Here is a 42,658-nt window from a genome sequence, read left to right as displayed (position 1 = left end):
GCCCCACCGCCAAAAGCCGTGGGGCTTTCTGACGTCTGGCGGTCAACACCGAGCCGCAAACCTCGAGATCCGGCAAAGGCCATAGCGCGGCATGGGTGGGACAAACGCTCCTGGGTACGAAAGCGGGCGCAACCCCCGGCCGGCCTTGGGGTTGAGCCAGGATGAAATCGTCACCTGCCGACACCGATCTTTCCGCCACGGGCCAACAGGTCCTCGTGGGAGGGCCAGCGCCCGAGCAGGACCACGGCAAGCGCTGGAAAATGCCGGCGGCGGCGGTAGCGGCCGGACTTGCCGAGATGAAAACGAGGCGCTCCCAAATCGTGGTGTTCATCGCCACCAGTGAACGTCGCGCCGATGAGATTGCGGCGGCGCTCTCACCGATGGTGAAGGACGCCGACATGCTGGTCCTGCCGCCCTGGGATTGCCTGCCCTACGATCGCGCCGCGCCTTCGCGAGAAAGCATGGGGCGGCGGATGGCCGTCTTAGCCGCACTGAACGAAGCCAGCGCAAGGCCCGTGTTCCTGGTCGCCTCGCCAGATGCGATCGTGCAGCGGACGCCGTCGCGCGAACGGATCAAAGCCCGCTTGTCGCTCGCGGCGGGCGAGGGGCTGGATCGCGAAGCCCTGGAGTCGTTTCTCAGGGATACGGGCTATGCGGCGGATGAGCGGGTCGATGAACCTGGCGAGTACGCTCTGCTTGGCGCGGTGGTCGATGTCTTCCCGCCCGCGTCTGCAATGCCTTATCGCATCGCCCTGGATGAGGCGGACCGGATCACTGAGATTCACGCCTTCGATCCCGTATCGCAACGCCGGGGCGCCGAGATCCAGACGATCTGTCTGACCCCGGCGGCTGAGTGGAGTGACCGGTCTTCCGAGGCTGACGATCCAGATCGTCAGAATACGGGGCCGTCAATCGATGTTGAGACCTCGACGACCCTGTTTGATTTCCTCGTCAAGCCGATGATCCTGACTGACGTGGGCGTCGAGGATCGGTTCGAACGCATTCGCGCGCATGTGGCCGAAGCCTATGACACGCGCCTGCGGTTCAGCGAGGGCGCGCGTCCTGCGAAACCCGACAGCCTCTATTTGACGGAAAAGGACGTTCGGCAGGCGTTGAAAGGCGCCAAACCCCTGAGCGTTGAGGGTTGGGCGCCGACGCCGGCCTTCGCTTTGGAGAAGTCGCCGGGGCGGGCCCTGAAACAGTTCATTGCCGAGCGGCGCGAGGCGGGGGACCGCATCGTTCTGACAGGATTGCCTCATGAGCATAGGATCATCCTACGCCTTCTGCGTCGCCACGATATTGATACGCCCGTGGCGCTCGAGAGCTGGACCGCGATCGCACCCCTGCAGCCCGGGCAGATCGCCGTCGTAACCGCCGATCTGGACACAGGCTTCCGACAGTCGGCCGCCGGTCTAGTCGTCCTGACGCCCTCGGACATTTTCGGCGGCCGGATCGCGCGAGGATCCGGCGACACGATCGATGCGTTCGGGGAGACCGAGCTGCGGCTGGACGACGTGGTCATTCATGAAGACCACGGTCTGGGTGTCCTGAAGGCGTTGGAGCGGGTCGCTGCCGATGGTGTGGAGCGCGACGTTCTGCGCATCGAGTATCATGGCGGTGGGACCATTCTCGCGCCGATCGAGGAGTTTAGCAAAATCTGGCGTTATGGCTCGGAGCCGGACGCGGTGTCGCTGGATCGGCTGAATACCCAGGGATGGCTGAAGCGACGCGCCAAGGTCAGCGCGCAGATCGACGAGGCCGCAGCGGCCCTGTCCACCCGGGCCGAAGCGCGTGCAGCGCTGAGGACCGAGCCGATCACCGCGCCGCGTCAGCCGCTGGCTCGGTTCGCCGCCGGCTTCGCCTTCCCCGAAACGACCGATCAGGCGCGCGCCATCGAGGCGGTCCTGTCGGACCTGGGATCCGGCAAGCCCATGAACCGGCTCGTCTGCGGCGATGTAGGTTTCGGCAAGACCGAGGTCGCCCTGCGCGCCGCGGCGGCCGTGGCCCTTGCCGGCAAACAGGTCATCGTCGTCGCCCCGACCACCATCCTGGCGCGCCAGCATTTCGAGGTCTTCAAGAGACGGTTCAAGGACACGGACATTCAGGTCGGCCACTTGTCACGCGCCGCAGACAGCGCGGAGGCGCGGGCGGTCAAGGCAGGGCTGGCGGACGGCTCCATGCGCGTCGTGGCGGGTACGCAGGCTCTGGCGTCGGAAGGGTTGGCGTTTTCCAGTCTTGGGCTTGTCATCATCGATGAGGAACACCGCTTCGGCGCGCAGATGAAATCTGCCTTGGCAGAGAGGGCGCCGCATCTGTTGTCGATGTCGGCCACCCCGATCCCGAGGACTCTGCAAAGCGCCATGGTCGGCATTCAGGACGTCAGCCTGATCGCCAGTCCGCCCGCCCGACGCCGGCCCATCCGAACCTTCATGACCCCGTTCGACGCCGGGGCGGTTCGCCTGTCGCTGATGCGCGAGAAGGCGCGAGGCGGCCAGAGTTTCGTGGTCGTGCCGCGGATCGAGGATATGGAACCCTTGGCGGAACGCTTGAAGACCCTGACGCCCGAGCTGTCGGTGGTCTTGGCGCACGGCGACATGTCCCCGTCCGCGATCGACGAGGTCATGAGCCGCTTCTCCGACGGCGAGGGGGATGTGCTTCTGGCCACGAATATCATCGAGACCGGCCTGGATGTGCCGCGCGCCAATACGATGTTGATCTGGCGGCCGGACCGGTTTGGCTTGGCGCAGTTGCATCAGCTGCGCGGGCGTGTCGGCCGGGGGCGCCGCCAAGGCTTCACCTATCTGCTTTCCGATCCCGAAACGCCGATGGCGGCGGCGACGGAGGCCCGGCTTCAGACATTGGAGGCTCTGGACCGACTGGGGGCGGGCTTCGCGATCAGCGGGCGCGATCTGGACCTGCGCGGCGGCGGCGATCTGGTGGGCGAGGAACAGGCCGGACATGTCAGGCTGATCGGCTCGGCCCTGTATCAAGCCGTCCTGGCTCGGGCGCTCGCGGCTGTAAAAGGCGATCCCGATCCTGACCAAGCCTCTCCCAGTCTGAACGTCGGCGCGACAGGGCATCTGCCGGCGGACTACATCCCAGACGAAACCGTGCGCATCAATCTTTATGCCCGGTTGGCGCGCGCCACGACGGCGGAAGATGTCGATGCCTTGCGAGACGAAGCCGAAGATCGGTTCGGTCCTTTACCCGACCCGGCGGAGGATCTGTTCACCGGCCGTCGCCTCGCAGCGCTCGCCCGTGATGCCGGCGTCACGGAAATCGTATCGGGGCCGAAGGCGACGGCGTTGCGGATCGCGGCGGCGCGTCGGCCCGGCATGGAAGCGTCCTTCCCGTTGAGCGATGATCGACGCTGGTCCGAGGATCGCATGATCGTCGACGCCGCCAACGATCAACCGCACGACACGGCCTTCATCGAGAAGCTTCTGACCGAATTGGCGGCGGCCTGAGGACAGGGCGGGTTCGAGCCGGTTTTAACGTCCGGGGTCTGTTTTGTTGGGAGCAATTCCGCCGCTGGCGCGCTGATCGACCACCTGGGGCATCGCGGCAATTCGTCGTAGAAATGATGCGGGCGGAACCGTCACCGCTGGCTTGGCTTTTCTTTTGATGGGGATCAGGAGATCCGGCAAGGGGCGGGGGTGCAGGTTTGAGTTGGACGCCGTATTGCGGACCCGCGCCGGCTTTCGGCGAGTGGCGCTGGAATCTTGATCCGATCTTGCTGGCCGTCCTCGTTGCAGCTGCGGGCGTGGTCCTGTGGCGGCTGGAAGGGCGGCGGCGCGGCTATGGCCTGGCGGCCGTCGCGGTATTGGCCGTTGGATTTGTCTCCCCGCTGTGCGCCCTCAGTTCGGCGCTGTTCTCGGCGCGGACGGTTCATCATGTGCTGTTGGTCGGCCTCGCCGCGCCCTTGCTGGCGGCGGCCCTGCCCATGAGACGATATGGGTCGCTGATCGTGGCGACGGCGGTGCAGGCGGTGGTGTTCTGGGCTTGGCATGCGCCTGACGCCTATGGCGCCGCCCTGTCGAACGATGCGGTCTATTGGGTGATGCAGATCAGTCTGCTGGCGAGCGCCGTCTGGTTCTGGTGCGCGGTGCGGTCGGCGTCTGCACCGGCGGCGGTCATCGCCCTGTTGGCGGCCATGCTGGCGATGGGGCTGCTTGGGGCGGTGCTGACCTTTGCGGGGCGGGCGGTTTACGCCCCCCATGCCTATTCGACCCTGGCCTGGGGCCTGACGCCGCTGGAGGATCAGCAGGCGGCCGGGCTGATCATGTGGGCGCCGGCGGCGGCGCTGTATCTATTCGCCGCCCTGTGGCGGCTGGGGCGGATGATCGGCCCCGACGCCGAGGCGCATCCGGCATGATCGAAAGACTGTTCAGGCAGCTGCTGGAATGGGCGGCGGGTCACCATGACGAGGGGCGCTACTCGCCCGTCGGCATCGGCTTCCATTGGGTGATGGCGGGGCTGGTGATCTTCCAGCTCGGCTGGGGCTGGTGGATGGGGCGGCAGCCGGTGGGCGGGGCCATGATGGCCGCCTACGACCTGCATTTCGCGATCGGCGTGCTGATGCTGATCCTGGTGATCGGCCGGCTGTCATGGCGTTTACTGGCGCCCGACCTGATCAATGATGCGGACAAGCCAGGTTGGGAAAGCATGGCCGCCCATGTGACCCACTATGTCTTCTACATCTGCCTGTTCGGCCTGCCGCTGTCGGGCTGGGCCATGATTTCGGCGACGGATCGGACGCGTCAGCTGGAGACGTTGGGCTTCATCAAATGGCCGCTGCTGCCGCTGCAGGATCTGTCCAACACCCAGCTATGGGCGATCGAGGCGGCGGCGGAATGGATGCACTGGGGACTGGTCATCACGCTGCTGCTGATGATTCCGATCCACGCCGGCGCGGCGCTCAAGCACCATCTGATCGATAGGGACGACGTGTTTCACGCGATGCTGCCGGTCGTGCCGCTGCTTCGACCGAAGCGGACCCGGTGGCAGCGGCGCTGGCGCGCGCTGGAGAAGCGGGTTGCGTCGACAGCCAGGACGCTATGGCGCGGGCTTCTGGGTCCGAAAGCGATTTGACGGCGGCGGCCATGACGCCGCGCGGGTCGTTGCGGCGTTTGCCCGCTTTCCAGCGGTCGATCTGTTCCAGGGTGTAGGCGGCGGGCTGACCGGCGATCTGCGGGTTGCCCCCCTGGCCCGCGCCTTGACCCCGGTCGCCGTGACATGAGGCGCAGGCGACGATGCCGCGCGAAGGGGCGCCGTTCAGATAGATGGCGGGCGCAGGCGCCATCGACGCGGGCGTTTGCGTCGGCGGCGCGGGCAGGGCGGCGTAGTAGGCGGCGACCTCGCGTCGGCCCTGCTGGTTCAAGGCCTTGGCGATGCGGGTCATGGCGTCGTCGGGACGAAGGCCCGATGCATAGTCTTCCAACTGCTTTTGCAAATAGCCGGCGTTCAGGCCCGCCAGGCGCGGGGCGGCGACCCCATCCCCGCCGCCGTCCAGGCCGTGACAGGTGAAGCAGGCGTTGGCCGCCCCGCCGGCGCCGCCGCTCATGGCGATGACCTGGCCGTTCGCCGTGAAGGTGCGATCCGTCTGGCCAGGCGTAGAGTCGCAGGCGGCGAGGCCGGTCAGCAGAACAAGAACGGAAAGGGAGGCGCGCACGGCGGTCCAACACCTGCTTATGGCGAAGGTTCCTTGGGGCGATGCGCCGAGCCCCCATGTCGCAGTCGGGAACCTCCGTCCGACAAGAGGATTGCTCTGGCGAAGCTTTGGGGGGCGGATGGGTTTTCGGACGATGGGCGAGGGCATGGGACGACGGGCGGCGGCCTGCACGCTGATGCTCGCCCTGTGCGCCTGCGTGGACAAGTCCGACCTGCCTCGGCCGGTGGTTCAGGCCGATGCGGCCGCCGGACTGGCGGTGATCAAGGAGGTCGGTTGCGCCGCCTGTCACCGGATACCCGGCGTCGCCTGGCCGGAGGGCCGGTCCGGCTCGAACCTAGCGGAGTTCGGCGCGCGCCCCCTGATCGCCGGACGTCTGCCGAACCAGCCCGATGTCCTGATCCGCTGGCTGATCGACGCGCCGTCGATGGACCCCGGAACCGCCATGCCGCCCATGCCCCTGACGCAAGACCAAGCCCGCGACGTTGCGGCCTATCTGTACACGCTCGATGAAGACTGACGCCCCTCCCGGAATCGCCGGCTGGCCGCCGCCCGTGCTGGATCCGGCCGGCCCGTTCGCCGGACCGATCCAGACCGTCGCCTGGGTGCTGTTCATCATGGCGGCGGTGGTCATGGTTGTGGTGGCCGTGGCGCTCGGCATCGCCCTGTTCGGGCCTCGCAAGTGGAAGCGCCGAGTCGGCGGCGAACGCCTGATCTGGATTGCGGGACTGGTCTTCCCGGTGGTCGTTCTGACCGGACTGCTGGTCTATGGGCTGACCACGACCGCGCGGGTGGCCGATGCGCCCAAGCCCGGCGAAATGCGGGTGCGCGTCACTGGCGAAATGTGGTGGTGGCGCGTCGCCTATCTGGACGGTCAGGGGCGAGAAATCGTCCAGGACGCCAACGAGGTCCACATCCCGGCCGGCCAGCCTGTCGTGTTCGAGCTGGAAAGCGCGGACGTGATCCACAGCTTCTGGGTGCCGCGCCTGGGCGGAAAGACCGACATGATCCCCGGCCGCCGCAACTTCATGCGCCTGCAAGCCGATGCGCCTGGGACCTACGGCGGCCAATGCGCCGAATACTGCGGCGGTCCTCACGCCTTGATGGGGCTGGTGGTCGTGGCCCACGCGCCGGACGACTATGCCGCCTGGTTGGCGCGTCAGTCGCGGCCGGCGGCCGTCGTGCCCTCGGCCCAGGGGCCGCTTGCCTTGATCGACCAAGGGCGCAACGTCTTCGCCGCCTCGGGCTGCGCCGCCTGTCACACCATTCGCGGGACCGAGGCGAACGGTCTGGCGGGACCGGATCTGACCCACGTCGGCTCGCGCCAGACGCTGGGCGCCGGCATCCTGCCGAACAATCAGGGGACGATGGCCGGCTGGATTTCGGACAGCCAGAGCCTGAAGCCCGGCAACCGGATGCCGTCCTATGCCGTCCTGTCGGGCCAGGACGTGCGCGCCGTCGCCGCCTATCTGGAAAGCCTGAAATGAGTTCGGAAACCGGGTTCGATCCCGAACTCTACAAACGCTTCCCCACCACCGAAGCCCGGCCCGAGGGCGAGCTGGAGCAGCTCGACGAGGTCTGGTGCGGCCCGCGGCGGCCGTGGGAGTGGATCACGGCGATCAACAACAACTACATCGGCGTCTATTACGTCGGCGCGGCCATGCTGTTCTTTGTGCTGGCAGGCGTGCTGGCGCTGTTGATGAGGACCCAACTGGCCCTGCCGATGACGGGTTTCCTGGCGCAGGAGACCTACAACCAGATCTTCACCATGCACGGCACGGTGATGATGTTCCTGTTCGCGGTGCCCGCGGTCGAGGCGCTGGGCGTGCTGTTGCTGCCGCAGATGCTGGGGGCGCGCGATCTGCCGTTCCCGAGGCTGAGCGCCTACGCCTTCTGGGCCTATCTGGTCGGGGGGCTGTGCTTCTTCGCCTCGCTGTTCTTCGGCCTGGCGCCGAATGGCGGCTGGTTCATGTATCCGCCGCTGACGTCGACGACTTACTCGCCGGGCATCAACGCCGACTTCTGGCTCTTGGGCATCGGCTTCATCGAGATTTCGGCCATCGCCGGCGCCATCGAGATCATCGTCGGGGTGCTGAAGACGCGGGCGCCGGGCATGACGCTGGACAAGCTGCCGATCTTCGCCTGGGCCATGCTGATCTTCGCCTGCATGATCATCATCGCCTTCCCGTCGATCATTTTGTCGACCCTGCTGCTGGAGCTGGAACGCGCCCTGGGCTGGCCCTTCTTCGATGCGGCCAAGGGCGGCGACCCCATGCTGTGGCAGCATCTGTTTTGGTTCTTCGGCCACCCCGAGGTCTACATCATCTTCCTGCCGGCGGCGGGGGCGATGTCGACCCTGATCCCGGCCGTCGCCCAGACCAAGCTGGTCGGTTATCGACTGGTGGTCCTGGCTATGCTGGCGACCGGGTTCATCAGCTTCGGCGTCTGGGCGCACCACATGTTCACCACGGGCATGCCGCAGATCTCGATCAACTATTTCAGCGCCGCCTCCATGGCCGTCAGCGTGCCGGCGGGGGTTCAGGTCTTCGCCTGGATCGCTACCCTGGCGGCGGGCAAGATGCGGTTCAACACGCCCGGCCTGTTCGCCGTCGGGGGACTGGTGATCTTCGTCATGGGCGGACTGACCGGCGTGATGGTCGCCATGGTGCCGTTCGACTGGCAGGCCCACGACAGCTATTTCATCGTCGCCCACCTGCATTACGTCCTGATCGGCGGGATGGTCTTCCCGCTGTTCGCCGCCATCTACTACTGGACGCCGATGTCCAGCAGCCGGCCGCTCAGCGAACGGTGGGGTAAGTTGATCTTTTGGCTGATGTTTGTCGGCCACAACGTCACCTTCATGCCCATGCACCTGACCGGGCTGATGGGCATGCCGCGCCGGGTCTATACCTATCTGCCGGACCGGGGCTGGGATCTGCCGAACATGATCTCGACCGTCGGCTCCTTCATGTTCGGCCTGGCGGTCGTGTTGTGGATGATCGACATGATCCGCAACTTCCGCCCGTTCGGCGAGAAGGACGCGGGCAATGTCTTCGGCGGGCCGGGGTTGGAGTGGCTGCCCGCCGGCCGATACTCGCTGCGGTCCGTCCCGGTGATCAAGAGCCTGTATCCGGTGTGGGACCAGCCGAACCTGGCGCGCGATGTCGAGGCCGGCCGCTACTTCCTGCCCGGGGCGCCGCGCGGCGAGCGCGAGACGATGGTCACCAGCCCGATCAACGCCGAGCCGCAATATCTGCAGCGCATGCCCCGGCCGTCCAGCTGGTATGTCTGGGGCGCGATCTTCACCGCCGGCTTTTTCTTGATCCTGACGATCCAGGCCTATGTCGCCTCCTTGGTCAGCGGCGTGCTGGCCGTCTACTGCATTCTCAAATGGTGCTGGGAACTGGATCGGCCCGGCGGTCCCGCCACGGTGGACGTCGGCGGCGGCGTTCGACTGCCGACCTATGTGTCCGGCCCCAGCAGTCACGGCTGGTGGGCGATGGTCATCACCCTGATCGTGTCGGGCATGGTCGCAATCATGGCCTGCTTCTCCTACGTCTTCCTGTGGAGCCGGCGGCCGGACCTGTGGCAGGCGCCGCCCGAGATCGGCTCCCTGCCGTTGACCCTGGGTCTGCTGGCGGCCGCCGGCATCGGCGCCTGGGCGTCGCAAGGCTCGCTGAAGCTGGACCGCCCGCGCAGCGCCGGCATCGCCGCCGTCCTGATGCTGGTCGCCACCCTGGCGGCGGGCGGCGCTTTTGCGTCTGAGGCCTCGGCCTGGTGGAACTCGGGCCTGCGCCCCGACGCCTCCAGCCAGGGCGCGACCGTCTATGCGCTGTTGGCCTGGCAAGGGACATTCGTCGGCATCTCGCTATTGATGGGGCCGTTCATCCTGCTGCGCTGGCTTTGCGGCCTGGTGTCGCCGCGCTATCCGGCGACCTTCGAGGTGGTCGCTCTGTTCGTCGCCTTCACAGCGGTTCAGGGCGCGGCGACGACCCTTCTGATCCGCCTGTTCCCGGGCGTCGGCGCATGAGGTTCTGGCTGCTGATGCTGGGGGGGCTCCTGATCTGGGCCGCCCATTTTCTGGGGCTGTATCTGCTGTCCAGCGCCGCCGACGTGGCGCATGGCGACGCCGGTGCGTGGAGCATCGCCGGCTATGTCTTCAGCCTGGTTTGCCTGCTCGCCATTGCGGCCTTGTGTTGGAGAAGCCTGACCGCCCTGCGCGCGAAACCGGCGCCTACTGAAGCCTTCGGCCTGCGCGTGTCGATCGCCGCAGGTCTGCTCTCCGGGATCGGCGTGATCTTCCAAACCTTGGTTTTGATTGTGGGAACTTAGCCTTGGGCCAAAAGCCGATCGCGTCGCATCAGAGCCGTTACGACCAATGCGACACAAAGGCCGCCGCCTGACGGCCGACCTGCTGCGCTGACTGCCCCGACTTGAAAACGGCCGAGTCGATGCCGAAGCCGGAGGCGCCGGCTGAGCGCCAGGCGGCCATGCCGTCGGGATCGACGCCTTCTATCGCTGGTATCGGGGCGAGTTGACGCGCCATGATGACGACTATGGCGTCAACAACAGCCCTTCATTAGCCCGGATGGCCGCATCCTCTATCACCACGAGACGCTGAAGAAGACAGTCCTGGCCTTCGATCATGCGAACCTGCTCTGAGTGCGAGGACAACTACGGGCTGTACCGACGCCGGCAGTTGGAGCGGGCGCATCGCTTCCATTCGATACCGCGGCCGATCGCTCATGGGGCGGGTTTTATGAATCCTTTAGGTCGGCGGCGCGGACTCGCATCGCGCCATTATGCCGCCCGGTGGTCTGTTCCCGCTCGAACTTGAGCGAGGAGGCCGGATTGGCCGATGTGATTTTTCTGGCGGTGGGTGCGGGGGCGTTCGCCGTCTTCGCCCTGCTGGCCACAGCGTTGAAACGGGTGTGACGATGATCGCCATGCTCTGGGGGGCGGGGGCGCTGGTCGTCGCCGTTTACATGGTCGCGGCGCTGCTGCGGCCCGAGCGGTTCTGAGGAACCGGGACGGATTTCATGAACATGCAAGGATGGGGCGAGATCGCCCTGACCCTTGGGCTGGCCGTAATGCTCGGCTGGCCCATCGGCGTTTATATGTCGCGCGTCTGGAATGGCGAGCGGACCTGGCTGGATCCGGTGCTGAAGCCGGTCGAGGCCGTCTTCTACGGCGCGGCAGGCGTCGATCCGAAACGCAGCCAGGGCTGGCTGGGATACGCCGGCGCCCTTTTGGCCTTCAATCTGGCGGGCTTTGTCCTGCTGTACGCGATCTTGCGTCTGCAGGGCGTGCTGCCGCTGAATCCGCAAGGGTTCGCAGGCGTGTCGCCGCATCTGGCCTTCAACACCGCCGTCAGCTTCGTGACCAACACCAACTGGCAGAGCTATGGCGGGGAGGCGACCCTGTCGACCTTCACCCAGATGGTCGGCCTGACGGTGCAGAACTTCGTCTCGGCGGCGACGGGCGCGACGATCGCGGCGGCCCTGGCGCGGGCCTTCGTCGCCAATCGCGGCGAGGGGGTCGGCAACTTCTGGGCCGATCTAACGCGCACAACGCTGTATGTCCTGCTGCCCGCCGCCTTGATCTTGGCGGTGGCCCTGGCCGGTCTCGGCATCGTTCAGAGCCTGGCGGCCCATGTGACGGCGACCGGCGTCGAGGGCGGATCTCAGACCTTGCCGCTGTTCCCGGCGGCCAGCCAGGTGGCGATCAAACAGCTGGGCATCAACGGCGGCGGCGTCTTCAACGTCAACGGCGCCCATCCGTTCGAGAACCCGAACGCCATCACCAATCTGCTGACCGCCGTGGCGATCAACGTCATGGGCTGGGCGGCCTTCTTCGCCTTCGGTCGCACCGCCATGGCGAGACGCGACATCCGCGCCCTGGCGGCGGCGGCCCTGATCATCCTGACCGTGTCTTCGGCCGCCATGTATTTCATCGAGACCCAGCCGGCCCCGGCCCTGGTCGCGGCCCAGGTGGACGCCTCGGTGAACATGGAGGGCAAGGAGGTCCGCTTCGGCGCCCCCGCCTCGACCGTCTGGTCCGTCGTCACGACCGGTGCCTCGAACGGCTCGGTCAACTCGATGCACGCCAGCTTCATGCCCTTGGGCGGTGGGTTGCAGATGTTCCTGATGCAGTTGGGCGAGATCCTGCCTGGCGGCGTCGGTTCGGGCATCGCCATCATGGTCGTCATGGCCCTGCTGTCGGTCTTCGTCGCCGGCCTGATGGTCGGGCGCACACCGGAATATCTGGGCAAGAAGATCGAGGCGCGCGAGATCCAGTTCGCCATGATCGCGGTGCTGATCCTGCCGCTCGCCATCCTGGGCTTCACCGCCGTGGCGGCCGTCTTCCCGACGGCGCTGGCGGGCCTGCTGAACAAGGGGCCGCACGGCCTGTCGGAGATCCTGTACGCCTACACCTCGGCGGCGGCGAACAACGGCTCGGCCTTTGCGGGCCTGACCGCCAACGCCCCCTGGTGGAACACGACCCTGGGTCTGGGCATGCTGTTCGGGCGGTTCATTCCGGCCGTCGCCGTCCTGGCCATCGCCGGCAGTCTGGTGGTCAAGCCCAAGCTGGCGCCCAGCCCCGGCACCCTGCCGACCGACAATGGCCTGTTCATCGGCCTGCTGATCGGCGTGATCCTCATCCTCGGCGGCCTGCAGTTCCTGCCCGCCCTCGCCCTGGGACCGATCGTCGAGCACTTCCAGGTGCTCGCGGCGGTCGCCGGCGCCTGATCCTTCGGACATCCTGACATGACACAAATAACTCTGGATCCGCGCGAGGGCGGCCGGGCGTCGCCTCTTGCGGGCGGCCTCTCGGGACAGATGATCGGACGCGCGGTTGGCGACGCCTTCGTCAAGTTGAACCCCGTCAAGCTGATCAACAATCCGGTCATCTTCACCACCTGGATCGTGGCGCTTCTGTCCACGCTCTCGGCGGCTGCGGCCATCGCCGGCGGTCAATCGGCGGGCTTTGCGGTGCAACTGGCGCTGTGGCTTTGGGCCACGGTCCTGTTCGCCAATGTCGCCGAAAGCATCGCTGAAGGGCGGGGCAAGGCGGCGGCCGACAGCCTGCGCGCAACCCGCGTCACGACCAAGGCCAAGCTGATTGTCGATCCGAAGACCGGCAGCGTGGTCCCGACCAACGCCTCGGAGCTTGAAGTCGGGTCGATCATCCTGGTCGAAGCCGGCGACGTGATCGCCTCGGACGGCGAAATCATCGAGGGCGTCGCCTCGGTCAACGAGGCCGCTATCACCGGCGAGAGCGCCCCGGTTATCCGCGAAAGCGGCGGCGACCGTTCGGCCGTGACCGGCGGCACCACCGTCGTCTCGGACTGGATCAAGGTGCGCATAACCGCCAAGCCCGGCTCGACCTTCCTCGATCGTATGATCGCCATGGTCGAGGGCGCGGACCGCCGGAAGACGCCCAATGAGTTGGCCCTGGCCGTGCTGCTGGCCGGCCTGACCCTAATCTTCCTGATCGCGGTCGTGACCCTGGTGGGTCTGGGCGCCTATTCCGGCGTCGATCTGGATCCGATGGTGCTGGGCGCCCTGTTCATCACCCTGATCCCGACCACGATCGGGGGCCTGCTGTCCGCCGTCGGCATCGCCGGCATGGACCGGTTGCTGAAGGTGAACGTGCTGGCCACCTCGGGCCGTGCGGTGGAGGCGGCAGGCGACGTCGACACCCTGCTGCTCGACAAGACCGGCACCATCACCTTCGGCAACCGCATGGCGACCGAAGTCATCCCGGTTCCGGGCGTGCGCCCCGAGGCCGCCCTGGCCGCCGCCGTCATGGCGTCGCTCGCCGACGAGACGCCCGAGGGCCGCTCCATCGTCGAGCTGGGCCGCAACGCCGGCGTCTCGGTCGATCAGCCCGCCGGCGCCGTCTCCATTCCCTTCACCGCCGTCACCCGCCAGTCGGGCCTGGACGTCGGCAAGGACAGCTGGAGGAAGGGCGCGGTCGATGCGGTGCTGAAGGATCTGAAGCTGACCGACGGTTCGGCCCCGGCCGAGTTCCGCCAGGCGGTGGACCGGATCGCCCGTTCGGGGGGCACCCCCCTGGCCGTGACCCAGAACGGCGTCCTGGTCGGCGTCATCCACCTGAAGGACGTGGTCAAGCCGGGCGTGAAGGCGCGCTTCGCCGACCTGCGCCGCATGGGCCTGCGCACCGTCATGATCACCGGCGACAATCCGGTGACGGCCGCAGCCATCGCTTCGGAGGCCGGGGTGGACGACTACCTCGCCGAGGCGACGCCCGAAGACAAGATGCGCCTCATCAAGGCCGAACAGGCCAAGGGCCGTCTGGTCGCCATGTGCGGCGACGGCGCCAACGACGCGCCTGCACTTGCGCAAGCGGATGTCGGCGTGGCCATGCAGACCGGCGCCCAGGCCGCCCGCGAGGCCGGCAATATGGTCGATCTCGACAGCGACCCGACCAAGGTCATCGAGATCGTCGAGGTCGGCAAGCAACTGCTGATCACGCGCGGCGCCCTGACGACCTTCTCGGTCGCCAACGACGTGGCCAAGTATTTCGCCATCATCCCGGCGATGTTCGTGGTCGCCCTGCCGTCGCTGGGCGCGCTGAATGTGATGCGGCTGCACAGCCCCGAGAGCGCCATCCTGTCGGCGGTCATCTTCAACGCCCTGGTCATCGTCGCCCTGATCCCGCTGGCGCTGAAGGGCGTCAAATACCGGGCCATCGGCGCCGGCGCGCTTCTGGGTCGCAACCTGCTGATCTACGGCCTGGGCGGCCTGATCGCCCCGTTCGTCGGCATCAAGCTGATCGACCTGCTCATCTCCGGCCTGGGTCTGGCGTGATGCGTCGGGAGGTCTCTCGCATCCTGCAACTCGTCGTGGCGGTGCTGGTCATCGCCGTGATGTGGGGTGTGGCGACGCTGCAGCAGACCGATCCGCGCACGCGCTCCAACCCCATGGCCATTCATCCTGTTCGAATAGAGAAATCCAATGCGTAAATCCTTCTCCAAGGCCTCGGGCCGCAACGACGCCTGGTTCGCCGCCGCCTGTATTGTCGGTCTCGCCGGTCTGGGCCTGTGCAGCGAAGCCAAGGCCCAGGACGTGTCGGCTAACGTCGCCGTCACCTCCGACTACGTCTTTCGCGGCGTCAGCCAAACCCAGGAAAACCCAGCCATCTCGGCCGGCGTCGATCTGACCAAGAACGGTTTCTACGCCGGCGGCTGGGCCTCCAACGTCGATTTCGGCGACGATACGGACGCCGAGGTCGATCTGTATGCCGGCTATCGGCCCGAGGTCGCCGGCTATGCGCTGGACTTCGGCGTGATCGGCTATCTCTACGCCGGTCAGCCAGACGGCGCCGACTATGACTATGTCGAGTTCAAAGCCGCCGCTTCGCGCGCATTCGGCCCGGCGACACTGGGCGCCGCCGTCTATTATTCGCCCGACTTCTTCGGCGCGGCCGAGGACGAGGCGATCTATGCCGAGGTCAACGGCGCGGTCAGCCCTGCCGACAAATGGACCGTCTCGGGCGCCGTCGGCCGTCAGTGGGTGTCGTCGGACCTGGACTACACCACCTGGAACCTGGGCGCGGCCTATCAGCTGACTGACAAGCTGGCGGTGGACCTGCGTTATCACGACACCGATCAACACGACTTCGGCGACATCTACGGCGCACGCGCCGTAGCCACGCTGAAGGCGACCTTCTGAGGCGACGGCCATGGTCAACCAACTTCGCCCGGCCCTCGTCATGACGGCCCTGTTCACCCTGCTGCTGGGCCTGGCCTATCCGCTGGCCGTCACCGGCATCGCCCAGGTCGCCTTCCCGGATCAGGCTAACGGCAGCCTGGTGCGCGACGCCGGCGGCAAGGTCGTCGGCTCGTCCCTGATCGGCCAGCCTTTCGTCGGCGCGACCTATCTGCATCCGCGCCCGTCGGCGGCAGGCGACGGCTATGACGCCGCCGCCTCGTCCGGCTCCAACATGGGGCCGCTGAACCCGGACCTGATCGCCAGCGTCGCCGAAAGCGCCCAGGCGATCCGCGCCGAGGATGGCCCCGGCGTCATCCCCGCCGATGCGGTGACGACATCGGGTTCGGGCCTCGACCCGGACGTGTCCCCGGCCTACGCTCGGCTTCAGGCCGCGCGGATCGCCCGCGCCAGAGGCGTTCCCGTGCAACAGGTCCAGAGCATCATCGACGCGCACATCGAGGGGGCCTTCCTGGGCTTCATCGGCCAGCCGCACGTCAATGTCCTGCTGACCAACCGCGCGCTGGACGCCCGCTTCGGCGCGGAGGGCTGATTGCCCGAAACGGCGCCCGCAACGCCCGCGACTTCAGCCGCTCCGTGCCGCAAGCGCGGGCGGCTGAAGGTGTTTCTGGGCATGTCGCCCGGCGTGGGCAAGACCTATGAGATGCTGCGCGCCGCACGCCGTCGAAAGGCCGAGGGGCTGGACGTCGTCGTCGGCGTGGTCGAGACCCACGGCCGCAAGGAAACGATGAGCCTGCTGCGCGGGCTCGACGTCATGCCGCGCGCGCCCATTGAACACCGCGACCGCGCCTTGATGGAGTTCGACCTCGACGGCGCCCTGGCGCGACGGCCCGAACTGTTGCTGGTCGACGAATACGCCCACTCCAACGCGCCGGGTTCGCGCCATCCCAAGCGCTGGCAGGATGTGGAGGAGCTGCGCGACGCGGGCATCGACGTCTGGACCACGCTGAACATCCAGCATCTGGAAAGCCTGTCCGACGTCATTCTGCGCATCACCGGCGTGCGCCAGCGCGAGGCGGTGCCCGACAGCGCCCTGACCGGCGCCGACGACATCGAGGTCATCGACATCACGCCCGAAGACCTGCGGGTGCGTCTGGCCGAGGGCAAGGTCTATGTGCCCGAAACGGCGCGGGTGGCGTCCGAGAACTTCTTCAAGATCGAAAACTTGACGGCGCTGCGCGAACTGGCCCTGCGGCGCGCGGCCCAGACGGTGGACGACCAGCTTCTGACCCACCTGCGCGAGCGGGGCGTGTCGGGGCCGTGGGCGGCGAACGAGCGGATCCTGGTCTTGGTCGGCGGCGACGCCATGACCGCCTCGCTGGTTCGCACCGGGCGGCGAATGTCCGACATGATGATGGACGCCCCCTGGTCGGTCGCTCACGTCGAAAGACCCAGCGGATCGCGGGCCGACGCCCGCTCGGCGGGACGATTGTCCGAGGCCTTCAAGCTGGCCGAGCAGCTGGGCGGACGGCCCGTGACGATCAGCGGCGACGACGTGGTGCGCGCCGTGCTGGATCACGCCCACCGCAACAACGTCACCCAGATCGTCATCGGCAAGACGCGCGGCGGGCGGTTCGCCGAATGGACCGGCCGGGCCCTGGCGACCGAACTGCTGCGCAAGGCCCAGGGCGTCGCCGTCCACGTCGTGACCGAGGGCGATCTGGCCGCGCCCGAATCGGCGGCCAAGTCGGGCGTCCGGGCGGCGCTGGACTGGCGCGGCTATCCGGCCGGGGCGGGGTTCGTCCTGGCGGCGACGGGGGCGGCTCTTTTGCTCGACACCCGGTTCGAGCGGGTCGATCTGGGTGTCATCTATCTGGCGGCGGTGGTGGCGGCCGGGGTGCTGAACGGGCTGCGGCCTGCGCTGGCGGCGGCGACCCTGGCCTTTCTGACCTACAACTTCCTGTTCCTTCAGCCCCGCTACAGCTTCCTGATCGGTTCGCCGACTGACTTCCTGACGCTGCTGCTCTTCTGGGGCGTGGCCCTGGGCACAGGCGCCCTGGCGGGGCGGGTGCGCGAACAGGCCAGAGCCGCCCAGCGGCGCGCCGCCGCCGTCTCGGCCCTGCTGGCCGCCAGCCAGACCCTGTCGGCGGGCCAGGATCGTGCGACCACGGCCCGCAGCCTGGCCGAACAGGCGTCAGCAGCCGCCGGCGCGGGCGCCGTCGTCCTTCTGCCCGACGGCGAGGACATCGTTCTGACGGCGGCCAGCCCCGACGGCGTGACCCTGGCCCCCGATGCCATGGCCGCCGCCCGCTGGGCCTGGACCCACGGCGAGGTGACGGGCCACGGCACCGGCACCCTGCCGCAAACCCACTGGCGGTTTCAGCCCTTACAGGGCGTGCGCGGCCGGGCCGGCGTGGCGGGCATCGACGCCTCGGCCGTGGCGGCGGGCTCGGACGAGGAACGCCTGGCCATGGCCCTGCTGGACCAGGGCGCCGTGGCGCTGGAGCGCGCCGATCTGGCCGGTCAGGCGCTGGAGACCGAGACCCTGCGCCGCGCCGATCGTTTCCGCGCGGCCTTGATGAACTCGGTCAGCCACGACCTGCGCACGCCCCTGTCCACCGTCCTGGGCTCGGCGACGACCTTGATCGACTATGGCGCGACCCTGAAGCCCGAGGTCCGCGACGACCTGCTGCTCAGCATCCGCGAAGAGGCCGAACGCCTGTCGCGCTATGTCGGCGATCTCCTGGACATGACCCGGCTGGAGGGCGGCGGCCTGAACGTGCGCACCGACTGGGTGGACGTGCGCGATATTCTCAACGCCGCCGCAGAGCGGGTGGCGCGTCGGCTGGGGACCCGTCACGTGACCCGCGACTTTCCATCCCAACTGAGCTTGGTTCTGTTGGATCAGGGTCTGCTGGAGCAGGCCGTCGTCAACATCCTGGAGAACGCCATCGCCTACAGCCCCGACGGCTCGATCATCGAACTGGCGGCGTATGAGGATCGCGGCGCGGTTGTCATCTCCATCGAGGACGAGGGACGCGGCATCCCCACCGCCGAGCTGGAACGGGTGTTCGACAAGTTCCGCCGCATGGAGGAGTCTACGGATCGCGCGAAAGGCGCAGGCCTCGGCCTCGCCATCTCCAAGGGTTTCGTCGAGGCCATGCGCGGCCGCATCGCCGCCGCCAGCCCGATCCAGGACGACGCCGACGGCAAACGCGGCACCCGCATCCTGATCAGTTTGCCCAAGTCTATCGCCACCCACCCGGATCTGCTCTGATGTCCGCCGTTCGCCCCCAGGTTCTGGTCATCGATGACGAACCCCAGATCCACCGCTTCCTGGCCCCCGCCCTGGACGCCGCCGGCTATGAACCCCGCCGCGCCGACAGCGGTCAGGAAGGGCTGCGCGCCATCGCCCTGTGGAGCCCCGATGCCGTGGTTCTGGACCTCGGCCTGCCCGACATGGACGGCAAGGACGTTCTGACGCGGGCGCGCGACTTCTATCAGGGGCCGATCATCGTCCTGTCCGCCCGCGACCGCGAGGCCGAGAAGATCACGGCCCTGGACCTGGGCGCCAACGACTATGTCGAAAAGCCTTTCGGCGTCGGCGAACTGCTGGCGCGCATCCGGGCGGGCCTGCGTCAGGGCGCGCTGACGCCGGTCGCGGGCGGGGTGGTCACGGCCAGCGATGTCATCATTGATCTGGACCGCCGCATCGTCACCCGCGCCGGCGAGCGGGTGAAGCTGCGCCCCAAGGAATACGACGTCCTGGCCTACCTCGCCCGCAACGCCGGCAAGGTCCTGGGTCATGCCGACCTGCTCAAGACCATCTGGGGCGCCGGCCACGCCGATGACGTTCAATATTTGCGCGTCGTTGTCGGCCAGCTTCGGCACAAGCTCGAGGCCGATCCGGCTCAGCCCGTCCTGCTCGTGACCGAACCGGGCGTAGGGTATCGGTTGGCGAACTGAGGTCTAGAACTCTTCCCAGCCGTCGCTGTTCGAGCCGACCGTGAGATCGCGTCCGCCAGCGACCTTGATGACGCGCTGTTCGACCGCCGGCGCGGGACGGGTTGCGGGGCGGGCATGGGCGGCAGCAGTGGTCTTGCGAGCCGTCGCGCGTCCGCCGGACACCTGGAAGAAGGCGACCTCGGACGACAGCTCGGCGGTTTCCTGACGCAGGGCTGTGCTGGCGGCGGTGGCCTGTTCGACCATGGCGGCGTTCTGCTGCGTCACCTGGTCCATCTGGTTCACGGCGACGTTGATTTCCTGCAGCCCGGTCGCCTGTTCCTTGGCGGAAGCGGCGATCTCGACGACCAGGGCGCTGATGTCGTCGACCTGCGAAGCGATGGCCTGGAGGGCCGAACCGGCCTCGCTGACGAGACGCACGCCGTTCTCGACCTCGGAGCCGGAGTTGGAGATCAGCGTCTTGATCTCCTTGGCGGCCTCGGCCGAGCGCTGGGCCAGGGCGCGGACTTCGGAGGCCACCACGGCGAAGCCGCGACCGGATTCGCCGGCCCGCGCGGCTTCGACGCCGGCGTTCAGGGCCAGCAGATTGGTCTGGAAGGCGATCTCGTCGATGACGCCGACGATCTGACTGATCTGGCGCGAGCCGCCTTCGATCTTCTGCATCGCGTCGACGGCGTTCATGACGACCTGACCCGACGCCTCGGCGCTCTTGCGGGCGCCGTTGGTGACGTTGGCGGCCTGGTTGGCGGCCTCGGCGGTCTTCTTGACCGTGACGGTGATCTCATCCAGCGCGGCGGCGGTCTCTTCCAGAGCGGCCGCCTGCTGCTCGGTGCGGCGCGACAGGTCCTCAGACGCCTGGCTGATTTCGCCGGCGCCGGAATCGATGCCGTGGACCGAGCCCAGGACGCCGGTGACGGTCTCTTCCAGACGGGCGATGGAGCGGTTGAAGTCGGCCTTCAGAACCTCGCTGCGCGCGGGGAAGGGGGCGTCGATACGATAGACCAGATCGCCCTCGGCCAGGGCCGACAGACCCTTGCCCAGGCTTTCGATGACGACGGCGTTCTCGGCGGCCTCTTGCTGGGCCACAGCTTCGCGCCGGCGGCGTTCGACTTCGGACTGGTCGCGCATCGATGCCGTTTCGCCTTCGAGCGCCTTGGCGCGCAGGCCGTTGTCGCGGAAGACCTGCATGGCCTGGGCCATGGCGCCGACCTCGTCCCTGCGGTCGGTGTCGGGAATGGCGACGTCCAGCTTGCCCCCGGCCATGATCGACATGGCGCCCGTCATCCGGCGAACCGGCGCGACCATCAGGATCGACAGCTGCACGCCCAGGAAGACGGCGGCGGCGACCAGGATCAGACCGCCCGCCGCCAGGGCGAAGAAGGAGGCGGTGATCGCCGACGCCTGTTCGGCGTCGCGCACGTTCATGCGGGCCATCTCGGCGTCGCGCACGGCTGTGATCGACTTGGTGATGTGGGTCACGCGAACCTTGTCGCCGGACTCGATGACGACACGGCGCGCGGCGTCGATGCGCGACGGGTCCAGCGCGGCCTGGGTCAGAGGCGTGCCGAACTCGGTCTTCCACACGGCGGCGTCATCCTGGGCCTTCTTGACCAGCGCGCGCTCTTCCGCCGTCAGATCGGCGGCGTTAAGCGCGGCGATCGACTGCTCGAACTGTTCCCAGCCGGTCTTGTAGACATCCAGATAGTCAGCGTTGGCGGTCAGAAGCACGCCGCGCATCTGGGAATTAAGACGGATGACGCCCTTCTCGGCGACATGGGTGTGATCGATGATGCTCTTGCTTTGCGCATTCAGCTCGGCCGCCGTCTTCATGGCGGACAGCTGGAAGAAGACCGCGCCGATCATGGCGGCGGCGACCGCCAGCAGCAGGGCGAAGGCGATCGCCAGCTTCCGCTGCATCGGGATGTTCTTCGGGTTCATGCGATCATCTCCTGAAGGATGTGCAAAGCAGGAGACCGGAGCGGCGAACGGCTCCGGCCTAAGGGACTAGAAGGCGGTCTGGACGCGCACGGTCGCGGTGTTCCCGTTGTCCTCGCCGGTGAAGGTTCCGGTGCGGTTGTCGACCGACCAGGCGCTCCAGTGCGCCGACACGCGGGTGTTATTGGTGGGATACCAGCTGACGCCCAGCAGCCAGGTGTCGCCCTCTCCGCCGGTCAGGCTGTCGGTGAAGTCGGCGGTGTCGTAACGACCCACGATCTCGACCGCGCCATAGCCGTCGGCGCCCAGCGGGTTCAGCACCTTGGGACGCGTCCAGGTGCCGGTGCGCGCGGACAGCGGCGGGGTTTCGCCCGTCAGAAACAGACCGGCCGACAGGCTGTAGGCGTCCTGGTCGAAGTCGCGCGCGGCGGTTCGAACCACGCGCTTGCCGCCCTCGGCCATGGCCCAGAAGGACCGATGCACACCGCCGAACTCCAGCCCCAGGCCCGAGCTGGACTTGGGATTCGCGTAGGCGCCCGACGACAGGCGCAGATTGTCGTTGCCGCGCGACGAAACCACCAGATTGCGCGAAGACAGGGTCGTGACCGGCGTCAGATCCTCGACGAAGCCCCAGCCGCCCAGATGCAGGAAACCGGCCTCGGTCTTGAAGGCCGACCAGTGGGTGCGGCCCATCACGGCGACTGTGTCGCTGGTCGTGCCGTCGCTGATGGCGTCGCCGGTCACCGAAAGTGACGCGTGCCAGACGCTGCCCGTCAGCTTGCCCATGACACCGACCCCGTAAGAGCCGCGCTCGGGACCGATGGTGGAGACCATCAGGCTGCGTTCTAGGAAGGGCGTCTGATCTTCGGCCGTGCCGCCTTCGACGCCGCGGTCGTTCAGGCGCTGACCGGCGGAAATCTCAAGGTCGCGCCCGCCCAGCTTGCGGCTGTAGGCGATGAAGGCGTTGGCGACGCTGACCGAATTGTCGGCGATATCGCCTTCGATCCAGTAGCTGAAGCCGCCGGCGATCTTGCCCTGGCCGCCCAGGCGCAGGCCGCGCAGTTCGGTCGTGGTCAGGTCGCGGTTGGGATAGTCTGAACCGAAGGTCGTCGACAGGTCTGCGGTCACCCGAATGCGCGGCTTGAAGGTGAAGGCGCCGTCGGGGCTGCGCCATTCCGGCAGGCCCGTGGCCCAGTCGACGGGCGCGGGCGTGGCCGGAGCGGGCGCAGCGGCGGTCTGGACGGGACGCGGCGCCGCGACAGGTGCGGGGGTTCCGGCGACGGCGGTCGGCGTGGCAACCGCAGCGGTGCGCGATTGGGCTTCCAGTTGTTCCAGTCGGGCCGACAGCGCCTGCACCTGTGCACGCAGGGCGGCGATTTCATCGGCGGACGGCGCCGCTTGGGCGAAGGCGGAGGTGGCGAGCGCGGCCAGGCCGACGCCGGCTGCGAGCGAGCGATAGATGGTCATGGAGATTACCGTAAGGGAAGATCGTTAAGGAGCGCCCAAATCGCGGTAAGGAGAACTGCGTAGCTTCGGTCCTAAGGGCGTCCGGACAAGGAGCAGGCGCCGTGCGGATCGCGACGGCGCCTGTAGGAAGTCGGGTCAGTCGGCGGTGACCAGGGCCTTGTCGCCGGGGCCGGCCGCCGGATCGGGCAGAGCCGCCAGCGGACGGGGTTCGCCATCCAGCGCCGCCTTCAGCGCATCGCGATCCAGTTCGCCTTCCCAACGGGCGACGACGATGGTGGCCACAGCGTTGCCGATGAAGTTGGTCAGGGCGCGGCACTCGCTCATGAAGCGGTCGATGCCCAGGATCAGCGCCATGCCGGCGACCGGCACGGCCGGGACGACCGAGAGGGTGGCGGCCAAGGTAATGAAGCCCGCACCGGTGATGCCCGCCGCGCCCTTGGAACTCAGCATGGCGACCAGCAGCAGCACGATCTGGTCCTGCAGGCTCAGGTCGATGTTCAGCGCTTGAGCAATGAACAGGGCGGCCATCGTCATATAGATGTTGGTGCCGTCCAGATTGAACGAATAGCCGGTGGGCACGACCAGACCGACCACGGACTTCGCGGCACCGGCGCGCTCCATCTTCTGCAACAGGCTGGGCAGGGCGGCTTCGGACGACGAGGTGCCCAGCACCAGCAGCAGTTCTTCCTTCAGGTAGCGGATCAGCTTGAGGATGTTGAAGCCGTTGGCCCAGGCGACCAGGCCCAGAACCCCGACCACGAAGATGGCGGCGGTGATGTAGAAGGTGGCGACCAGGGCGGCCAGATTGGCGATCGAACCGATGCCGTATTTGCCGATGGTGAAGGCGAAGGCCCCGAAGGCGCCGATGGGCGCGGCCTTCATCAGGATGGCGACCAGTTTGAAGAAGGCGACGCTGATCGATTCCAGGAAGTTCAGCACCGGCTTGCCCACATCGCCGACCATGGCGAGCGCCAGTCCGAACAGGACCGAGACGAACAGCACCTGCAGGATGTTGCCCTCGGAGAAGGCGCTGACGAAGGTGTCGGGAATGATGCCGGTCAGGAAGCCGACGATGGTCGTCTCATGCGCCTGATCGGAATATTTGGTGACAGCGCTCGCATCTAGGCTGGCGGGGTCGATGTTCAGGCCGTGGCCCGGCTGGACCAGATTGGCCACGATCATGCCGATGATCAGGGCCAGGGTCGAGAAGGTCAGGAAATAGGCGAAGGCCTTGGCGGCGACGCGACCGACCCGGCCGATGTCGCGCATCCCGGCGATGCCGGTGACGATAGTCAGGAAGATCACCGGCGCGATGATCATCTTCACCAGCTTGATGAAGGCGTCGCCCAGCGGCTTCAGGCTCTCGCCGAACGACGGCCAGAAATGCCCGATCAGGCCGCCGGCGAGGATCGCCAGCAGAACCTGAAAATAGAGATGCCGGTAAAAGGGCTTGCGCTTGGCGCTGCCGTCGTCGGCGATCGTCGGTGTGATAATCATGGTGACCTCCCAATCGTCCTCTCGGGGACGTTCAGCGATCAGGATGCGGCCGCTCTGTAACAGGCCAAAACCGAAAATGTAGGATCGGGCTGGGAGAAAAAACTCACGATTAACAACGTGTTGTCGTTTTCGAAGCTGAGACGCTTGTGCTGAAAACGAAACCGGCACACGTTGGGTTGTGTCGAAATCAGCACAAGATTAGTCCGTGATCGTCCCAGCCGCCAGACGTGAGTTTCTTGGCGTCGCGGGCATCGGCGTCTTCGTCGTCGCCGGATTGCTGATCCTGATCGCTATCATCGTCGCGGGCGATCTTGCGCGAAAGAGCGCGGCGCAGGACATCGTTCGTCAGGCGGAGGCGACACTGCTGCTCGATCAGGCTCTGCTGTCCAGCGAGCTGGACCGGCATCGCGCCACGCCCGTGGTTCTGGCCAGCGAGGACATCATTCTGGAGGCCTTGCGCGTTCCGGCGCCCGCCACGCTGGACAGGGTCAATGCCCGTCTGGACATGCTGGCGGTCCAGACCGGCGCGGCGGCCATCTATCTGCTGGACAGCCAAGGCAGGGCCATTGCGGCGAACAACTATCGCACCCCGGTCAGTTTCGTCGGCGACGACTATGCCTACCGTCCCTATTTCAAGACGGCGATGCGGGCGGGATCCGACGAATATTTCGCCTTTGGATCGCGAAGCGGCCGGCCCGGCCTCTATCTGTCCCGCCGCGTCGGCGCCGGTCGCCAGGCCGACGGCGTGATCGTGGTCAAGATCGAGTTCGACGCGGTCGAGGCCGCTTGGCGACGACAGGCGGAACAGGCCCTGGTGACGAACCGGGACGGCGTGATCGTGCTCAGTTCCGACCCCGCGCGACGCTTTAAGACGCTGAAGCCGCTGGACGCTGCGAGAGCCAGGGCCTTGCGTGACAGCCGCCAGTTCGGCGACGCGCCGCTGACGCCGCTCACCCCCGCGATCACGCCAGTGGACGACGGGCGGGTGCAATTGGGCGGCGAGATCTTCGTTCCATTGCGTCGCGCCTTGCCGGTCGAGGACTGGACCCTGCTGCTCCTGGTCCCCGTCGCCGACGCCGACCGTGCGGCGGGACCTGTCCGCTGGGCGGCGGGCCTGGCGGGCGCGCTTCTGATGGTCGTGCTGGCCTGGATCTGGCGGGCGCATCTGCGTCGGCTGGACGGGCAGCGTCAGCAGGCCGAGGTCCGACGCGAACTGGAGCTTCGCGTGGATGAACGCACCACCGCGCTGACGGCGGCGAACGTGAAGCTGAGAAACCAGATCGAGGACCGCAAACGCACCGAGGCGCGCCTGCGAACCCTGCAGGCCGATCTGGTTCAGGCCAACCGTCTGGCGCACTTGGGCCAGATCGTCGCCGGCGTGGCCCACGAGATCAATCAACCTGTCGCGGCGATCCGCGCCAACGCCGATAACGCCCTGACCCTGCTGTCGCGCGAACAGCCGGACGAGGCGCAGGCCAAGCTGACGCGCATTCAGGGACTGACCGAGCGGATCGGCGCCATCGTCGAGGATTTGCGCGGCTTTGCGCGCAAGACCCCGCCGCGCACCACAACCGTCGTCGTCGACGAAGCGGTCGAGGGCGCCCTGTTGCTGGTCACCAGCCGGATGCGCGACGAAGGCGTGGCGGTCGAACGGATGGGCGAGGCGAAGGTGTCGGCCCAGGCGGACCGCGTGCGGCTGGAACAGGTGCTGGTCAATCTTTTGCAGAACGCCTTTGAAGCCTTGGGCGATCAGGCCGATGCGCGGATCGGCCTGGACGTCTCGACCACCGACGATCTGGTTGTCATCGCCGTGACCGACAACGGACCCGGCCTGTCCAAGGCGACGTTGCGGACCCTGTTCACGCCCTTTTCGACCACCAAGCCGAACGGTCTTGGGCTGGGGCTGGTGATCTCGCGCGACATCGTCGAGGCCTTCGGCGGCAGTCTGGTCGTGGCCTCTAACGGCCGTCGCGGCGCGCGTTTCGAGGTCCGGCTCAGGAGGAACCCGGCATGACATCGGACGGCGCCCTGATCCTGGTCGTGGATGATGACGACGACCTGCGCGAGGCCCAGGTCGAGACGCTCGCGCTCGCGGGATACGCCCCGACAGGCGTGAGTTCCGCCGATCAGGCCTTGGCGCGGCTGGAGGCCGCGTCCCCGCATGTCGTCTTGTCCGACATCCGCATGCCTGGGCTGGATGGGCTGGAGTTTCACAAACGCGTGGCGGCCATCGATCCTGAGCTGCCGTTCATTCTGATGACGGGGCATGGCGATATCGACATGGCCGTCGCCGCCCTTCATCGCGGCGTGTTCGACTTCCTGCCCAAACCCTTCGGCGCCGATCGCCTGTTGCCGGTCATTCAGCGCGCGGCGCGCCAGCGACAACTGGTGTTGGAAAACCGTCGCCTGACCCGACTTGTCGAAAACGCCGAGGCGGAGGAGGCGCGCAGCGGCCTGATCGGACAGGCGCCGGCCATCGTGCGGCTGCGCGAGACGATCGCCCAGGTCGCCCGCGCGGGCGTGGATGTGCTGATCCAGGGCGAGAACGGCGTCGGCAAGGAGACGGTCGCGCGCGGTCTGCACCGCTCCAGCGCCCGGCGCGCCCGGCCCTTCGTCGTCGTCAACTGCGCCGCCCTGCCGGAGGATGTGCTCGACGCCGAACTGTTCGGGCGGTCGCCGACGTCGGGCTATGGACGCCGGATCGGTGGTCGCGTGCGCGAGGCCGACGGCGGCACCCTGTTGCTGGAAGAGGTCGAGGCGCTGTCGCCGGCGTTGCAGATCAAGCTGCTGAAGCTGATGGAGACTGGACAGATCTCGGGAGAGGACGACCAGGCCTTCAGCCTACGTTTTCTGACGACCACGCGGATCGATCTGGACGCCGCGGCGGCGCGCGGCGCCTTCCGGTCGGACCTCTACTATCGTCTAAGCGTGGTCACCCTGACCCTGCCCAGCCTGCGGGATCGGCGCGAGGATATACCGCTGCTGTTCCGTCATCTGGTGTCGCAGGCGGCCGGGCGACAGAAGAAGACCCCGCCGCCGATCGACGATGCGACCGACGCCCATCTTATGATGCGCGACTGGCCCGGCAATGTCCGCGAGCTGGCCCAGGCCGCCGAGCGCTTCGTCATCGGCCTCGACCGAAACGGCGGCGCGACCGGCGTCGCGGATGGCAGCCTGAGCGAGCGCGTCGAGGCGTTCGAAGCCCGCGTGCTGGACGAGGCGCTAAAGGCCGCCAAGGGCGATGTCCGCGCCGTGATGGCCCGGCTCGACCTTCCCCGAAAGACCTTCTACGCCAAGGTCAAACGCCACGGCATCGTCCTTGATGACTACCGCCGCGGCGATTGACGGGCTGAGCGGCTCAGCCCTCGGACCACACCGCCATTTCGGTGCCGGCCGGATCGGCGAAGTGGAAGCGGCGACCGCCGGGGAAACTGTAGGTCGGTTTCAAGATCCGGCCGCCGGCCGCCTCGACCTTGGCCAGCATGGCTTCCAGGTCATGGGCGTACAGGATGGGCAGGGGAGCCTTGGTCTGATCGGCCTGATCGGCGTCGAAACCGCCGTCCAGACCCTGATCGAAGGCGGCATAGGTCGGGCCGTAATCCACGAAGGTCCAGCCGAACGCCTGGCTGTAGAATTGCTTGGTCGCGGGCAGGTTGGCGGCGGGCAGTTCGAGGTAGTCCAGCTTTCCGTCTTCACGCACGGTTGATCTCCTGAGTTGGGCGCCACCGGCCCCTTGTCTTGCACGCGCCCTCGACATGCGCAAACCTGCAAACGGTTCGCATTTGCAGGAATCGAGCGATGATCGTGATGACGACAGGCCTGTCGGCCCTGATGGCCTTGATGCGGTGCGAGGCGCGTCAGACCGAGCCGCCGCCGAGGCTCGAGACCGATCGCGCAAACCCGCTTCCGCCCCGACCCAGGCCCTGATCAACCGACCTGGGCGCGATGCCTCAGATGCGCGTCGGCCAGCACGCAGGCGGCCATGGCCTCGACCACCGGCACGGCGCGCAGGGCGACGCACGGGTCGTGACGACCCTTGGTGCGAAGGTCCTTCTCTTCGCCGTCGCGGGTGATCGTCTGGCGTAGGGTCAGGATGGAGGAGGTCGGCTTGAACGCCACCCGCGCGGTCACCGGCTGGCCCGTCGAAATCCCGCCCAGCACGCCGCCCGCCTTGTTCGACAGGAAGACCGGCTGCTTGTTCAGGTCCAGCCGCATCTCGTCGGCGTTCTGTTCTCCGGTCAGTTCGGCGGCCTCGAAGCCCGCCCCGATCTCGACCCCCTTGGCCGCATTGATCGACATCAGGGCTGCGGCCAACTCGCCGTCCAGCTTGCCGTACAGCGGCGCGCCCCAGCCCGCCGGAACGCCCGTGACCTCCAGCGCGACCACGGCGCCGACCGACGACCCGGCCTTGCGGATGCCGTCCAGATAGGCCTCCCATGCGGGCACGACCTCGGCCGAGGCGGCGAACAGCGGATTGCCGCCGACGGCGTCGAAATCGATCTTATCCAGCGCGATCCGGTGCGGGCCGATCTGCACCACGCCGGCGCGAATCCTGATCCCGTCGCCCAGCACCTTGCGCGCCACGGCCCCGGCCGCCACGCGGCTGGCGGTCTCGCGCGCCGAGGATCGACCGCCGCCCCGGTGGTCGCGCACCCCGTATTTGGCCTGATAGGCATAGTCGGCGTGCCCCGGCCGATAGGCGCGGGCGATCTCGCCATAGTCCTTGGACCGCTGATCCTCGTTCTCGATCAGGATCGAGATCGGCGTGCCCGTCGTCACCGGCCCGTCGCCGTCGTCGAACACGCCCGACAGGATGCGCGCCGTGTCGCTTTCCTTGCGCTGGGTGACAAAGCGGCTGCCGCCCGGCTTCCGCTGGTCCAGCCAGGGCTGAAGATCCGCCTCGGTCAGGGGGATCATCGGCGGGCATCCGTCCACGACGCAGCCGATCGCCGGCCCATGGCTCTCGCCCCAGGTGGTCACGCGAAACAGATGGCCGAAGGTGTTGTGCGACATGGCCCCGACTTAGGCCGCCAGACGCTCCTGCGTCCAGACCCGCGTGAACCGCACCAGCAGGTCCTCCGCCGCCGAGGGAACATCGGACGACGGCTCCAGCGTCACGAACAGATGGCCCGGCGGCCGCGATCCGCGCGCGGGCAGGCCCAGGTCCTTCAGCCGCACCCGCACCGGTGCGGCCATGTCGGCGGTGATCCAGGCCGAGCGCGTGCCGACGGGGGTCTCGATCTCCACCCGCCCGCCGTCGGCCATCAGGCGACGCTCGACGGCCCAGGTCATGAACAGATCGTCGCCGACGACCGACAGCCCGTCCTCGGGCCGGATCAGCACCGACAGATAGAGATCGCTCCCGTCCGCCGCCCCGCGCTTCAGCCGCAGGTGATCGCCGCTGCGCAGGCCCTTCGGCGCCGTGACCCGCACCGTGCGCGCGCCCAGCCGGACCTCGACCTGACCCCCGGCCAAGGCCTGCATCGGCGACAGGACCAGAACCGGCATCGGCGCGGGCCGCGCGGCGGGCGCCGACAGGGCGGGGCGAGGGGGCTGGTGCGCCTGGATCAGCCGATAGGCCGCGATCACGCGCCGGAACCGCTCGGCGTCCCCGCCGGCCTGATCCGGCCGCGCCGCCTTCACCGCCGTGCGGAACGCGGCCTTCAGCGTCGACGCATCGGCATCCCCATTCAGGCCCAGGATCGACAGGGCCTCGCGGACGCCGGACACATCTGAAATCGAAACAGGCGCGCTCATGCCGTCACCGTTCGCGCATCAGGGTCAATGGGCGGTTAACCCCCTGACGGCGACACGCCCGTTTTTGACCGCGATCATTCCCAGCTGCGCCTGCACGGACTACATCATTCGCATGACCGCATCCGTGATCCCGCCCAGCCCGTCGCGTGAGGAATACGCCCGCGACTATGCCGCCGCCCTGGCCGCCAATGGCGACGAGACCATCTTCGGCCGGCCCGAACCGATCGGCCTGTTCGTCGAATGGCTGGCGGACGCAAGGGCGCACGAGCCGAACGATCCCAACGCCATGACCCTGTCGACCATCGACGCCGACGGCCTGCCCGATGCGCGGATCGTCCTGCTGAAGGACGTCGATGCGCGGGGCTTCACCTTCTATTCGAACAGCGAGAGCGCCAAGGGCGTCGAACTGGCCGGTTGCGCGGCCGCCGCCCTGACCTTCCACTGGAAATCCCTGCGTCGCCAGGTGCGGGTGCGCGGCGCGGTCGAGCCTGTCACGCCGGCCGAGGCCGACGCCTATTTCGCCAGCCGCGCGCGCGAAAGCCGCATCGGCGCCTGGGCCTCGGACCAGTCCCGCCCCCTGTCGGATCGCACCGTGCTGGAAGAGGCCGTGGGCCGTGAAACCGCGCGCTTCGATGGTCAGGAGGTGCCGCGCCCGTCCCACTGGACCGGCTGGCGCGTCGTGCCGCGCTCGGTCGAGTTCTGGCGCGATCGCCCGTTCCGCCTGCATGACCGACTGCGTTTCGACCGCGACGGCGAGGCCTGGCGCTCGGGCCGCCTCTGGCCCTGACCGCCATCAGTCGCGGAACAGCAGCGATCCGTCGCCGTAGGAATAGAAGCGATAGCCGTCGGCGACCGCATGGGCATAGGCCGCCTTCATCGTCGCCGTGCCCGCAAAGGCGCTGACCAGCATGAACAGCGTCGATTTCGGCAGGTGGAAGTTGGTCATCAGCACATCGACCGCCCGGAACCGATAGCCCGGCGTGATGAAGATGGCCGTGTCGCCGTGGAACGGTTTGATCTCTCCGTCCTCGGCCGTCGCGCTTTCCAGCAGCCGCAGGGAGGTGGTGCCGACGCAGACGATGCGCCCGCCCTTTGCATGGACGGCGTTCAGGGCGGCGGCGGTTTCAGGCGACACCTCGCCCCACTCGCTGTGCATCTTGTGGTCGGCCAGGTCGTCGGCCTTGACCGGCAGGAAAGTGCCGGCCCCGACATGCAGCGTCACCGCATGGGTCGAGACGTCCTTGGCTCGAATGGCGTCCAGCAGGGCCGGGGTGAAATGCAGCCCCGCCGTCGGCGCCGCAACCGATCCGTCATGCTCGGCGAACACAGTCTGATAGTCCGACCGGTCGCGGTCGTCCTCGGGCCGTTTGGCGGCGATATAGGGCGGCAGGGGCATGACCCCGACATCGCGGATCGCATCGTCCAGCGCCGGTCCCGCCAAGTCGAAGGTCAGGGTGATCAGCCCGTCTTCCCCTTTGGTCGTCACCGTGGCGTCCAGCCGCCCCAGGTCGCAGGCGGCGTCGCTCGCGTTTCCAAAACGAACCCGATCCCCCGGCTTGATCCGCTTGCCCGGCTTCATGAAGGCGGACCAGACGTCGGGCGCGTCGCGGTGGTGCAGCGTCGCCTCCACCTCGACCGTCAGGGTTTCGCCCTCGGCCCCGATCCGCTGACGCACGCCCGACAGACGGGCGGGAATGACCCGCGTATCGTTGAACACCAGGGCGTCGCCCGGCTGCAGGAAGTCCGGCAGATCGCGAATGACCCGGTCTTCCAGCGCGCCGCCTTTCACCACCAGCAGCCGTGCGGAATCGCGCGGATCGGCCGGGCGCAACGCAATACGGTCTTCGGGCAGGTCGAAATCGAAATCGGCGGTCTTCATCGCGCGCTCTATAGGGGGCTCCGACGCGCCGCGCCACGCTGCGGCGCCCCGCCAGCGCATCGTCGGCGCCCCGCTGTCTGATTTCCAACGGGTTTTCGCCCCCGAGCGGCGTCTAACCGACCGCGCTCCGGCCGCGTGCTAGACTGGCCGTGGATCTTTGACAGCGTAAGTTCAGGCGGAATGGACGGCGAAATCCCGCCTGCGCCTCACCCGGATGATGCCGCCGGATTAGACGAATTAGACACTTTAGACGGTGAATTCCCGTACGCGGCCCAAGGCCCACCGGCGCGCGATTAGACGAACTAGACTCTTTAGACGGTAAAATTACCCGCCGACGTCTGATCTCAGCTGTAGCCCGGCGCAAACGCCCCGGCCCAGGCGCCATAGCGGTTCAGCGACAGGTCGCGTGTCTCGATCTCGGGCGCCTTGCCGTCGACCATGTCGGCCAGAACCCGCGCCGAGCCGCACGCCATGGTCCAGCCCAGGGTGCCGTGGCCGGTATTCAGATAAAGCCCCGGAACCTTGGTCGCGCCGATCACCGGCGTGCCGTCCGGCGTCATTGGACGAAGGCCCGACCAATAGCTGGCGCCCGCCAGGTCGCCGCCGCCGGGGAACAGGCTGCCGACCGAATGGGCCAGGGTCTCGCGACGCAGGGCGGGCAGGGTGTTGTTGTATCCCGACAGCTCGGCCATGCCGCCCACGCGGATGCGGTCGCCCAGGCGCGTGATCGCCACCTTGTAGCTCTCGTCCATGACGGTGGAGACGGGCGCGCGGTCTTCGTTCACGATCTTGGCCGTGATCGAATAGCCCTTCACCGGATAGACCGGCAGATCGAGACCCAGCGGCTTGGCCATCATCGGCGAATAGGAGCCGAGCGCCAGGATCACCAGATCGGCCGTCATGGCGCCCTTGCTGGTCATTGCGCCGGTCGCGCGACCGTCCGTCATCGTGATCGACTGGATCTCGGTCCCGGTGTGGAAGACCACGCCGCGCTCCGCCGCCAGCTTGGCCAGGGCGTTGGTGAATAGGAAGCAGTCGCCGGTCTCGTCATGCGGCAGGCGCAGACCCCCGACGAAATCGACGTCGGAGGCGGCCAGGCCCGGCTCGGCCGCGATACAGCCCGCGCGGTCCAGAACTTCGCACGGAACGCCGGCGGCCTTCAGCACATCGACGTCCTTGTGCACGTCGGCCAGCTGCTTTTCCGTGCGGAACAGCTGCAGCGTGCCCTGCTGGCGACCGTCATAGGCGATGCCGGTCTCGCGGCGCAGCAGGTCGATCTGGTCGCGGCTGTATTCGGCCAGACGCACCATCCGGCTCTTGTTCAGCGCGTAGCGGTCGTGGGTGCAGTTGCGCAGCATGGCGATGGTCCAGCGCACCATAGCCATGTCCAGACGCGGCCGCACGATCAGCGGCGCGTGGCGCATCAGCAGCCACTTCATCGCCTTGACCGGGATCGACGGCGCGGCCCAGGGCGCGGAATAGCCCGGCGAAATCTGCGCGGCGTTGGCGAAGCTGGTTTCCAGCGCCGGACCGGCCTGCCGATCCACGACCGTGACCTCATGCCCGGCCTGGCTGAGATACCAGGCGGTGGTGACGCCGATGACGCCCGACCCAAGCACCAGAACCCGCATGTGACGTTCCCAAGCCCAATGTTGTTATTCGTCGCAAGCTAGCGCCGCATGGATCGACGATCCTGCCTGTTTGCGCAACGATCGGTCGCTGATAGGAGTCTTACGCAATAATCTGCGGCTAAATGGCGGAAACTTGTGTCCCTGCTTGATCCCCTTGACCAGCGCCTCCTTCAGCGGCTCCGCGCCGATGGGCGCATCAGCAATGCGGACCTGGCCTCCGCCGTCGGTCTGTCGCCTTCCGCCTGCCTGCGGCGCGTGCGCCGGCTGGAAGAGCGCGGGGTGATCCGGGGCTATGCCGCCGTCCTGGCCAACGACAGCGACGACGGCGTCGTCGCCTATGTCGAGATCACGCTGGAGAAGCAGACCGACGACCACATGCGCCGGTTCGAGGCGGCCGTCCGCAACCACCCGGAAATCCGCGACTGCTATCTGATGGCGGGCGAGGCCGACTACATCGTCCGCGCGGTCGCGCCCGACATCGCCGCCTATGAGGTGATCCACAAGGACGTCCTGTCGCGTCTGCCGGGCGTGTCGCGCATCCACTCCAGCCTGGCGATCCGCAACGTCCTGGCGGCGCGCGGGTGAAGCGGGCTGAACCTTCCGGCCCGGTCGGGTGTTGTGGCGGCATGAAAGCCCTCGACCTCCTCCCGTCCGCCCTCATAGGCGCTGTCGCCAGCGCCCGCTCCATGACCCCGATGGCGGCCCTCGCCGCCGCCGAACTGGCGCACAAGCCCTTGCCCGGCCGCGTCTTCCTGCTGAACCGGCCGCTGTTCAAGTTCGGCGCCCTGGCCATGGGTGTCGGCGAACTGCTGGGCGACAAGATGAAGACCGCGCCCGATCGCACCGTCTTCCTCGGCCTATTGGCGCGGGTCATGAGCGCGGGCATCGCCGGCGCCGCCCTGGCCCCTCGCGGCAAGGAGAAGCTGGGCGCCGGCCTGGCGGTCGGCACGGCCGTGCCGCTGGCCTATCTGACCCTTTCGGGGCGCAAGAAGGCCATGGCCCGCATCGGCCAGACCAAGAGCGGCCTGATCGAGGACGCCTTGATCGTCGGCGCCGGCGCATTGGTCGTCGGCCTGACCGTCTCGCGGTTCAACCGCCGCTAGCCGCTCGACAGCCGGGCCCCGGCGGCGATAGGTGAGGGACGTTTCGAAGGACCCTTAGCCCATGATCACCCGCATCCAGCCCGGCGCCCGCATGAGCGAGGCCGTCGTCCACGGCGACACCATCTATCTGTCGGGCCAGGTCGGCGAACCCGGCGACGACGTGGCGACGCAGACCCGAACGGCGCTGGCGGAGATCGAGGCCCTGCTGGCCGAAGCCGGCAGCGACAAGTCCAAGATTCTGATGGCCCAGATATGGCTGGCGGATATCGCCGACTTCGAGGCGATGAACGGCGTCTGGGACGCCTGGGTCGACACCGCCAACCCGCCGGCCCGCGCCACGGGCGAAAGCCGGCTGGCTTCCCCCGACTACAAGGTCGAGATCATCGTAATCGCCGCCAAAGCCTGATCGCGGTTGACCGGGCGGGATGCAGACTGCAAACCGCCGCCATGCTTCAGAACCTCGAAACCCTCGCCCGCGAGGCCAAGTCCTGGCCCTTCGAACAAGCCCGCAACCTGCTGGCGCATGTTCTGAAGAAACGGCTGGGCGAGACCGAGCGAGCCGAAGCGCGCGCCCTGATCGACGCCGGCAAGGCGGATGAAGCCCTGGCGGCCTTTCCCGCCTTGCAGCGCCCGGTGATCCTGGAGACCGGCTATGGCCCGTCGGGCCTGCCGCACATGGGCACCTTCGGCGAGGTCGCCCGCACCACCATGGTGCGCAACGCCTTTCGCGCCCTGACCGGCGACCACTGGCCCACGCGCCTGATCGCCTTCTCCGACGACATGGACGGCCTGCGCAAGGTGCCGGAGGGCGTGCCGAACCCAGAGATGCTGCGCGAGGACCTGCATCTGTCCCTGACGCGGGTGCGCGATCCCTTCGGCACCCACGACAGCTTTGGCGCGCACAACAACGCCCGCCTGCGCGCCTTCCTCGACAGCTTCGGCTTTGACTATGAGTTCATGTCCTCGACCGAGACCTACAGATCGGGCCGGTTTGACGCGACGCTGCTGACGCTTCTGGAACGGTTCGACGCGGTCCAGGCCATCATGCTGCCGACCTTGGGCGAGGAGCGCCGCGCCACCTATTCGCCCTTCCTGCCCGTCAGCCCGATCACCGGCCATGTGCTGCAGGTCCCCACCCTGGCGCGCAACGTCGAGAAGGGCACGATCACCTTCGAAGACCCCGCCGGCGAACCGGGCAATCGCACAGAAGTGCCGGTCACGGGCGGCCATGTGAAGCTGCAGTGGAAGCCCGACTGGGCCATGCGCTGGGTCGCGCTGGATATCGACTACGAGATGTCGGGCAAGGACCTGATCGAGAGCGTGCGTGAAAGCTCCAAGGTCTGCCGCGCCCTGGGCGGCACCCCGCCTGAGGGTTTCAACTACGAGCTCTTCCTCGACATCGAGGGCAAGAAGATCTCCAAGTCCAAGGGTAACGGCCTGACGATGGACGAGTGGCTGCGCTACGGCACGCCCGAGAGCCTGTCGTGGTACATGTTCCAGTCGCCGAAGTCGGCCAAGAGCCTGCACTTCAACGTCATTCCGCGCGCCATCGACGACTATCTGGCCTTCATCGAAAGCTACAAGACCCAGGAGCCGGCCAAGCGGATCGACAACGCCGTCTGGTCGATCCATGCGGGCGATCCGCCGACCCATACCTCGCCGGTGTCGTTCGCCCTTTTGCTGAACCTGGTCGGCGTAGCCAACGCCTCGACCAAGGACCAGCTGTGGGCCTATTTCGCCAAATACCTGCCCGAGGCGACGCCGCAGAACGAGCCGCTGCTGGATCGGCTGATGGGGTCGGCGCTGAACTATTACGAGGACTTCGTGAAGCCCTCGAAGTCGTATCGCCTGCCCGACGACAAGGAGAAGGCGGCGCTGCTGGACCTGGCGGAAAGGCTGAAGGCCCTGCCGGCGGACACGACCGACGGCGAACTGATCCAGAGCGAAGTCTATGCCGTCGGCAAGGCGCATGAGTTCGAGCCGCTGCGGGCGTGGTTCGGCGCGCTCTACGAGGTGCTGCTGGGCGCCAGCCAGGGGCCGCGCTTCGGTTCGTTCGCGGCCATCTACGGCCTGCCGCAGACGATCGCCCTGATCGAAGCGGGCGCAAACGGAGAACTGGCGCAACCTTGACCTTGCGTCAGGGTTGTTGCGTGATGCCCTCCTAAAGGGACGTAGCCGGGGGAGGCGAGGTTGCGTTACGAGATCGACGAGGCGAACAGGGTCCTGATGCTCGACCTGGTTTCGGCCGGGTCAGCCGACCGCGTGCTGAAAGCCACGGTCGATCTGATCACGCAAAGGTCTGAGCTCTGCAGCTGGGACTGGATCGTCGAATGCGAACCCATGACCGACGATGCCACGGTCCAGCATCTGGCGAAGCTGGCTGAGGCCTGGGGGCCGCCGCCGCCGGTCGAGGCGGTGACGGTTTTCGTAACCCACGACCGCATGCTCCATCTGTGGGCGCGCGTGCTGGACTTCCAGTTCGTGCGCCGGAAACACTTCATCGAACGCGACATCGATATCGCCAGACGATTTGTCGCCCGCCGCCAGTCCGCGCGCATGGCCAAGATGAACGGAAAATAACGGCGAAGCTCCGGGAGCCTTCAGGTTCGTCCGTGCATTCTCTCGTCATCGGCAAACGCGCTGACAGGAGAAGAGTTATGTCGAACAAGATTTTCAAGACCGGTCTGGCCACCGCTGCCGCCTTGGCCGCCATGGTGACCGCCGCCCCGATGTCCGCCCAGGCTCAGGCCAACGGCGTGACCAACTGTGACGCACCTGGCGGTCGCCAGCGTGCGGGCGCTCTGATCGGCGCCGTGGTCGGCGGCGTGGTGGGCTCGAACCTCGCTCGCAATGAGCGTACGGCCGGCACCATCGTAGGCGCGGGCGCCGGCGCCGCCGCCGGTTCCTATATCGGCTGCAACCAGCAACGCGCCCGTGCGGCTTCGGCCTCTAGCGGCGCCCAGTATCGCGCTTCGTCGAACCTGCGCATCCGCAGCGGCCCCGGCACCAACTATCGCCAAGCCGGCACGCTGTCGGCCGGTCAGCCCTTCACCGCCATCGGTTCGCAAGGCGAGTGGGTGCAGATTGCAGGCGGCGGTTGGGTGAATGCCCACTACGTCACGGCCAACTGAGTTCAGTTCGCCGCTAATCGAAAGCCCCGTCCGGCTCGCCGGGCGGGGTTTTTGCTGCGCGTTACTGGCTGACCCAGAGGATGCGGGCCATCCATTCGATCTCGCGTCGGGGCACGATCCTTGGCGGGTAGTCGGGATTGATTGAGGCCAAGGTGACGGCGCGGCTGGTCAGGCTGGTGACCTCCTTGGCCACGGTTTCTCCGCTGGTCAGGCGGGCGACGACGCGGTCGCCGCGCCGTACCTGCGTCGCTTCCTGATCCACGATGACGCGATCGCCTTCGCGATAGAGGGGCGACATCGAATCGCCCGTGATCTGAAGGCTGAACAGGGTGTCCTTGGCGCGCGGCAGGTCGGTCTGATCCCAACCTTCACCGACCGGCAGGCCAGCGTCGTCGAAGAAGCCGTCCTGACCCGCCTTGGCCAGACCCAGCAAGGGCACGCTGGTGGGCTCCTCCGGTGCGTCTTCGGCCAACACCGCAAACTCCGACAGCGACAAGCCCGTCGCCTGAAGCACCAGCGTCATGCTCTCGGTCGATGGCCAGCGTGGACGCGGAGGATCGCCGGGCCCGAAGCGTTTTGAGGGATTGAAACTCGTTGCATCCAGACCGGCCCGCCGCGCCAAGCCCGACGGCGACAGCCCTTCACGCCGCGCCAAGGCATCGACGGCTTTCCAAAGCTTGGCATGGGATAGCGGCATGATCTTCCAGCAACCGATTCGTCGCGAGAATACGATCAGGCTTTAGGAATTTCTACCTACCAGCATCGCCGCACGGCGCTCTTGCCAAGCATAGAATGTGCCGATGACGATGCAGCCGATAATGAGATAACCGTTGAGATTCATAACTGTGATCAACGATCCTAGCAGCACAGGTTGTTTGGCGAGCATCATGACGTGAGCCATCACTGTGATCAGTTGGATGCCGCTTGCCCACACGGGCCACGATTGTCGATAGCGCCAGGCAACACCGACGAAGACTATCAAAACAGCAAGATCGATCAGAAACAAACCGGCAGGCAGGCCGCGAAAGCCGCTGTTTTCCTGCAAGATAATGGATGCGAACCAAGCAAACAAATAAGCCCCGGCACCCATTCTTTCAGCAGGTCCACCCTTCATGAAGGCAAACAGAGCCATGCCGACCATGAACACGGCGCCCACAATCGCATAGACGATATTGACCATAACAAAATCGCCCCCACGCAGAATACGTGGGGGCGATAATGAACGAAGTCAGATCAAACTGAAATCTCGGCAAGCCAAGCTTACCAAGAATTCACGCGACGCGATGAAGGTGCGTCGGCGTCAGGGCCGATTTGGGGTCGAGCCAATCGTCGGGCTTGGCGATCGGGCCAGCGGCGTAGGTGCCGAAGCCGAGGCGGCGGTGATCTTTTTGCAGCTCGGCGTGGCAGGCCACGATGGACTCACGCGCGGCCGAGAGGGCGGCGATCGTTTCCATGGCCTTTGCTTGCGACATCGTGCCGGAGACCGGCGACAGCGACAGAGCGGCGCGAGCGCCGATGAAGGATTGAACCAGCGTGGTCGCCTGGGTGATCGCGGCGTCGATCGCGAGTTCGGTGGCATGCAGATCGCCAGCAACGCTGGTGACGACTTCAGTGCGGTCCATGAAAGCCCCTCAAAGACAGGTTTACAAGAACCGTATGGTTATCACGTCTTAACCCTGTTTGGTAGAGCAATCTTTACCATATCGGCAATCGCGCGTTGAAGCGACGCCGTAAGCACGGCGTTAAAACCCAATGAGAGCAAGAAATCGGCGCGAATCAGCGCGCTAGTGCGCAGTGATCAGTCCTGGTTGTCCAGCAGGAAGTGTGCGGTAAGGGACGCAATAGGCTGTTGACGTTCTTCCTGCCAGGCCTCCGCGTGCACATGGGCGACGCGACGACCCGCCCGGCTGATGCGAGCACGCGCGAAGACGTCGATCGGTCTGCCGGTGCGCAGATAGGCGACCGTGACATTGATCGGGCGGGGCAGTCGCGGACCAGGAAAGCTGAGCGCAACCTGAGCCATCGCCGTCATTTCCAGAAGGGCGGCCGTCGATCCGCCATGCAGGGCGGGCAGCATCGGATTGCCGATCAGCTTGTCGTCGAAGGGCATGATGACGGTGACTTCGTCGCCGCTGACCAGGGTCTGAAGGCCAAGAAAGCGGGCGTAGGGCATGCCGTTCAGGATGTCGGTCATGCCGCCGCTCCTTTTGCATGGGGCGCCCGCTCGCGGGTCTGGTTGAGGATATAGGCGGCTTGCGCTGCGGCGACCGGATCGGCGGGATCGTCCTCGAAGGCCCAGGCGCGCACGAAGGCGATGCTGGGCGTCAGCCGGTAGCACAGGCCCTGGGCCAGCAGGTCCTGACGCGGTCTTGCGGCGCGCATGTAGTCGACGCGCAGATCCAGGGTGGCGATGGGCTGGAAGGCGTCCATCGCGGTCCACACGGCCAGGCCGCCGATATGATCCAGCAAGGTCGTCACCAGCCCGCCCGCGAAGACGCCGCTATCGGGATCGCCGACCAAGTCCTCGCGCCACGGCACGCGAATACGGGGCTCGCCATCGTGCAGGCCGTCAAAGCTGAAGCCCAGGGCGCCGGTGTGGGCGGCGCCGGCGGCCAGTTGCGGCAGGATGGTGGTCAGGAAACTCTCATGCATCGTGCGGGCTGAACCTGTTGCGCCGATTTTCGGGGTCATCCTCTATGGGGCGGCGACCCGACGGCGTCGAGAGCGTTACCGCAAGATGATCCGCCCCGAAGACCTGCTGCATCCCACGCCCGCCGGCCTCTACTGTCCGCCGGGAGATTTCTACATCGACCCGGTTCGGCCGGTGGATCGCGCCGTCATCACGCATGGCCACGCCGACCATGCGCGCGCCGGTCATGGGGCGGTTCTCGCGACGCGCCAGACCCTGGCGATCATGGCTGAGCGCTATGGCGCGGATTTCACGCTGCAGCCCCAATCGGTGGAATACGGCGAGGCGACCGCGATCAATGGGGTCGATCTCAGATTGGCGCCCGCCGGCCATGTGCTGGGTTCTGCCCAGGTCGAGGTGCGCTGGAAGGGGCTGATCATGGTCGTGTCCGGCGACTATAAGCGCCGCCGCGATCCGACTTGTGCGCCGTTCGAGCCTGTGCCGTGTCACGTCTTCATTTCGGAGGCGACGTTCGGCCTGCCGGTCTTCAGCCATCCGCCGGCAGAAGAAGAGGTGGGGCGGCTGGTGCGGTCGCTGGGGCAGTTTCCCGAGCGGGCGCATCTGGTCGGCGCCTATGCGCTGGGCAAGGCGCAGCGGATCATCCGTCTGCTGCGCGAGGCTGGATGGGACCGCACCATCTATGTCCACGGGGCGCTGGAGCGGCTGAACGCCTTGTACGAGAGGGAAGGGGTCGATCTGGGCCCGCTGGCCCCGACCCGTGATCTGCCGAAGAATGCGCTGGGCGGCGAGGTCGCCATCGCACCGCCATCCGCCATCCAGGATCGATGGGCGCGTCGGTTCGCCGATCCGGTCACGGCCTTTGCTTCAGGCTGGATGGGGGTGAAGGCGCGGGCGCGGCAGCGCGGCGTGGAACTGCCGTTGGTCGTGTCGGATCATGCCGACTGGAACGAACTGACCGCGACCTTCACCGAGATCAAGCCGGAGGAGATCTGGATCACTCACGGCCGCGAGGAGGGTTTGCTGCGCTGGGCCGAGATCAACGGGCAAAAGGCGAGGGCCCTGCGTCTGGTCGGCTACGACGAAGAGGACGAAGAGGCGCTGGACGTTCGTCCGGACTGAGGGTCAGGCGACGGCGCGACCGGACAGGTCCTGGTCTTGTGCGTCTTCGTGAGCGGCTGAGATGGCGGCGTTCATCGCCATACGCAGGCGTTCGGGCTTGATGGGCTTTTCGACGACGGCGGCCATGCCGATCGACAGATAGTGTTTGGCGTCTTCGGGGTCCGCATTCGCGGTCAGGGCCACGATCGGCACGCGGCCTACGGCGCCGGGCAGGGCGCGAATGGCCTGAGTGGCCTGAACCCCGTCCATCCGGGGCATCTTGATGTCCATCAGGACCAGATCGTAGCGGCTCTCCTGAACGGCCTGCAGCGCCTCGAGGCCGTCCTCGGCCAGTTCGGAACTGCAGCCGAACATCTCGCACAGCGCCTGGGCGACGACGCGGTTGGTGGCGTTGTCGTCGACGATCAGGATGTGCGGCGCGGATTTCAGGTCGAGGCCCGACAGATCCGACACATTCGATTGCGCTTCCGCCTCGACCACGGCGCGGGGCGCGGTCAGGTCGAAGGCGAAGGTGGCGCCGCGGCCCTTGTTGTTCTCGGCCCAGATGCGGCCGTCCATCCGGTCGATGACCTGACGACAGATCGACAGGCCCAGGCCGGCGCCGTCGGGGCCGGAACCGTGAACGAAGGGCTCGAAGATGGAATCGACCCGATCCGGCTCGACGCCCGGGCCGTCGTCGCGAATGCGGGCTTCCATCCGAATACGGTCGCCCTCGACCCAGGCCTTGAGGCCCGCTTCGACCACGCCGTTGCGGGCGAACTTCAGCGCATTGCCGATCAGGTTGTTGAACACCTGCTTCAGGCGCACGCCGTCGATAACGGCCGCCAGTTCGGTGTCGCCTTCATAGCCGACGAGCAGGGTCACGCCGTCCTGAGAGGCGCGCGGCTCCCACATCGACTGGATGTCGTCCATGACGGCGCGCAGGGCGGTTGGCTCGGTCTTCAGTTCCAGTTCGCCGGCCTCGGCCTTGGACAGGTCGACCGCGTCCTGGAGGATGCGCAGCAGGGTCTCGGATGAGTCGACGATGGTCTGGACGTGCGCCTGAGCCGCCGTATTCAACGGCTGGCGGCGCAGCAATTCGGCGACGGCTAGGACGCCGTTCATGGGCGTGCGCAGTTCGTGGCTCATGATGGCCAGGAACTGGCTCTTGGCGCGGGCGGCGG

Annotated in this window: 40 protein-coding genes and 1 pseudogene (1 of these 41 running past the window's edge); 25 read left to right on the top strand and 16 right to left on the bottom strand. The window is 67.1% G+C overall.

Annotated elements, in window-relative coordinates; translation table 11 throughout:
- The first annotated feature begins 161 nt into the window (after window positions 1-161).
- The 3 genes from AC3WRC_RS13625 to AC3WRC_RS13615 all read left to right on the top strand — a co-directional run bounded on the left by AC3WRC_RS13625 (window position 162) and on the right by AC3WRC_RS13615 (window position 5,091).
- Entirely contained in the window at window positions 162-3,467 is a 3,306-nt protein-coding gene (locus AC3WRC_RS13625; RefSeq protein ID WP_492304191.1) for a DEAD/DEAH box helicase, read from the top strand.
- Between the two features lie 266 nt (window positions 3,468-3,733).
- Window positions 3,734-4,375 (top strand): cytochrome c oxidase assembly protein, encoded by a 642-nt coding sequence (locus AC3WRC_RS13620; protein ID WP_492304190.1) that lies wholly within the window; start codon window positions 3,734-3,736, stop codon window positions 4,373-4,375.
- Entirely contained in the window at window positions 4,372-5,091 is a 720-nt protein-coding gene (locus AC3WRC_RS13615; protein WP_045811114.1) for a cytochrome b, read from the top strand. The genes AC3WRC_RS13620 and AC3WRC_RS13615 overlap by 4 nt, the downstream gene beginning before the upstream one ends.
- Window positions 5,092-5,098: 7 nt before the next feature.
- Here the strand turns inward: AC3WRC_RS13615 and AC3WRC_RS13610 are convergent.
- Window positions 5,099-5,563, bottom strand: a pseudogene (locus AC3WRC_RS13610) (c-type cytochrome); the annotation flags it as partial.
- Between the two features lie 226 nt (window positions 5,564-5,789).
- Here AC3WRC_RS13610 and AC3WRC_RS13605 point away from each other — a divergent pair.
- The 4 genes from AC3WRC_RS13605 to AC3WRC_RS13590 are packed head-to-tail and all read left to right on the top strand — an operon-like array spanning window position 5,790 to window position 10,000.
- Complete coding sequence (locus AC3WRC_RS13605; protein ID WP_492304189.1) at window positions 5,790-6,188, top strand: c-type cytochrome; 399 nt, start codon at window positions 5,790-5,792, stop codon at window positions 6,186-6,188.
- Entirely contained in the window at window positions 6,178-7,155 is a 978-nt protein-coding gene (gene coxB / locus AC3WRC_RS13600; protein WP_242077016.1) for a cytochrome c oxidase subunit II, read from the top strand. The genes AC3WRC_RS13605 and coxB overlap by 11 nt, the downstream gene beginning before the upstream one ends.
- The gene (locus tag AC3WRC_RS13595; RefSeq protein WP_492304188.1) at window positions 7,152-9,698 is read left to right on the top strand and encodes a cbb3-type cytochrome c oxidase subunit I; all 2,547 of its coding nucleotides are present in this window, start codon (window positions 7,152-7,154) and stop codon (window positions 9,696-9,698) included. The genes coxB and AC3WRC_RS13595 overlap by 4 nt, the downstream gene beginning before the upstream one ends.
- On the top strand, window positions 9,695-10,000 hold the full coding sequence (locus AC3WRC_RS13590; protein WP_055754719.1) for a hypothetical protein: 306 nt from the start codon (window positions 9,695-9,697) through the stop codon (window positions 9,998-10,000). The genes AC3WRC_RS13595 and AC3WRC_RS13590 overlap by 4 nt, the downstream gene beginning before the upstream one ends.
- Window positions 10,001-10,037: 37 nt before the next feature.
- Here the strand turns inward: AC3WRC_RS13590 and AC3WRC_RS13585 are convergent, their stop codons facing one another.
- On the bottom strand, window positions 10,038-10,214 hold the full coding sequence (locus AC3WRC_RS13585; protein ID WP_200918628.1) for a beta/alpha barrel domain-containing protein: 177 nt from the start codon (window positions 10,212-10,214) through the stop codon (window positions 10,038-10,040).
- Between the two features lie 391 nt (window positions 10,215-10,605).
- On the opposite strand from AC3WRC_RS13585, the gene AC3WRC_RS13580 reads away from it, so the two are divergent.
- Genes AC3WRC_RS13580 through AC3WRC_RS13545 form a run of 8 tightly spaced genes read left to right on the top strand, consistent with a single transcriptional unit; the run spans window position 10,606 to window position 19,329 of the window.
- On the top strand, window positions 10,606-10,689 hold the full coding sequence (locus tag AC3WRC_RS13580) for a potassium-transporting ATPase subunit F (protein ID WP_082503478.1): 84 nt from the start codon (window positions 10,606-10,608) through the stop codon (window positions 10,687-10,689).
- A gap of 18 nt (window positions 10,690-10,707) precedes the next feature.
- Entirely contained in the window at window positions 10,708-12,417 is a 1,710-nt protein-coding gene (gene kdpA / locus AC3WRC_RS13575; RefSeq protein WP_492304187.1) for a potassium-transporting ATPase subunit KdpA, read from the top strand.
- A gap of 18 nt (window positions 12,418-12,435) precedes the next feature.
- Window positions 12,436-14,502 (top strand): potassium-transporting ATPase subunit KdpB, encoded by a 2,067-nt coding sequence (gene kdpB, locus AC3WRC_RS13570; protein WP_492304186.1) that lies wholly within the window; start codon window positions 12,436-12,438, stop codon window positions 14,500-14,502.
- On the top strand, window positions 14,502-14,657 hold the full coding sequence (locus tag AC3WRC_RS13565) for a hypothetical protein (RefSeq protein ID WP_153923133.1): 156 nt from the start codon (window positions 14,502-14,504) through the stop codon (window positions 14,655-14,657). The genes kdpB and AC3WRC_RS13565 overlap by 1 nt, the downstream gene beginning before the upstream one ends.
- The gene (locus AC3WRC_RS13560; protein ID WP_492304185.1) at window positions 14,650-15,366 is read left to right on the top strand and encodes a TorF family putative porin; all 717 of its coding nucleotides are present in this window, start codon (window positions 14,650-14,652) and stop codon (window positions 15,364-15,366) included. Before AC3WRC_RS13565 ends, AC3WRC_RS13560 begins: the two co-directional genes overlap by 8 nt.
- A gap of 10 nt (window positions 15,367-15,376) precedes the next feature.
- Entirely contained in the window at window positions 15,377-15,955 is a 579-nt protein-coding gene (gene kdpC, locus AC3WRC_RS13555; RefSeq protein WP_492304184.1) for a K(+)-transporting ATPase subunit C, read from the top strand.
- On the top strand, window positions 15,956-18,640 hold the full coding sequence (locus AC3WRC_RS13550) for a DUF4118 domain-containing protein (RefSeq protein WP_492304183.1): 2,685 nt from the start codon (window positions 15,956-15,958) through the stop codon (window positions 18,638-18,640).
- Entirely contained in the window at window positions 18,640-19,329 is a 690-nt protein-coding gene (locus tag AC3WRC_RS13545) for a response regulator (RefSeq protein WP_492304182.1), read from the top strand. Before AC3WRC_RS13550 ends, AC3WRC_RS13545 begins: the two co-directional genes overlap by 1 nt.
- Window positions 19,330-19,332: 3 nt before the next feature.
- On the opposite strand, the gene AC3WRC_RS13540 is transcribed toward AC3WRC_RS13545, so the two are convergent.
- From AC3WRC_RS13540 to AC3WRC_RS13530, 3 genes are all read right to left on the bottom strand, one after another.
- A complete protein-coding gene (locus AC3WRC_RS13540; RefSeq protein WP_492304181.1) occupies window positions 19,333-21,264 on the bottom strand; it encodes a methyl-accepting chemotaxis protein in 1,932 nt (643 codons plus the stop codon).
- A 66-nt stretch (window positions 21,265-21,330) separates the two neighbouring features.
- Window positions 21,331-22,728: an OprO/OprP family phosphate-selective porin gene (locus AC3WRC_RS13535; RefSeq protein ID WP_492304180.1), complete on the bottom strand. Its 1,398-nt coding sequence runs from the start codon at window positions 22,726-22,728 to the stop codon at window positions 21,331-21,333.
- A 135-nt stretch (window positions 22,729-22,863) separates the two neighbouring features.
- Window positions 22,864-24,225, bottom strand: a complete 1,362-nt coding sequence (locus AC3WRC_RS13530; protein ID WP_055754727.1) for a dicarboxylate/amino acid:cation symporter — start codon at window positions 24,223-24,225, stop codon at window positions 22,864-22,866.
- 205 nt (window positions 24,226-24,430) lie between these two features.
- On the opposite strand from AC3WRC_RS13530, the gene AC3WRC_RS13525 reads away from it, so the two are divergent.
- Together AC3WRC_RS13525 and AC3WRC_RS13520 are read left to right on the top strand one after the other, a co-directional pair.
- A complete protein-coding gene (locus tag AC3WRC_RS13525) occupies window positions 24,431-26,239 on the top strand; it encodes a sensor histidine kinase (RefSeq protein ID WP_492304179.1) in 1,809 nt (602 codons plus the stop codon).
- Complete coding sequence (locus tag AC3WRC_RS13520) at window positions 26,236-27,570, top strand: sigma-54-dependent transcriptional regulator (RefSeq protein WP_492304178.1); 1,335 nt, start codon at window positions 26,236-26,238, stop codon at window positions 27,568-27,570. Before AC3WRC_RS13525 ends, AC3WRC_RS13520 begins: the two co-directional genes overlap by 4 nt.
- A gap of 13 nt (window positions 27,571-27,583) precedes the next feature.
- Here the strand turns inward: AC3WRC_RS13520 and AC3WRC_RS13515 are convergent, their stop codons facing one another.
- The 3 genes from AC3WRC_RS13515 to AC3WRC_RS13505 form a co-directional block, all read right to left on the bottom strand.
- Window positions 27,584-27,925, bottom strand: coding sequence for a VOC family protein (locus AC3WRC_RS13515; protein ID WP_492304177.1), 342 nt, complete (start codon window positions 27,923-27,925; stop codon window positions 27,584-27,586).
- A gap of 227 nt (window positions 27,926-28,152) precedes the next feature.
- Window positions 28,153-29,238: a chorismate synthase gene (gene aroC, locus AC3WRC_RS13510; RefSeq protein WP_492304176.1), complete on the bottom strand. Its 1,086-nt coding sequence runs from the start codon at window positions 29,236-29,238 to the stop codon at window positions 28,153-28,155.
- A gap of 9 nt (window positions 29,239-29,247) precedes the next feature.
- Complete coding sequence (locus tag AC3WRC_RS13505) at window positions 29,248-29,982, bottom strand: DnaJ C-terminal domain-containing protein (RefSeq protein WP_492304175.1); 735 nt, start codon at window positions 29,980-29,982, stop codon at window positions 29,248-29,250.
- 112 nt (window positions 29,983-30,094) lie between these two features.
- Between AC3WRC_RS13505 and pdxH the strand changes: the two genes are divergently transcribed.
- Window positions 30,095-30,769 (top strand): pyridoxamine 5'-phosphate oxidase, encoded by a 675-nt coding sequence (gene pdxH / locus AC3WRC_RS13500; RefSeq protein WP_492304174.1) that lies wholly within the window; start codon window positions 30,095-30,097, stop codon window positions 30,767-30,769.
- A 6-nt stretch (window positions 30,770-30,775) separates the two neighbouring features.
- Here the strand turns inward: pdxH and queA are convergent, their stop codons facing one another.
- Together queA and AC3WRC_RS13490 are read right to left on the bottom strand one after the other, a co-directional pair.
- Window positions 30,776-31,861, bottom strand: a complete 1,086-nt coding sequence (gene queA / locus AC3WRC_RS13495; RefSeq protein WP_492304173.1) for a tRNA preQ1(34) S-adenosylmethionine ribosyltransferase-isomerase QueA — start codon at window positions 31,859-31,861, stop codon at window positions 30,776-30,778.
- 344 nt (window positions 31,862-32,205) lie between these two features.
- On the bottom strand, window positions 32,206-33,492 hold the full coding sequence (locus AC3WRC_RS13490; protein WP_492304172.1) for a D-amino acid dehydrogenase: 1,287 nt from the start codon (window positions 33,490-33,492) through the stop codon (window positions 32,206-32,208).
- Between the two features lie 135 nt (window positions 33,493-33,627).
- On the opposite strand from AC3WRC_RS13490, the gene AC3WRC_RS13485 reads away from it, so the two are divergent.
- The 6 genes from AC3WRC_RS13485 (at window position 33,628) to AC3WRC_RS13460 (ending at window position 37,726) form a co-directional block, all read left to right on the top strand.
- Window positions 33,628-34,077, top strand: a complete 450-nt coding sequence (locus AC3WRC_RS13485) for an Lrp/AsnC family transcriptional regulator (protein ID WP_039246401.1) — start codon at window positions 33,628-33,630, stop codon at window positions 34,075-34,077.
- A 110-nt stretch (window positions 34,078-34,187) separates the two neighbouring features.
- Window positions 34,188-34,595: a hypothetical protein gene (locus tag AC3WRC_RS13480; RefSeq protein ID WP_492304171.1), complete on the top strand. Its 408-nt coding sequence runs from the start codon at window positions 34,188-34,190 to the stop codon at window positions 34,593-34,595.
- Window positions 34,596-34,656: 61 nt separating this feature from the next.
- Complete coding sequence (locus AC3WRC_RS13475) at window positions 34,657-35,001, top strand: RidA family protein (protein ID WP_017504571.1); 345 nt, start codon at window positions 34,657-34,659, stop codon at window positions 34,999-35,001.
- A gap of 41 nt (window positions 35,002-35,042) precedes the next feature.
- Window positions 35,043-36,725 carry a lysine--tRNA ligase gene (locus AC3WRC_RS13470; RefSeq protein ID WP_492304170.1) on the top strand — a complete coding sequence of 561 codons (1,683 nt, stop codon included), beginning with the start codon at window positions 35,043-35,045 and terminating at the stop codon, window positions 36,723-36,725.
- A gap of 60 nt (window positions 36,726-36,785) precedes the next feature.
- Window positions 36,786-37,175, top strand: coding sequence for a hypothetical protein (locus AC3WRC_RS13465; RefSeq protein ID WP_492304169.1), 390 nt, complete (start codon window positions 36,786-36,788; stop codon window positions 37,173-37,175).
- A gap of 77 nt (window positions 37,176-37,252) precedes the next feature.
- A complete protein-coding gene (locus AC3WRC_RS13460; RefSeq protein WP_039246408.1) occupies window positions 37,253-37,726 on the top strand; it encodes an SH3 domain-containing protein in 474 nt (157 codons plus the stop codon).
- A 61-nt stretch (window positions 37,727-37,787) separates the two neighbouring features.
- On the opposite strand, the gene AC3WRC_RS13455 is transcribed toward AC3WRC_RS13460, so the two are convergent.
- The 5 genes from AC3WRC_RS13455 to AC3WRC_RS13435 form a co-directional block, all read right to left on the bottom strand.
- A complete protein-coding gene (locus tag AC3WRC_RS13455) occupies window positions 37,788-38,423 on the bottom strand; it encodes a S24 family peptidase (RefSeq protein WP_492304168.1) in 636 nt (211 codons plus the stop codon).
- Between the two features lie 42 nt (window positions 38,424-38,465).
- Window positions 38,466-38,906, bottom strand: coding sequence for a hypothetical protein (locus tag AC3WRC_RS13450; protein ID WP_492304167.1), 441 nt, complete (start codon window positions 38,904-38,906; stop codon window positions 38,466-38,468).
- 91 nt (window positions 38,907-38,997) lie between these two features.
- Window positions 38,998-39,348 carry a hypothetical protein gene (locus AC3WRC_RS13445; RefSeq protein WP_336977042.1) on the bottom strand — a complete coding sequence of 117 codons (351 nt, stop codon included), beginning with the start codon at window positions 39,346-39,348 and terminating at the stop codon, window positions 38,998-39,000.
- A gap of 176 nt (window positions 39,349-39,524) precedes the next feature.
- Window positions 39,525-39,920, bottom strand: coding sequence for a PaaI family thioesterase (locus AC3WRC_RS13440; RefSeq protein ID WP_055754741.1), 396 nt, complete (start codon window positions 39,918-39,920; stop codon window positions 39,525-39,527).
- Complete coding sequence (locus tag AC3WRC_RS13435; protein WP_231868676.1) at window positions 39,917-40,417, bottom strand: PaaI family thioesterase; 501 nt, start codon at window positions 40,415-40,417, stop codon at window positions 39,917-39,919. Before AC3WRC_RS13435 ends, AC3WRC_RS13440 begins: the two co-directional genes overlap by 4 nt.
- 46 nt (window positions 40,418-40,463) lie before the next feature.
- Between AC3WRC_RS13435 and AC3WRC_RS13430 the strand changes: the two genes are divergently transcribed.
- Window positions 40,464-41,495 (top strand): ligase-associated DNA damage response exonuclease, encoded by a 1,032-nt coding sequence (locus AC3WRC_RS13430; protein WP_066552009.1) that lies wholly within the window; start codon window positions 40,464-40,466, stop codon window positions 41,493-41,495.
- 3 nt (window positions 41,496-41,498) lie between these two features.
- Here the strand turns inward: AC3WRC_RS13430 and AC3WRC_RS13425 are convergent, their stop codons facing one another.
- Window positions 41,499-42,658 carry the 3' portion of a response regulator gene (locus AC3WRC_RS13425; protein ID WP_492304166.1) on the bottom strand. 463 nt of this gene lie beyond the right edge of the window, so 1,160 of the gene's 1,623 nt are visible here — the last part of the coding sequence; its start codon lies beyond the right edge, outside the window — the gene reads right to left on this strand; it ends in the stop codon at window positions 41,499-41,501.

The organism is Brevundimonas sp. EU05-FHT14B07 (assembly GCF_058790795.1).
The sequence above is the reverse complement of the archived record's forward strand: the minus strand, read 5'-3'. Positions and strand labels throughout refer to the sequence as shown.

Excerpts from the sequence above, each read along its gene's own strand:
- AC3WRC_RS13520 (WP_492304178.1), top strand. The coding sequence starts at position 26,236 with ATGACATCGGACGGCGCCCTGATCCTGGTCGTGGATGATGACGACGAC.
- AC3WRC_RS13590 (WP_055754719.1), top strand. The coding sequence starts at position 9,695 with ATGAGGTTCTGGCTGCTGATGCTGGGGGGGCTCCTGATCTGGGCCGCC.
- AC3WRC_RS13530 (WP_055754727.1), bottom strand. The coding sequence starts at position 24,225 with ATGATTATCACACCGACGATCGCCGACGACGGCAGCGCCAAGCGCAAG.
- aroC (WP_492304176.1), bottom strand. The coding sequence starts at position 29,238 with ATGTCGCACAACACCTTCGGCCATCTGTTTCGCGTGACCACCTGGGGC.
- AC3WRC_RS13470 (WP_492304170.1), top strand. The coding sequence starts at position 35,043 with ATGCTTCAGAACCTCGAAACCCTCGCCCGCGAGGCCAAGTCCTGGCCC.
- AC3WRC_RS13430 (WP_066552009.1), top strand. The coding sequence starts at position 40,464 with ATGATCCGCCCCGAAGACCTGCTGCATCCCACGCCCGCCGGCCTCTAC.
- AC3WRC_RS13585 (WP_200918628.1), bottom strand. The coding sequence starts at position 10,214 with ATGGCGCGTCAACTCGCCCCGATACCAGCGATAGAAGGCGTCGATCCC.
- coxB (WP_242077016.1), top strand. The coding sequence starts at position 6,178 with ATGAAGACTGACGCCCCTCCCGGAATCGCCGGCTGGCCGCCGCCCGTG.
- AC3WRC_RS13460 (WP_039246408.1), top strand. The coding sequence starts at position 37,253 with ATGTCGAACAAGATTTTCAAGACCGGTCTGGCCACCGCTGCCGCCTTG.
- AC3WRC_RS13615 (WP_045811114.1), top strand. The coding sequence starts at position 4,372 with ATGATCGAAAGACTGTTCAGGCAGCTGCTGGAATGGGCGGCGGGTCAC.
- AC3WRC_RS13435 (WP_231868676.1), bottom strand. The coding sequence starts at position 40,417 with ATGACCCCGAAAATCGGCGCAACAGGTTCAGCCCGCACGATGCATGAG.
- AC3WRC_RS13595 (WP_492304188.1), top strand. The coding sequence starts at position 7,152 with ATGAGTTCGGAAACCGGGTTCGATCCCGAACTCTACAAACGCTTCCCC.
- pdxH (WP_492304174.1), top strand. The coding sequence starts at position 30,095 with ATGACCGCATCCGTGATCCCGCCCAGCCCGTCGCGTGAGGAATACGCC.
- AC3WRC_RS13440 (WP_055754741.1), bottom strand. The coding sequence starts at position 39,920 with ATGACCGACATCCTGAACGGCATGCCCTACGCCCGCTTTCTTGGCCTT.
- AC3WRC_RS13540 (WP_492304181.1), bottom strand. The coding sequence starts at position 21,264 with ATGAACCCGAAGAACATCCCGATGCAGCGGAAGCTGGCGATCGCCTTC.
- kdpA (WP_492304187.1), top strand. The coding sequence starts at position 10,708 with ATGAACATGCAAGGATGGGGCGAGATCGCCCTGACCCTTGGGCTGGCC.
- AC3WRC_RS13560 (WP_492304185.1), top strand. The coding sequence starts at position 14,650 with ATGCGTAAATCCTTCTCCAAGGCCTCGGGCCGCAACGACGCCTGGTTC.
- AC3WRC_RS13605 (WP_492304189.1), top strand. The coding sequence starts at position 5,790 with ATGGGTTTTCGGACGATGGGCGAGGGCATGGGACGACGGGCGGCGGCC.
- AC3WRC_RS13535 (WP_492304180.1), bottom strand. The coding sequence starts at position 22,728 with ATGACCATCTATCGCTCGCTCGCAGCCGGCGTCGGCCTGGCCGCGCTC.
- AC3WRC_RS13475 (WP_017504571.1), top strand. The coding sequence starts at position 34,657 with ATGATCACCCGCATCCAGCCCGGCGCCCGCATGAGCGAGGCCGTCGTC.
- AC3WRC_RS13545 (WP_492304182.1), top strand. The coding sequence starts at position 18,640 with ATGTCCGCCGTTCGCCCCCAGGTTCTGGTCATCGATGACGAACCCCAG.
- AC3WRC_RS13580 (WP_082503478.1), top strand. The coding sequence starts at position 10,606 with ATGATCGCCATGCTCTGGGGGGCGGGGGCGCTGGTCGTCGCCGTTTAC.
- AC3WRC_RS13490 (WP_492304172.1), bottom strand. The coding sequence starts at position 33,492 with ATGCGGGTTCTGGTGCTTGGGTCGGGCGTCATCGGCGTCACCACCGCC.
- AC3WRC_RS13505 (WP_492304175.1), bottom strand. The coding sequence starts at position 29,982 with ATGAGCGCGCCTGTTTCGATTTCAGATGTGTCCGGCGTCCGCGAGGCC.
- queA (WP_492304173.1), bottom strand. The coding sequence starts at position 31,861 with ATGAAGACCGCCGATTTCGATTTCGACCTGCCCGAAGACCGTATTGCG.
- AC3WRC_RS13450 (WP_492304167.1), bottom strand. The coding sequence starts at position 38,906 with ATGGTCAATATCGTCTATGCGATTGTGGGCGCCGTGTTCATGGTCGGC.
- AC3WRC_RS13480 (WP_492304171.1), top strand. The coding sequence starts at position 34,188 with ATGGCGGCCCTCGCCGCCGCCGAACTGGCGCACAAGCCCTTGCCCGGC.
- kdpC (WP_492304184.1), top strand. The coding sequence starts at position 15,377 with ATGGTCAACCAACTTCGCCCGGCCCTCGTCATGACGGCCCTGTTCACC.
- kdpB (WP_492304186.1), top strand. The coding sequence starts at position 12,436 with ATGACACAAATAACTCTGGATCCGCGCGAGGGCGGCCGGGCGTCGCCT.
- AC3WRC_RS13455 (WP_492304168.1), bottom strand. The coding sequence starts at position 38,423 with ATGCCGCTATCCCATGCCAAGCTTTGGAAAGCCGTCGATGCCTTGGCG.
- AC3WRC_RS13445 (WP_336977042.1), bottom strand. The coding sequence starts at position 39,348 with ATGGACCGCACTGAAGTCGTCACCAGCGTTGCTGGCGATCTGCATGCC.
- AC3WRC_RS13625 (WP_492304191.1), top strand. The coding sequence starts at position 162 with ATGAAATCGTCACCTGCCGACACCGATCTTTCCGCCACGGGCCAACAG.
- AC3WRC_RS13565 (WP_153923133.1), top strand. The coding sequence starts at position 14,502 with ATGCGTCGGGAGGTCTCTCGCATCCTGCAACTCGTCGTGGCGGTGCTG.